Source organism: Synechococcus lacustris str. Tous (genome assembly GCF_003011125.1).
Lineage (GTDB): Bacteria > Cyanobacteriota > Cyanobacteriia > PCC-6307 > Cyanobiaceae > Synechococcus_D > Synechococcus_D lacustris.
Genome location: NZ_PXVC01000001.1, coordinates 1 through 57,671, shown reverse-complemented (window position 1 = coordinate 57,671; position 57,671 = coordinate 1). Strand labels below are relative to the sequence as shown.

The following is a 57,671-nucleotide window of genomic DNA, read 5'->3' as shown; positions in this document are numbered from 1 at the left end:
TGGCTTTAAAGAGCTTATTTTGGCAATTCGYGGCGATGGAGTATTTAGCCAGCTGAAATATGAAGCCGGTGTTCATAGGGTGCAACGGGTGCCAGCAACTGAATCCCAAGGCAGGGTGCACACATCAACCGCCACCGTTGCGGTAATGCCAGAGGCAGATCCTGTTGATGTTCAACTAGACCCTAAAGATTTAGAAATAAGCACCGCCCGCTCCGGTGGTGCTGGCGGYCAAAATGTAAACAAAGTAGAAACTGCCATCGACCTATTTCATAAACCAAGCGGCATCAGAGTATTTTGCACCCAAGAGCGTTCGCAAATGCAAAATAGAGAGCGGGCTTTAGAAATATTAAGGGCTAAATTATTAGCTTTGGAGATGGAAGCAGCTGCAAATGCTGAAAGCTCAGCCCGCAGGGCACAAGTTGGTAGTGGCGATCGCAGTGAAAAAATCCGCACCTACAACTACAAAGACAACCGCACTACCGACCATCGCCTGGGGCGTAATTTTCCATTGGAAACAGTGCTTCARGGTCAACTAGCTGAAGTTATTGGTGCCTGCATTCATGCCGATCAACAAAAACAGTTAGAAGAGCTTGCCCACAATCACAATTAACTCAAGCACCGATCACATATTTACGCCATTCTTCYCTACGGCCATTGCGTATTTGACGGGTTGCTTCGAAATAGAGAGTGCTCACTGGCCGGCGCGGCACTGAACCCATAGGCATGTCGGCTTCCTTCGGGGTGCGGCTKCCTTTTCTTACATTGCAACGGATGCAAGCAGTTATCACATTTTCCCAAGTGTCTTGGCCGCCRCGGCTGCGGGGAATTACATGATCAATTGATAATTGCTCACCTTTATATCCACAATATTGRCAGGTGTGGTGATCGCGTTGGAAAACATTGCGGCGTGTTAGTGGTAATTCCTTAAAGGGAACCCGCACAAATTGCCTTAATCGAATAACGGTGGGCGATAAAAAGTCTTGGCGCAGGGTTCGCTGTTCATGTTCGAGCCCCTCCGCCTTTCCCTTAAGCACCATCACCACYGCCCTGCGCCAACTGGTGATATTGAGCGGCTCGTAGGACGCATTGAGAACGAGAACGTGGCCCACGCAATGCGCCCTGGGTGCGTTCATGCTAACGAAACATCGACCCCCATCAATGTCGCTCGTGATGCATGGTCCCCAGCAACGGGCCTGGGTGGAAATCAACCGGGAAGCGATCACTCAAAACACAAGCCGCATAATCGCCTCGCTCGCAGCTGATTGCCAGTTGATGGCAGTGGTAAAAGCCGATGGCTATGGCCATGGGGCAGTAACAGTGGCCCAGGCGGCCCTTAAAGGTGGTGCCAGCAGCTTTGGCGTTGCAACCCTCGCCGAGGCCATTGAACTGCGTCAAGCCGGTATCAAGCAGCCTGTGTTGGTGCTGGGCAATCTGCTGGAGCCTGAGGAATTTCGCTGTTGCCTYTATTGGCAATTGATGCCCACCATCAGCTGCCTMCGCCAAGCGCAGGTGGCAAACCAGGTGGCAGCAACWGCAGGCACSGCCCTTGCCGTTCAACTCAAGCTTGATACGGGCATGGCCCGTCTTGGCGCCCCATGGCAGGAGGGGCCGGATTTATGGCAAGCCCTAGGCGCCATGGCTGATCTGGAACTGCATGGTTTGTATTCCCATCTGGCTGATGCTGATCAAGCCGGCAGCAGCCAAACCGATTTACAAAAGCAACGCTTTGAGCAGGTTTTAAAACAGCTAGGTGACAWTCAACAAAGGCCTGGTTTTTTCCACYTRGCTAATTCGGCCGCCACCTTGGCTGATCGCAGCTTGCACTACAACCWWGTGCGGGTTGGGCTYGCGATCTACGGCCATGCACCCGCTGCCCACCTAAGCCAGAAACTAAACCTGCAAGCTGCGATGAGTGTGCGGGCCCGGGTAACCCTKATCAGGGAAGTGCCAAGCGGTGTTGGGGTGAGCTATGGCCATCGCTTCATTACAAAACGCCCCAGTCGCCTGGCCGTTTTAGGCATTGGCTATGCCGATGGTGTGGCCCGGTTGCTATCTGGACGCATGCATGTAATGGCCAAAGGCCAACGCCTACCCCAAGTTGGCAACATCACCATGGATCAAATGGTGATCGATGCCACCGACCTACCCAGCCTGCAGGAGGGGGAGGTGGTAACCCTGCTGGGGCAGGGGGAAAACGACCAAATCGGCCCTGAAATTTGGAGTGAAGCCTGTGGCACAATTCCCTGGGAAATACTTTGCAGCTTTAATCACCGCCTACCGCGGCTGCCCTCCAGCCAGGAGCACTGATAAGCTGCAAATACCGCTGGAGAGGTGGCTGAGCGGTTGAAAGCGGCTCCCTGCTAAGGAGTTACAGGGGGCAACTCTTGTCGAGGGTTCGAATCCCTCCCTCTCCGTTCCCACTAAAAAAACCTAGAGCAGATTTATCTCTTTAGGGATTCACTGAGCCTGCGCGCCAAAGCAGGCAAAAATTGGTTATCCGCTGCCCAACTSCTGCCTTCACTAAAGGCAACCAGCAGAAATGGRGCGCAATCTGGCACTTCGCAATAGGCCGCATCATGGCGCGCTTTGCTCATCCACCCGGCTTTGCTCCACAGGCAGCTGCCTTCAGCTAAGCCTTCACCCAAAAAACCATCCACTTGATTTTCGGGATCGCTGAGGCGTTCAGATTTATCAAGGCTGCGGCTCAAAGCAGCACGAATTCGGGCACTCGCTAATGGTGATTGCCAAGCGCCAGCGATCACCCCATGCAATAAACGGGCCGTTACATCTGTATTAAGGCGGTTGCGATTTTCTTTATTGCTGCCATAAAACTGTTGTTCTCGGCCATAGGGGCCATCGGTCCAGGTTTTTTGACAAACATTGCAACCCTCCCATTCCGGCCATGCCAAGCCTTCAAACCATTGATTAATTAGTTGGCGCTGGCGGGCCCAACTATTGAATGGATCAGCTGGTAACTCCGAGCCGCTGCTGGTGCCTGTGAGTAGGTCAACCACAAGGGAAGTGGCATCGTTGCTGGAATCACGCAACATCGCCCCAAAGGCACGGCGTAATTCAGCGCCTTCCAGCAATAGATCCCGGGCCAACCAACTTTCAACAGCAGCGGCATAAAAAAGCTTCACCACACTTGCTGGGTAGCGAAGCTGCCGGCCAAGGTGGCTGGCTCCAGMCTGGGGCATTTGCCAAAAATCCGCCTCACTTATGGAAGCTGCTAAATCAAGGGGAGAGCTGGAATAAACCAACCAAGTAACACTCAGTTCACTCAGATCAGCAGAGGTTTGCTCTGTTAGCTCAGCCAAATTGGCCGCCAGCAGTTCCCCCAGATTTGGATCCTGGCTGTAGAACGCCATTGCATCAGCACACCGCAATGGCGACCCTAAACGCCCTGCCCGAAAATCTTGCGGCAACGCCAGAGCTGCTGCTACCCCTTAGCCGCTGGCAACTAACTCTCCCCTTAAACCTCTACAGCTCCCCCAGGGGCATGGGTTTAGCYACCCAGGCATGGCCAGGCCGCCGCTTGCRGTTGCTGGCGGAACCAGCCCAAGAGAAGCGCCGCCTGGTGCAACTAGARGAAGATGGCTATCGCGGCTGGATTGATCCCCAGCAATTGCTTGGCAATGGGGTTAGCTGCCCGGCCCATCGCCCCAGGCTTCTAGATGCAGCGGCAATTGATGCCCTGATGCCTCAATTGCTCACAAATGCAATGGCGGCAATGGCTGTGCCAAACAATTACCTATGGGGAGGCAGCCTCGGCCCCAACTTTGATTGTTCGGGCATTGTTCAACGTTTATTTGCCGATCTCGGTGTTTGGATTCCAAGGGATGCCTATCAACAGGAACGTTTTTGCCAAGCCATAGCTGTTAATTCAAATTGCTTAAGCCTCTTAAAACCAGGTGATCTGATCTTTTTTGGCAGCCCCCAACGCTGCAGCCATGTGGGTTTGCACCTGGGCGAGGGCAGATACCTGCACAGCTCTGGGGCCAGCCATGGCCGCAATGGCATCGGCATCGATGCGTTATGGGCTAGCGATAAGCACCCTGTTGCCTGCCATTACAGGGCTGAATTACGGGGTGCTGGCAGAGTGCAGCGCTGCCACGATGGCAGCCATCTCCCCTGAACATCCGCCGGCCGTGACCATTTCCGTGGTGATACCCCTTTTCAATGAAGAGGAGAGCCTGCCCCTACTAGTTGCCCAATTGCTTGGCACCATGCGGGGTTTTGGCGAACCATTTGAACTGGTTTTAGTAGACGACGGCTCCAGCGATGGCACCGCAAAAGTTCTAAGCCAACTCAGCAAAACCACCCCTGAATTGGTGGCCGTATTACTGCGGCGCAACTATGGCCAAACAGCGGCAATGGCTGCTGGTTTTGATGCAAGCCAAGGGGAAGAGATCGTTACCCTCGATGGTGATCTTCAAAACGACCCAGCCGATATCCCACTGATGTTGCAGAAATTACGGGAGGGTTTTGATCTGGTGAGCGGCTGGCGCCATCAACGTCAAGATGCTGCCCTTAGCCGMCTTCTGCCCTCAAAACTGGCTAACCGATTGATTGCTTCCGTTACCGATGTGCGGCTCCACGACTACGGCTGCTCCCTAAAGGCCTATCGCCGTGAAGTGTTAGCCGACATGAATCTCTACGGTGAATTGCATCGCTTTCTGCCGGCCCTGGCCTCAATTGAAGGGGCTCGGATTACAGAACTGAAGGTGAACCATCAACCCCGCCGTTATGGCAAAAGCAAATAYGGCATCGATAGAACCTTTCGGGTGCTGATGGATTTGCTCACGGTGTGGTTCATGAAGCGCTTCCTCACAAGGCCCATGCATGTKTTTGGCTTCTGGGGATTACTTGCAATTGCAGCAGGCAGCCTCATGGGTKTGGTGTTGGTGGCCGAAAAGCTCTTGGGCAACAACATYGGCAACCGCCCCCTGCTCACCCTTTGCGTGTTGCTACTGCTGGCAGGGGTGCAACTTTTTTGCTTTGGCCTTCTKGGGGAACTAATGATGCGCACCTACCACGAAAGCCAAGGACGCCCTATTTATCGGATTAGAGCCACCTTGAGGGGTGCCGCAGGTTGAACTTTTATGACGCCCATGGCAAGCCAGCGAACCTGGGCAATAGAGCTCCGTACAGTCCGATGGCTGGAGCCTCGGCTCCTGATGTCCTGAMAGGTGTTTTCAACCAATGACGGGAGAATTTGCCGCAGCCTGGATGCCCTCAGTGTTCATTCCACTGGTGGGAATCGGCTTGCCTGCAGTGGTTATGGCTCTGCTTTTCAATGTGATTGAGGCTCGCGACTGAGATGACTGTTACCCCCGTGGCCGACCCCTGCGTCGGCAATCTGGCCACACCGGTAAATAGCAGCTGGTTCACGAAGGCCTTCCTGAATGCCCTGCCTGCCTATCGCCCTTCCCTTTCCCCTAATCGCAGGGGCTTGGAAGTGGGGATGGCCCATGGCTTCTTCCTCTACGGACCCTTCAGCATTTGCGGCCCACTCCGCAACACCGATTACGCCGCCACCGCTGGTTTACTAGCCGCCGTTGGTTTGGTTTCAATCCTCACGGTTTGCCTCTCCATCTACGGCACCGCCGGCAGGGGACCAAACGTGCAGCCCCCTGATGCCACCATTGACAATCCCCCCGCAGACCTGTTCACCAAAGCGGGTTGGGCGGAATTTGCCAGTGGTTTTTGGCTAGGCGGCTGCGGTGGTGCAGCCTTTGCTTGGTTCCTAGCTGGCACCACCCTGGTTTCACCTCTGGTGAATATTGCCGGTGGTGTTTGGAGCGTGGGTTGAGCAAAAACTGACAAGATCGGTTAACCACCGCAGGCATTCCTGCTGATGTCGGTTTCTGATCCGTTTTTAAAGCGACCGCTGCTCACCTTGGTGCTCAGCGTGCTCGTGGTWCTTGCTGGGGTGCTGAGCCTTTTRGGCATGCAGGTGGAAAACCTGCCCCCCATCGCCCCCAGCAAAGTAACCGTTAGGGCCAATTACCCYGGCGCWGGCGCTGAGGTGGTTGAGCAGGGTGTAACAACCCTGCTGGAACGCCAGCTGAACAGCCTGGAGCGGCTTGAATCGATTCGCTCCTCCAGCACCGCCAATGGGGCAAGTGTTGAACTCACTTTTAGTGAGGGMGTTGCWGATGATCGTCGCAGCTCAGAACTAAATCAAATCAATGTTCAAAACGAAGCAAACCTYGTTACACGCCAATTACCGCAATCGGTAATTCGCCAAGGTTTGCAGGTGAGGCGCACCAGCACCGATTTGCTCATGGTGCTTAGTTTTAGCGATAAAAGTAAAATATATAGCCAGCAATTCATCAGTAGCTGGGTAGATCGCTACCTGCGCGATCCCCTATTAAGGCTTCCAGGAATTGGCGAAGTTACACTCACCGGCAGCGGCAATCTTGCCTATCGGCTCTGGCTTAATCCACAACAATTAAATCGCTACCGCCTCACAATCAACGACGTTAGCGCCGCATTACAAAAAGAAAATGTATTAGCGGCACTGGGGCAGGTGGGTGATGCGCCAAGCCCTGATCGCCAGCAATACAACCTCCCCCTGCGCATGGAGGGCCGCCTGCGCAGCCAAACCGAACTCGAAAATCTAATCGTTGCTCCTTTAGCTGATGGCAATAGCGTTAGGTTGAAGGATTTAGGCAGAGTTAGCCTGGGGGATGAGAACTACAGCAGCAGCGCCCGCAACTTAAAAGGTGAGGCAACCGTTGCCCTTTCCATATATCAAAGGGATGGCAGCAACGCCCTGGAATTAAGTGAAGCGGTGCAACAACTTTTAGATCAAGTGCGCGCTGATGTGCCGCCAGGGCTTCAGATACAAACGATTGTAGATGTGGCAGATAACGTTCGCGAAAACATCCATCACGCCGTTGATGCCCTTAGGGATGCGGTTCTACTGGTGTTTTTAGTTTTACTATTAGGCTTAGGGAATTGGCGCCTAGCTGTGATAACAGCCATCGCAGTTCCGGTTTCATTGTTTGGCAGCTTTATTTTATTGCGGGGCATGGATGGCTCCATTAACACCCTCACCCTATTCGGCCTTGTTTTGGCATCTGGGGTGGTAGTTGATGATGCAATTGTTGTTAGCGAAGACATTGGCAGACGCATCGATCAAGGGGAGACGCCAAGCCAAGCGGCAGCTAATACGATGCATGAACTTAGCGGTGCCGTAATTGCCACATCACTGGTTTTAGTGGTGGTATTTCTGCCGGTATTACTAATGCCTGGCTCCGTAGGAAAACTATATCAACCGATCGCAGTGGTAATTGGCAGTTCAATTTTAATCTCAATGCTCAACGCACTCACCTTCACACCAGTTGCATCTACGCTAATACTTTCACAAAAATTCGGGGCAGCTCCCAAACAACTTCTACCTGTACAAAATTTCATAAAACGCTGCGAAAAATGGCTGCTTAGTTTACAAAATCCATACCAGAAAGCATTGGAATTCGCCTTGAGGCAGCGGCGTTTTGTTGTTATTGGTTTATTTGCGGGCCTGCTAATTACCGGCATAGGCGTTAAGAGTATTCCCACTGGTTTCATTCCCCAAGAAGACGATGGTCAAATCCGTGGTGTGCTTGTTCTGCCTGAAGGTGCTTCCCTAAAACGTACGGAAAAAGCGATGGAGCAAATCCGTAAAGTAGTTGAGAAAGAACCATTAATACGCGTTGGTAATTTCTATGCAGGCCGTTCATTTGGTGATAGCGCTTCAAATAAAGGTGTATTTTTTCTACGGCTACAGCCATTGGATAAAAGGGGCTACGGCAAAGAACAAAGCACGGCTGCGGTTATTGAGAAACTAAATCTGCCCCTACGCAAAGCATTAAAGGGAAGCGGCCGGGTAAATCTCAGCCAGCCACCGCCGGTGCGGGGATTTGGATCAGAAGGTGGGCTTGAACTCGAATTATTGGATGTGAGTGCAGGCGGCCTAAGCCTTGGCGCCTTTGGGGAGGAGGCGCAAGACTTTATCCGTAAAGCGGAAGCCACTGGCAAATTTGAAAGGGTAAGCACTCGATTTAATCCAGATTCACCCGCCCTACAGGTGGTGCCTAATCGCGAAAGAATGGCRGCCRTTGGTGTGAACCTGCAAGATCTGGTGGCGGTGTTGGGCGAAAGTTTTGGCAGCAGTTATGTGAACGACACCTTTGAAGACGGCAGGGTGCGCCGCATCCTGATTCAGTTGGAAGCTGAAGACCGCAGCAAACCAGAGGATGTGCTGCGTTTAATGGTGCGCAATCGCAAGGGTGAATTAATCCCGGTTTCCAGYTTGGTGMGYCTTGAGCAGGCCTATGGACCCACAAGCATCAACCACAGCGAACAAAGCCGTTCCATAGCAATCCAAGCCTTGCCCAAAGCAGGCATCAGCAGTGGCCAAGCAATTGAACTGGTGCAACAGGTGCAGGCCCAGCGCAATAGCCCCATCACTGAATTGAACTTCACAGGTCTTACCCGGGAAGAACAAAAAGCCAGTGGCAGCACCTGGGGTTTATTTGGGCTTGGTTTAGCAGTGGTGTATCTACTGCTGGCAGCGCTTTATGAAAGTGCAATCGATCCATTGGTRATTCTAATCACCGTGCCTTTGGGTTTACTTGGMGTGGTGATTGGGCTTGCCAGCAGGGGATTTTTTCTTGATGTGTATGGCCAAGTGGGAATTTTGGTGCTGATCAGCCTCGCGGCAAAAAACGGGATTTTGATCGTTGAATTTGCCAATCAAAAACTGCGTGAGGGCAAAGCAGTGGAAGTGGCAATTAGGGAAGCAGCTGCCTTGAGATTGCGGCCAATCCTGCTCACTGCAGTGGCTTCACTGGCAGGGTTCCTACCACTYGTGCTTGCTAGGGGCGCAGGGGCTGCCAGCAGGGCAAGCATTGGCACCGTGGTTTTTAGCGGTTTGCTTGTTTCCACAAGCTTAAGTTTATTTGTACTGCCGGTGATCTATGAAATTGTTAAACAGTGGGAGCTGAGGGGCAAAAAAAATACTGGTTAAGAAATGGTTTAGRCGGGCTTTGATTTGGCARGATCAAGTTAGATAGCTSCAAGCAAATGAAAGCACCAAAAAAGCTGCCTGATCACTTGAAATTTGAAGAAAGYACCCTGCGGGCTGCCGCTTCGGTTCTATTTAGACGCCTTATTGGCGGTGGGATGAAGGCAGAGGAGGCAGCGAGCTTCATTTGCGATCAGCTCAAGCAGCATTTAATCAATGAACATAAAACTGATATGGAATGCCTAAATAAATAAAAGATACTTAAAAAGGGATATAAATAAAGGCATAAAAAAACCTCCGCCGCAGCGGAGGYTTRAGATCAATCAGAATGATTAATCAGAATGGTAGTAGCAACTATCCAAACTTACTTGCAGTTGATGCAATCAAGAATGCAGCGTAGGTGAGGATATAACCAATGGTGAAATGAGCCAAACCAACCACCCGAGCCTGCACGATAGATAGGGCTACGGGCTTATCACGCCAGCCCACCAAGTTGGCGAGGGGAGTGCGTTGATGGGCCCAAACGATGGTTTCAATCAGCTCCTGCCAATAACCGCGCCAAGAGATCAGGAACATGAAACCGGTTGCCCACACAAGGTGACCAAACAGGAACATCCAAGCCCAAACGGCGAGATTATTTGAACCCATGGGGTTGTAGCCATTGATCAACTGGGAGCTATTAAGCCACAGGTAATCACGGAACCATCCCATCAGATAGGTGCTTGATTCATTGAACTGGGCCACATTTCCCTGCCAAATAGCAAGGTGTTTCCAGTGCCAATAGAAAGTAACCCAACCAACGGTATTCAAGGCCCAGAAAACAGCTAGATAGAAGGAATCCCAGGCTGAGATGTCGCAGGTGCCGCCACGGCCGGGGCCATCACAGGGGAAGGAATAGCCGAAGTCCTTTTTGTCGGGCATCAGCTTGGAACCCCTGGCATCAAGGGCACCCTTCACAAGKATGAGCGTTGTGGTGTGAAGTCCGAGGGCAATTGCATGGTGCACAAGGAAATCACCAGGGCCGATCGGYAGRAACAGATCGGTATTAGGTGAGTTGATTGCATTCATCCAACCACCCATGTAGGCCGCATTTGCATGGCTGGCGGCGCTGCCCGCATTAGAGAGCAGCACATCCATGCCATACATGGCCTTACCGGAAGCAGCCTGCACAAACTGGGCGAAAACCGGCTCCACCAAGATCTGCTTTTCAGGGGTACCGAAGGCAACTACTACGTCGTTATGAACGTAGAGGCCAAGGGTATGGAAACCAAGGAAAAGAGATACCCAGCTGAGGTGACTAATGATTGCTTCTTTGTGATCAAGCATCCGAGCCAGAACATTGTTCTTATTGGCTTCAGGGTCGTAATCACGAATGAAGAAGATCGCACCGTGGGCAAAGGCACCGCACATCAAGAAGATGGCGATGTATTGGTGGTGGGTATACAGGGCTGCCTGGGTTGTGTAGTCCCTCGCGATGAAGGCATAGGAGGGCATGGCATACATGTGTTGCGCCACCARACTGGTGATCACACCTAGGGATGCCAAGGCCAAACCAAGCTGGAAGTGCAGCGAGTTATTAATCGTGTCGTAGAGGCCCTTATGGCCGGCGCCCAAGTTGCCTGGGGTGCCCTGGGGGGGATTGTGGGCTTCAAGAATTTCGCGAATCGAGTGACCGATGCCGAAATTGGTGCGGTACATGTGGCCAGCGATCACAAAGATGCAACCGATAGCCAAATGGTGGTGGGCGATATCAGTGAGCCACAGGGCTTCACTCTGGGGGTGAAAACCACCGAGGAAGGTGAGGATCGCTGTGCCAGCTCCTTCGGAACTACCGAAGATTTGGTTCATGCCATCTGGATTTTCGGCATAAACACCCCAATTGCCGGTGAAGAAGGGTCCAAGACCGGCTGGGTGGGGAAGCGTGGTGAGGAAGTTGTCCCAACCAACGTGTTGACCACGGGCTTCTGGAATGGCCACGTGAACCAGGTGACCGGTCCAGGCGATTGAACTAAAGCCAAACAGCACCGCRAGGTGGTGATTGAGCCTTGATTCAGCGTTTTTAAACCACGCCAAGGAGGGGCGGAATTTTGGCTGGAGATGGAGCCAACCGGCAAATAAAGCCCAAGCCGAGAGGATCATCATGAAGATGGAACCTTGATACAGCTCGGCATTGCTGCGCATTCCAATGGTGTACCACCAGTGGTACAAACCGGAATAGGCAATGTTTACCGGGGATGAAGCACCMGCTTGGGTAAAGGCATCGATGGCGCCTTGACCGAAGTGGGGATCCCAAATCGCATGGGCGATGGGACGGATATGCAGGGGATCTGTAACCCACTGCTCAAAGTTGCCTTGCCAGGCGATATGGAACAGGTTTCCCGACACCCAGAGGCCAATGATGGCCAAATGTCCGAAGTGGGTGGAGAAGAGCTTTTGGTAAAGCTTCTCCTCGGTCATGCCGTCGTGGCTCTCGAAATCGTGAGCCGTGGCAATGCCGTACCAAATGCGGCGGGTGGTGGGGTCCTGGGCCAGACCCTGGCTAAACGAAGGAAATTTCGTTGCCATTGGATGAGGTCAGAAGGGGGTAAGTCAGCCCACCGCGATGATGCGGGCCAAGAAGAAGGACCAAGTGGTAACGATGCCGCCTAACAAGTAGTGGGCAACGCCAACCGCACGGCCTTGAAGAATGCTCAGGGCACGGGGCTGGATAGCCGGAGCAACCTTGAGCTTGTTGTGAGCCCAAACGATGGACTCAATCAATTCCTGCCAATAGCCGCGGCCGCTGAACAGGAACATCAGGCTGAATGCCCAGATGAAGTGGGCGCCCAGGAACATCAGGCCATAGGCACTGGTGGCTGAGCCGTAGCTGTTGATCACCTGGGAGGCTTGGGCCCACAGGAAATCACGCAACCAGCCATTAATGGTGAGGGCACTTTGGGCAAAGTTGCCGTTGGTGATGTGCTGAATGGTGCCGTTTGCATTAACGGTTCCCCAAACGTCGCTTTGCATCTTCCAAGAGAAGTGGAAGATCACGATCGAGAGGGAGTTGTACATCCAGAACAGGCCAAGGAACACATGGTCCCAACCGGAAACCTGACAGGTACCGCCACGGCCGGGGCCATCGCAGGGGAAGGCAAAACCGAGGTTTGCTTTGTCTGGAACCAAGCGTGAACTACGGCTRTAAAGCACGCCCTTGAGCAGGATCAACACCGTCACGTGAATCGTGAAGGCATGGATGTGGTGCACCATGAAATCAGCGGTGCCTAGGGGGATTGGCCCCACCGCAATCTTGTTGCCCACCGCTATCACCGTGCCATTGAACACTTCGCTCACGCTGGCAAGGGCGTTGGGGGCAGTGGTGCCCGCTGCTGCCGCATGCAGGCCTTGAATCCACTGGGCAAATACCGGACGCAGCTGAATTGCTGAATCACTAAACATGTCTTGGGGACGCCCCAAAGCACGCATGGTGTCGTTGTGGATATACAAGCCAAAGCTATGGAAGCCCAACCAGATGCACACCCAATTGAGGTGGCTGATCAGRGCATCACGGGCCTTGAGTACCCGATCAAGCACGTTGTCCACATGCTTGGCGGGGTCGTAGTCGCGCACCATGGCGATGGAAGCATGGGCCCCAGCACCAACGATGAGGAAACCACCAATCCACATGTGGTGAGTAAATATCGACAGCTGCGTTGGGTAATCGATACCTATATATGGATATGGAGGCATCGCATACATGTGCTGGGCAACGATGATGGTTAAGGAACCAAGCATCGCCAAGTTCACAGCCAACTGGGCATGCCAGGAGTTGGTCATGAACTCAAACAAACCATCGTGACCACGGCTAGCTGGGAACAGGAGGGGATCACCCTTCTGGCCCTCAAGGATCTCCTTGATGCTGTGGCCAATGCCCCAGTTGGTTCTATACATGTGGCCAGCAACGATGAACAGAACCGCAATCGCCAAGTGGTGATGGGCGATGTCTGTCATCCAAAGGCTGCCGGTTACAGGATTCAGGCCACCCTTAAAGGTGAGGAAATCGCTGTAGGCAGCCCAGTTACCGGTAAAGAAAGCACCAATGCCTTCCTTAATACCTGGATACAACTGACCCAACAAATCCTGATTCAGGAAAGCGTGGGGCAGGGGAATATCAGCCACTGAGGCAATGGTTTTGCCATCAAGACTGAGGGGTTGCCCCGCATCGATGGCATCCATCAACAGGGTGGTGGGCAGGGACACATGAATCAGGTGTCCTGTCCAGGAAAGGGATCCCAACCCAAGCAAACCAGCCAAGTGGTGGTTGAGCATCGACTCAACGTTTTGGAACCACTCCAGCTTTGGTGCTGCCTTGTGGTAGTGGAAAACGCCTGCATTGAGCATCAGGCCAGCCATCACAAGAGCGCCAATGGCGGTAGCCAGTAGCTGGGTTTCATTGGTGAAACCCCAGGCGCGCCAAACATGGAAAAGGCCGGAGGTCATCTGGATGCCGTGGAATCCAGCACCCATGTCGCCGTTAAGGATCTCCTGGCCAAAAATTGGCCAAACCACCTGGGCACTCGGTTTGACGTGCAGGGGATCGGCTAACCAGCCGGAGTAGTTGGAGAAACGCGCTCCGTGGAAGAAGGCGCCGCTCAACCAAATAAAGATCACGGCCAAGTGGCCGAAGTGAGCGCTGAAGATCTTGCGGGAAACCTCTTCAAGATCACTGGTGTGACTGTCGAAGTCGTGAGCGCGAGAGTGGAGGTTCCAAATCCAGGTTGTGGTTTTGGGGCCTTTAGCAAGGGCTCGATCGAAATGTCCGGGCTTGCCGAGCGTGTCGAAATCGACAGGTACGGGGTTCCGGTCGACCATTGCCTTCGCTTTACTCCCACGTTCTGGTGGGCTGATGGTCATCGAGACGTTCCTCGAGGGTTGGGGTCGGAGGCCAAGGGGAAAAACCCAAGGCCGCTGGGGCACAAAATCCCAGAAAAAACAAGGGCAAAACCCCTGCTAGCACTGGGTAACGGGCCCCAGCTTGGGGGACCGCTTTTTTGAGTATACGCATCAAAAGCGGCCTGTTTGCAATGCAGTTACAAAGGTTCAATCCCTGTGGGGGACAGGGGTTTTTACTAAGCAAAATAACAACAAAAAGCTTTTATTTTTTGGAGTTGATAAACACATTTAAGGGGTAATTGCCCCGTTTGAATCATGTGATTAATCGGTGCATTAACTGCGCTTCACTGGAATAGCGTCAACCTGTTTGCCAAATTGGGCCGCCTGCTCTTGCACCTTCAAGCCTTGCGCGCCCGCTTGATCGGGGCAATAGTGCTAATCGCCCTCGGCCTAAGCCTGGGACTTAGCTCAATACAGCCTGTATTCGCAAGCGATTTACAGGAAGTTGCCCCTCCGGGAGCCGCCCAACAATTGAGCAAAGCCCTTGGCCAACGCCAGCCGCAGTTGGAACTGCTAAGCCCAAGCGATGGCAGCCTCTTGCCCGATGGTCCCTGGACCCTGAAATTGCGCCTAAGCGATTGGCCCCTGGTACAAAGCAACGATTTTGGGCCGGGGCCCCACCTRGTGATTCAACAAGACAACGAGGCACCGATCAGGATCTTCGAAGCTCCCTCTGGTACTAACAGCATCGAAATCCCCATGGCTGCACTAACCCCTGGCAGCCACCGGCTCAGTGCCTATGCCGCTTTGCCCTGGGGCGAGGCAGTGGCCAATCGAAAGGCAAGGGGAAACTGGCGTTTTCAGCGGCTAGCGGCCAACCCCCAAGCATTGCCAGCCCCAAACAGCCCCCAGCTTGTGGCAGTGCCTTCACCCCAATTGGCAGCTGGCTACCCGGTGCCAATCAATTGGTTCCTTGTTGATGCTCCCCTACAAAATTTGAAACCAGATGATGCCCATTGGCGCCTGCGGCTAAGCCTTGATGGAGCCGCAAGCCTTCTGCAGCAGGAAGACCCCCTGTGGCTTGCCCCCCTAGATCCCGGCAGCCATGCCTTGGGCCTTGAGTTGCTTGATGGCAATGGCACGCCCCTAGGGGCGCCATTCAATAGTTTGATGCAAGAACTGAAGGTGCCGCCTCGCAGCGTGGCGCCGCCAGCAATGTTTAAAAACCAATTGCAGCCGGAAGAATTGGAAGCATTGCTAAATCCCAACTACCAATCAGCAAAACCGGAACCGGTGGTTGCACCTGAACCAGTGGTTGAACTTGTAGTTGARCCKGAACCGGTRRTTGMACCTGAACCTGTAGTTGAGCCAGAAGCAGTTGAAAATGGGGAAGAGAGTTGATGCAACTTGGTATCTGTGCCAGCCAAGCTGGCCTCAGCCAGCTGGAGCCTTTGCTGCTCTGCGGCGAACTGCAAGCAATCCTGGTGCCCGAGCACCTACTCAATCCAAATCGGCCGCAACTGCAAGCCAGCAGTGAATTAAACAAGCTCTGGCCYGATATTRAATTACTGCTGGGTGCCATGGCTGCTGGCGCTTTAATTCGCCTGGTTTCACCATTATTAAAAAGTAAAAATAGTGATCCCGCAGTATTACTAATTGATGGCAGTGGTGAACTGTTAATTCCTCTGTTAGGGGGCCATGGCGCCGGCGGTGATCGCCACGCCAATCGTGTTGCGCCACTGCTGAAAGCAAAAGTTGTATTCACTGGTTTCAGCAGTAGCAACGGCCGAATTGCCTTGGATAGCTGGGGTGCCAGCTGGGGTTGGCAAAAAGGCCAAGGTGCCTGGGATGAACTGATGAAACAAACGGCGCGCAACCAGGTGGTGCTTATTTCCCAGGATTCAGGCAACCCCTTAGCCCTGGAGAGCCTTAAGGCCAGTGGTGTGCCAATGCAAATTGCTGAAAGCGATAGCCAAGCTGAGTTGCTGATTAGCGCAAAGCTCGGCCCTGGCTGCCGCTGGCATCCAGCGGTGCTTTGGCTTGGTATTGGTTGTGAACGAAATAGCAACCTATTGCTGTTGCAAAAGGCAGTAGCYCAGGTTTTTAAGGAAGCAAATTTGGCAGAAGCAGCCATAGCTGGTGTGGCCAGCCTTGATCTAAAAGCAGATGAACCMGCCCTACTTGCCTTGGCAGCTGGGCGTAGCTGGCCATTGCGCTTTTTTTCTGCCGAAGCGCTCGCTCCAATCAAAGTGCCAAACCCGTCTGCMGTGGTGGCAAAGGAGGTGGGCACAGCCAGYGTGGCGGAAGCGGCTGCCCTGGCGGCAGCAGGCCCCGGCGCTGAATTGATCAAATCTAAGGCGATTTTCCATGGCGCCCCCGGAGAAGGGGCCGTAACCGTTGCTGTCGCCAAGGCCGCCGCGGGCTGGGCACCACAACAGGGTGCTTTGCATCTKGTGGGGGCAGGACCCGGCTCCATTGAACAACTAACAGCGGCTGCCCGCAGCGCCCTCGCTGCAAGCCAGGTTTGGGTTGGCTACGGCTTRTACCTAGATCTTTTAGAACCCCTACGCCGCAAAGATCAAATTCGGCTGGAGGGCCAATTAACCCTGGAAAGGCAGCGCTGCCGCCAGGCCTTGAACYTGGCCTGTGGGGGCACATCAGTGGCGCTGATTTCAAGTGGCGACAGTGGCATGTATGGCATGGCAGGCCTTGCCCTTGAGGAATGGCTTGTTTTAGGGGAGCAGGAACGGCCCGAATTCATCGTTCACCCTGGCATCTCCGCATTTCAGATGGCCGCGGCCCGCCTAGGGGCACCACTAATGCATGATCTCTGCACAATCAGCCTCAGCGACAGGCTTACCCCTTGGGCGCTGATTGAAAAACGCCTAGGGGCAGCCGCAAATGGTGATTTTGTGGTGGCTTTATATAACCCCCGCTCCCAGGGGCGCTCCTGGCAACTGGCTCGAGCCATTGAATTGCTGCTTGAGCAGCGAGCCCCCACAACACCAGTGGCAATCTGCCGCCAACTTTCAAGGCCAGAAGAATCAATCAGCCTGCACCAATTAGCTGAATTACCTGTTGAACAGGTAGACATGTTTAGCTTGGTATTAGTTGGTAATAGCAGCACAAAAGTTGCAGCTGGCATGATGGCAACCCCCAGGGGTTATCCCGGAGCTGAATTGAGTTAGTTCGTAGATTATTTRTTATTTAATTATTCGATTRGCAGAGCCTGAATTATTTCAAACAATTGCCTTTGGGTTTATGGCTGTGGCTCTTCCCCCTCCCGAACGCCCATGCGGAGCTCTCAAGAAACAACACCGCGTCTGCCTGATCACGCAAATAATCAATCAGCACATCCGTATCTASAACCMATACTGACGATTGCTTGGGTTCAACCATCAAGGAACTAGCGGCGCCTGGCSGTTGAGCTCAGAGCGCAGATCGGGCCAACTGGGAAGATCCTCCCTAGCRGCCCAAAGCCCGCGGGCCTGATGTATACGGTATACATCAGTTCGAGCTGGTTTAAGTCGGGATGACAGGATTCGAACCTGCGGCCCCTTCGTCCCGAACGAAGTGCGCTACCAAGCTGCGCCACATCCCGATAGGTTGATTCTAGGAGAGTGTTGTGTTGAAACCCCCCTGGTTACGCGTKAAGGCCCCCCAGCGGGCCCGCATTGGAGAGGTGGCYGATCTMYTGCTGGATCTCAAATTAAATACGGTTTGCCAGGAGGCCAGCTGCCCAAATATTGGTGAATGCTTTGCCGCTGGCACAGCCACTTTTTTAATCATGGGGCCTGGGTGCACCAGGGCCTGCCCCTATTGCGACATCGACTTTGATAAAAGTGTGCGGCAGCTGGATCCCAGCGAACCGGAACGGCTTGGTGAGGCAGTGGCCCGCATGGGACTCGGCCATGTGGTGATCACCTCAGTTAATCGCGACGACCTCGCCGATGGTGGCGCTAGTCAATTTGTTGCYTGCATTGAGCAGGTGCGCCGGCGCAGTCCATTCACCACGATTGAATTGTTGATYCCTGATTTCTGCGGCAACTGGGATGCCCTCGCAGCTGTGATGCAAGCAGCCCCTGAGGTGCTTAACCACAACATCGAAACGGTGCCACGGCTCTATAAACAAGCGCGCCCCCAAGCCAACTACGCCCGCTCCCTCGAACTACTGCAGCGGGTGCGCAGCGGCTGGCCGCGCTCCTACACAAAATCAGGCCTAATGGTGGGTTTAGGTGAAAGCAACGCCGAAGTTGTGGAGGTTATGGCTGATCTACGCCAACACAAAGTAGACATCGTTACGATCGGTCAATACCTGTCGCCGGGGCCGAAACATCTAGCCGTAGATCGCTTCGTAACGCCGGAACAATTTGAGTTATTCCGCCGCCAAGGCGAAGCCGAACTGGGCTTCCTGCAGGTGGTTAGCAGCCCCCTAACCCGCAGCAGTTACCACGCCGGKGAGGTGCAACGGTTGATGCGGGAGCACCCCCGTTAACTGGGCGTTACTAGCACCTTAAAACGCTGTTTCCAGCTGGGCCAATCCGCCAGCAAAGCTGCAGCCTTGGCGCTGCCGGTGGCCTCCAGATGGCCCTCCAGCAGTGATTTCAGCAGGGCATCTTGTTCAGAGTTGCTGATGGGCTCGATCGCCACGATCTCCTGGTTAACGCGCTGGGCGAGGCCAGCATCCTCATCAAGAATGAAAGCAATTCCACCCGTCATGCCGGCCGCCACGTTGCGCCCCGTGGAGCCAAGCACCACCACCACGCCGCCTGTCATGTATTCACAACAGTGGTCGCCGGCACCTTCCACCACCGCTTTACAGCCGCTGTTGCGCACGGCAAAGCGCTCGCCAGCCCTACCAAGGGCATACAACTCACCGCCGGTGGCGCCATAGAGGCAGGTGTTACCAAGGATCACCTGGTTGCCTGGATCTTTAACCCCCGCCGGTGGTACCACGATCAGGCGTCCGCCATTAATGCCTTTACCCACGTAGTCGTTTGCTTCGCCCACCAAACGCAATTGCATGCCTTGAAGCACAAATGCACCAAAACTTTGGCCAGCGGCGCCATTGAAATTGAGCGCAAGTTCGCCGTTGAAACCTTTATTGCCATGGCGAGCTGCAATCTCCCCTGCAATGCGCGCACCCACACTGCGATCAGTGTTAACAATCTCTAAATCACAACTCATGCGGCCATGGCCATCAATCGCAGCCATCACCTCAGCATCAGCTAAAAGTTGATCTTCCAGAACCAAACCATTGCCATGGGCAGTGGCTGAATGCTTCAACCAAGAACGATCAGCGGCGGCGGGGATCGAATTAATTAAGCAGGAAAGATCAAGCGCTTTAGTTTTAGCAAGGGCCACCACACGGGGTTGCAGTAATTCACTGCGGCCAATTAAATCCTCCAAGCGGGCCACACCGAGCACACTCAATAGCTGACGCACCTCCTCAGCTACAAACAGGAAAAAATTCACCACATGTTCAGGCACCCCAGGGAACCGCTTACGCAGATTTTCCTTTTGGGTAGCCACCCCCACAGGGCAGTTATTGGTGTGGCAAACCCTGGCCATGATGCACCCCTCCGCGATCATCGCCACCGAACCAAAGCCAAACTCTTCAGCGCCTAAAAGCGCAGCAATCAGCACATCCCAGCCGGTTTTAAGGCCACCATCAGCCCGCAGTAAAACCCGATCGCGCAGGCCGTTTTCCAGTAGGGCGCGATGTACCTCAGTGAGGCCAAGCTCCCATGGACTGCCRGCATGTTTAATCGAGCTGAGCGGCGAAGCACCGGTGCCACCATCGTGGCCGGAAATCTGGATCACATCGGCATTTGCCTTAGCTACGCCAGCGGCAATGGTGCCTATACCTATCTCTGCCACAAGTTTCACACTCACCTTGGCGGCGGGATGAACCTGGTGTAGATCGTGAATCAGCTGGGCTAGATCTTCAATTGAATAGATGTCGTGATGGGGTGGCGGTGAAATCAAAGCAACACCCGGCTTGCTATTGCGCAACCAGGCGATGTAGCTATCAACCTTGGGACCGGGCAATTGGCCGCCTTCCCCTGGCTTCGCCCCTTGGGCAACCTTGATTTCTAGTTGACGGCCGCTGCGTAGATATTCGGGCGTAACACCAAAACGGCCAGAGGCGATTTGTTTAATCGCTGAACAGGCGCTATCACCATTACGCAGGCCATTGAGGTTTGGCAGGGTGGCTGAATGCCCCTCGCCATCCACATCCTTAAGGGCATGGAAGCGGGCTGGATCTTCACCGCCTTCGCCGCTGTTGCTCTTGCCGCCGATGCGATTCATCGCAATTGCCAACACCTCATGGGCCTCCCTTGAAAGGGCGCCCAAACTCATGCCACCKGTGCAAAAGCGGCTGCAAATGCTCTCCACACTCTCCACCTGTTCGATCGGCAGGGGGGTGGCCGCCGGCTTTAGCTCAAGCAGGTCCCGCAGGGCCGTAACCGGACGGTTTTCCAGCAGGGTTTTGTAGGTATTGAAATGGTTGTAGCCGGGGCCCTCTTTAACAGCWGCGTGCAGGGCYTTTGCCATATCCGGGCTGTTGAGGTGATATTCCCCACCAGTGCGGTATTGAACAAAACCCATGAATTCGAGCTTGCTGCGATTCAGCTCTGGGTAMGCCTTGGCATGGAAACCAAGGGTTTCATTAGCCAACTCCGCCAAACTCAAACCCGCCACGCGGCTAGTGGTACCGGTGAAAGCCAATTCAATTAAATCTGCACCAATGCCAATCGCCTCAAATATCTGGGCACCGTGGTAGCTAGCAAGCAGGGAAATACCGATCTTAGATAAAATCTTRCGCAGGCCATCTTCCAGAGATTTACGTACATTTGCCTGCACCTTATCAATASTTAAAGCCGGCAACTTACCGGTTTCAATTAATTTCTGYACCCGTGCTTGAGCCAGCCACTGGCGACTGGTTTCCCAGGTGAGCCAKGGGCAAACKGCACTGGCGCCATAGCCAATCAAACAAGCGAGATGATGGGTGGTCCAGCACTGGGCCGTATCCAGCACCAGAGATGTTTGTAAACGCAGGCCTAGCTTGAGCAGGTGATGGTGCACAGCACCCACCGCCAAMAGCGGAGGGATATAACTGGTGCTGGCATCAATACCTCGATCGGAAAGTATCAGGATCTGATTACCACCTTTCACMGCCTGYTCAGCATCAAATTGCAAGCGCTTTAAGGCTTGCTCCAGAGCCACTGGACCAGGGCTGATCGGCATCAAAGTTGAGATGCAACAGCAGGGGAGCCCYTGGTTTGCAAGGGAGGCCAATTCCGCCTCGTTGAGCACTGGGCTTGAAAGATGCAATACCGCCGCCGCCTCAGCTTCGGGCTTAAGGGGCGAACCTCGCTTACCCAAGTGCATCTCCAGGCTCATCACCAACTTTTCCCGCAATGGATCAATCGGCGGGTTGGTTACCTGGGCAAAACGTTGCTTGAAATAGTCGTAAAGCAGGTGGGGTTTATTGGATAAAACGGCAAGGGGAATGTCGTCGCCCATGCAGTAGGTGGGCTCCTTGCCCTGACCTGCCATGTCTTCGATTACAAGATCAAGATCCTCTGCACTGAARCCAAAGGCGGTTTGCAGCCGCAACAGCTGCTCTTCTTGCAGCTGGCTGGCCTGTTGCCAGGGTTGCGGGCTAAGGCTTAAGCGGTGCTCTTTTAACCAAGTGCCGTAGGGGTGCCGAGCTGCCACCTCTTGTTTTAATTGCCAATTGCGCAAYAAACGGCCCTGCTCCAGATCCACAGCCAACATCTGGCCCGGCCCAAGGCGTCCCTTTTCAATAATCARGCTTTCATCAAGTTCCACCACACCTGTTTCAGAACCCATCACCACGTAGCCATCACTGGTAATGCAATAACGAGCAGGGCGTAAACCATTGCGATCCAGGGTGGCGCCAACGCTGCGGCCATCGCTAAATACCAATAGGGCCGGCCCATCCCATGGTTCCTGGGTGCAAGCTGAATATTCGTAGAAGGCCTGGATTTCGGGCTTATCGGCCAGTTCCGGCTGATCCCKAAATGCCTCTGGCACCAAGGTGAGCAAACTTTCCGTAATCGGCCGGCCGCTGCGAACGAGCAACTCCAAGGTGGCATCAAGGTTGGCCGAATCACTGAAGGCTGGATTCACCAAAGGTTTGAGTTCGGCAGCAGCTTCGCCCCAAATCCCATCGAGATTTGCCTCTGCAGCCCTCGCCCAATTGATATTGCCCAGCAGGGTATTTATTTCACCGTTATGGCCCAAGAGCCGCATCGGCTGGGCCAGGGGCCAACGGGGCAGGGTATTTGTACTAAAGCGCCGGTGGTAAACGGCGTAACTWACGCAAAAGCGTTGATCGCGCAGRTCTTGATAAAAGGCAGATAACACCGCAGAACGAACCATCGCCTTATAAACAACKGTGCGGCAACTGAGGGAAGCGAAATAAAGCTCTCCCACCTCAGCGCCCCAGGCTGCCGCCCGCACCCTTTCACCCACCCGCCGCCGCAGGCGAAACAACAAAGCCTCTAGGGYTTCAGCAGCTTGCAGCTCCCCTGGTGGTGCGATCAGCCACTGCTCAATAACGGGGGCTGTTTTGCGTGCCATCGCACCCAAAACAGCATCAACCACTGGCACCTCTCGCCAACCCAGGCTGGAGAGGCCAAGGGCGAGGGCCTCCTCCTCACAAAATTGTTTGGCTTGGGATCGCCTRCTGCCATCGGCAGGCAAAAAKACCATCCCCAAGCCCCGCAATTGCTTGGCGCTGGCAGCCGCCTGGGGCCAAACCGCCTCTAAGTAGTGCCAGGGGATGCCGCACAAAACCCCGGCGCCATCTCCGGAATCACCATCACCGCAGGAACCACCCCGATGTTCCATGCAATCCAAGGCCCGCAGGGCTTGCTGCAACAACCAATGGCTGGCTTGCCCCTGGAGCTGCGCCAAAAAMCCAACGCCACAGGCATCTTTTTCCCCAGCCACAGCTGCTGGAGCAGGGCTATCGCAATGGGGCCACTGGGCGTTATCGATCAGAAACATGGGCGGGGGAGCACCTGCTGGAATGCAAACAATCCGARCAACTTCCGGATTGCCGTAAACCAGCCCAAGCTGGAATCCTAAAAGTTTGCTACCTAGCTAAGTTGCATCCCTTAGTGCCGGGGGGAAAGTGCTGCCATTAGAGCCACCGGCTGCCTTGATTTCTCAAGTTGCCCCAAGGGAAGGGGCCGATATAAGTATTAATGGCAAAAAGATKCAGGCGCCCTGGCGCTGGGAAGAAAGCAGCCCACCAAAGCTCTGGCTACCCCTAGACGTTCTAGAAGCCCAATTTGGCGTTAACAAAACCAGTGCTGCCAACGGCAGCTTGAATTTGAGCTGGTTTGGCCGTGATCTTGGCGTTCCAGTTCAAAACCAACGCAGCCTTCAAGACGAAGTGGCGGTGGAGGTGGGGGACTTTTTTCGCAATTTAGGGGTGGATAGCAAAGTGAAAACSTCCCCTTTGGGGGGCTCAACGCTGGAACTTGAACTGCCTGCCGCCAGGGTTTTGCAGGTGCGCAATTCCAGGTTGCATTCTCAATTGCGGGTKGTGCTCGACCTCAGCGGCCCAACCTTGGTGCAGAAGCAAGGGGAAAATTTGCAGCTCAATTTGAGTAATCCAGAACTTGCCCTTCGGGGCCTGCGCCAACAGGGATTAGCCGCTCAAATGAATGGTTCCCTTCTGCAGCTATCAAGCCAGGGGATTACTAATTTCAGCCTGGGGAGCCCAGCCAGGCTTGTTTTTGATCAAACCCTGCAAAGGGCAAGCATCAGCCCGCCAGCAATAGAGCCCTTAGCCGCTGCGGCCAATCCCAATGCCGCCCCGGCAATGGAGCAAAAAATATTGAACCTGAATGGCCAGCGCTATCAAATTAGTTTCGTGCGCTTTGATCCAATCCGCAGTGCCTATGCGTTGGTGCCCCTAAGCCGCAAACAAATGGAAGGCCTTGGATCATTGGCGGGCCTCGCCCGAGCCCAAGGGGCATTGGCGGCCCTCAATGGCGGCTTCTTTAACCGTGTGCGCGAATTACCCCTTGGTGGCCTGAGGGAGCAGGGGGCCTGGCTATCCGGGCCAATCCTCAACCGCGGGGCCATTGCCTGGCAAATAGGGCAACAACCAATTTTCAGCAATGTGCGCCTGGAGGAATGGCTGAGCGATAGCCAAGGCAATCGCTGGCCCCTCGGAGCACTTAACAGTGGATATGTGCAAAAGGGTTTTGGCCACTACAACAGCCTTTGGGGTGCGGTYTACAGGCCGATCACAAGCCAGGAAAGCGGATGGATTTTGGAAAATGGCCGCGTTTTGGAAATCCTGTCTGCAGAGCAGATGGCCGCTGGTGTGCCCCTGCGCCAAGGTCAAGCTTTAGTGGTGGCAAGAGGGGGCAGCCAATTGCCGCTGCAACCGGGGGATGCGGTTCAACTGCAAAGGGATTTATTTCCAGAACGGATGAATGCGATGCCAAACCTGCTTCAAGCCGGGCCGCTGCTCTTGAACCAAGGCCAGGTGGTGCTGAATGGGGCAGCGGAAAATTTCAGCCCAGCCTTTATGGAACAAAGGGCACCCCGCAGCGTGGTGGCGGGCGATGGTGATCAGGTGTGGCTGATCGCTTTGGAGGGTTTGGATAACAGGGGCCCCACCCTGGCGGAAAGCGCKGAGTTGTTGTTGCAACTCGGCTTAAAACAAGCACTTAACTTGGATGGAGGCAGTTCCACAGCCCTGTTAGTTGAAGGCCGTGAAGGTAAAAGTGGCCGGGGCATAGGTTCAGCCATTCATAACGGCCTTGGCCTTGTAGTTCGCACCAACCGCTAATTGCCATGAACCAAACYGCRGGCCTAAAGATCACAGCGCGGGCCGCCGCTGAACTTTGTCGCCAGGCGGCCTGCGGCGGCGAGCCAGGGGCGATGGCGCTGGAATTGGTGCCGGGCAGCTGTGAAGCCTGGGCGATTCAATTGCGGGCCGGCACTGGGGAGGCAGCCATTGCCCGCAGTGATGGCATAACCCTCTATGGCCATAGCCACCAATTGCAGCTACTTCAAGGTTTGCAGCTTGATTTTCAAAGTTCCCTCAGTGGCGGTGGTTTTTTGTTGCGGGGTGGCGAACAGATCCGCAGCTGCCCTTGCGGAGCAGCTTTTACCCCGAGGGGGTAAAGTGTCAGATTGTCGAATCAGCACGGCCCTATGGCCTGCCACCGGTTTTAGATGCCCACCATCCAACAACTGATCCGCACCGAGCGGCAGAGTCTTATTCGTAAGACCAAATCCCCTGCCCTCAAGGCCTGCCCTGAGCGCCGTGGGGTTTGTACCCGCGTTTATACCTCCACACCTAAGAAGCCAAACTCAGCCCTCCGCAAGGTGGCCAGGGTGAGGCTCACCTCTGGTTTTGAAGTAACGGCCTATATCCCAGGTATTGGCCACAACCTGCAGGAGCACTCGGTSGTGTTGATCCGCGGCGGCAGGGTTAAGGATCTTCCCGGTGTGAGATATCACATCATCCGCGGCACCCTYGAYACCTCCGGGGTGAAGGATCGCCGCCAGAGCCGCTCTAAATACGGCGCCAAAACACCAAAGGATTGAGCCCAGGCGCTGCTCAGCAATCAACTCCCGACCCTCGCTAATTTTCTCCCCCCATGTCCCGCCGCAACGCAGCTGAGAAACGCCCGGTTCTGCCCGATCCGCAATTCAACAGCCGTTTGGCCTCAATGATTGTGGCCCGCCTGATGAAGCACGGTAAAAAGTCCACAGCCCAGCGAATCCTCTCGGATGCCTTCGGCATGATCAAYGAACGCACGGGGGTTGATCCCTTGGAAGTGTTCGAAACCGCTGTGCGCAATGCAACCCCCTTGGTGGAGGTTCGCGCCCGCCGGGTTGGYGGTGCCACCTATCAGGTGCCCATGGAAGTGCGCCAAGAGCGGGGTACCGCCATGGCCCTGCGTTGGCTTGTGAATTTCTCCAGGGCCCGCAATGGCCGCAGCATGGCCCAGAAACTTGCCGGTGAATTGATGGATGCCGCCAATGAGGCCGGCAGCGCCGTTCGCAAGCGGGAAGAAACCCACAAAATGGCTGAAGCAAACAAGGCTTTTGCCCACTACCGCTATTGAGCAACTTGATAGTTAGCGCTTGGGCCAACAGCTAACYAATCACCAACCTGTAGAGTTGCGCCCGCTTTTAAAGCACACCTAAGGAGCATCCCGTGGCTCGCGCCTTCCCTTTAGACCGCGTCAGAAATATCGGCATTGCCGCCCATATCGATGCCGGCAAAACCACCACCACCGAAAGAATTCTGTTCTATTCGGGTGTGGTGCACAAAATGGGCGAGGTGCACGATGGCGCCGCCGTCACCGACTGGATGGAGCAGGAAAAGGAGCGGGGTATCACAATTACCGCCGCTGCTATTTCCACCAGCTGGAAAGATCACCGCATCAACATTATTGATACACCWGGCCACGTGGAYTTCACCATTGAGGTGGAACGTTCCATGCGGGTTCTCGATGGTGTGATCGCTGTATTTTGCGCCGTTGGTGGTGTTCAACCACAATCGGAAACAGTGTGGCGCCAGGCGGATCGCTACAAAGTGCCGCGGAWGGTATTTGTTAATAAAATGGATAGAACAGGAGCAAACTTCCTGAGGGTTTATGAACAAATCAAGGATCGATTGAAGGCAAAGGCAGCTCCGATTCAATTGCCAATCGGYGCCGAAAACGACCTTAAAGGAATYATCGACCTAGTTCAAAATAAAGCATTTATCTACACAAACGATCTGGGTACAGATATTTTAGAAGTTGATATTCCAGATGACATGAAGGAGTCGGCCGCAGAGTGGCGCTCCAAACTGATGGAATCAGTTGCTGAGCTGGATGAGGAGTTGATTGAAGTATTCCTTGAAACCGGTGAATTAAGCGAAGCTCAATTGCGCAAAGGTATTCGCGARGGCGTTGTTAAGCATGGCCTTGTGCCGATGCTCTGCGGCTCTGCCTTTAAAAACAAGGGCGTTCAATTGATGCTTGATGCGGTGGTGGATTACCTGCCMGCACCCATTGATGTGCCCCCGATCCAAGGCATACTTCCAAATGGTGAAGAGGGAATCAGGGTCTGTGAAGACAACGCCTCCTTCAGCGCCTTGGCCTTCAAAGTTATGGCCGATCCCTATGGAAAACTAACCTTTGTTCGTTTGTATTCAGGYGTGCTGCAAAAAGGCAGTTACGTGATGAATTCAACCAAAGATAAAAAAGAGCGCATCTCCCGTTTAATTCTGCTCAAAGCAGATGATCGCGAGGAGGTTGATGAGTTGCGCGCTGGCGATTTAGGCGCTGTGCTYGGCCTAAAAGACACCACCACTGGCGATACCCTYTGCGTTGATTCCGATCCAATTATTTTGGAATCACTGTTTATCCCAGAACCGGTTATTTCCGTGGCTGTTGAGCCCAAAACCAAGGGCGACATGGAAAAACTATCCAAAGCCCTGCAATCACTCTCTGAAGAAGATCCCACCTTCAGGGTTAGAACGGATCCAGAAACAAGCCAAACAGTTATCGCCGGCATGGGCGAACTTCACCTGGAAATCCTGGTGGATCGCATGCTCAGGGAATTCAAAGTGGAGGCAAATATTGGTGCTCCACAGGTTTCCTATCGGGAAACAATTCGCGGCAGTTCAAAGGGTGAGGGYAAATTTGCCCGTCAAACCGGTGGTAAAGGTCAATACGGCCATGTGGTTATCCAGATGGAACCTGGCGAACCCGGCACTGGTTTTGTGTTTGAAAACAAAATTGTTGGCGGCATTGTTCCCAAGGAATACATCGGCCCTGCCGAAGCTGGCATGAAAGAAACTTGCCAATCGGGCGTTATCGCTGGCTATCCSCTCATCGATGTGAAGGTATCAATGATCGATGGTTCTTACCACGACGTTGACTCCTCMGAGATGGCCTTCAAAATTGCCGGTTCGATGGCTTTCAAAGATGGCGTGAAGAAGTGCAATCCTGTGCTTCTTGAGCCAATGATGAAAGTAGAAGTGGAGATTCCAGARGATTATCTCGGTTCAGTTATTGGCGACCTTTCCTCCAGGCGCGGTCAGGTGGAGGGCCAGTCGATCGATAACGGCACCTCCAAGGTTCAATCCAAGGTGCCCCTGGCTGAGATGTTCGGCTACGCTACCCAGCTGAGATCCATGACCCAGGGGAGAGGTATATTCTCAATGGAGTTCAGCCATTACGAGGAGGTCCCTCGGAATGTGGCCGAAGCCATCATTTCCAAGAATCAGGGCAACTCCTGATCCCCAACTCCCTCTTCGTTTACCCTCGATTTTTATTTAACAATGGCCCGCGAGAAGTTTGAGAGAACTAAGCCACACGTCAACATYGGCACCATCGGCCACGTTGACCACGGCAAAACCACCCTCACCGCAGCGATCACAAACGTGCTCGCTTCAATTGGTCAGGCCAAAGCCCAGGCCTACGATGAGATTGATGGCGCCCCTGAAGAGAAGGAGCGCGGCATCACCATCAACACCGCCCACGTGGAGTACGAAACCGAGGGCCGTCACTACGCCCACGTGGACTGCCCAGGCCACGCTGACTATGTGAAAAACATGATCACCGGTGCCGCCCAAATGGACGGTGGCATTTTGGTGGTGGCCGCCACCGACGGCCCCATGGCCCAAACCCGKGAGCACATCCTGCTGGCAAAGCAGGTGGGTGTGCCCGCCCTGGTGGTGTTCCTCAACAAGAAGGACATGGTGGACGACGAGGAGCTCCTCGAGCTGGTGGAACTCGAAATGAGGGAACTTCTCGACAAGTACGACTTCCCCGGTGATGACATCCCCGTGGTGGCCGGTTCCGCCCTCAAAGCCCTTGAGCACATTCAAGGCGGCGGTAAAGGTGCCCGCGGCGAAAACGAATGGGTAGACAAAATCCTCGATCTAATGGATGCAGTTGATGCCTCCATTCCAGAGCCCGAACGTGAAATCGATAAGCCATTCCTAATGGCCATCGAAGACGTTTTCTCGATCACCGGTCGTGGCACCGTTGCCACCGGACGGATCGAGAGGGGCAAGGTGAAGGTTGGTGAAACCGTAGAAATCGTTGGTATCCGCGAAACCCGCACCACCACCGTTACCGGTGTGGAAATGTTCCGCAAACAGCTCGAGGAAGGCATGGCCGGCGACAACGCTGGTTTGTTGCTCCGCGGCATCCAAAAGGAAGATATCGAACGCGGCATGGTGCTGGTGAAGCCAGGCTCCATCAAGCCCCACACCAAGTTTGAGGGTGAGGTTTATGTGCTCACCAAAGAAGAAGGTGGTCGCCACACCCCCTTCTTTGCTGGCTATCGCCCCCAGTTCTACATCCGCACAACGGATGTAACCGGTCAAATCACCCAATTCACCGCCGACGACGGCACCAAGGTTGAAATGGTTATGCCTGGCGACAGGATCAAAATGACCGGTGAACTGATCTGTGGTGTTGCCATGGAACAGGGCATGCGTTTTGCCATCCGTGAAGGCGGCCGCACCATTGGTGCAGGCGTTGTTTCAAAAATCCTCGAGTGATCTAGGTTTCGATAGGCCGCTAGCTCTTGCTAAGAGTTAGCGGCTATCTTTTTTGTATGCACCTCGACAACTGAAWCTTTCCTTCTTTTTTGCCAATCACCATGTCTAATGCCATCGCTCAGCAGAAAATCCGCATCCGCCTAAAGGCGTTTGATCGCCGCATGCTGGATCTTTCCTGCGACAAAATYATTGAAACCGCTGATCACACAGCTGCCACTGCAATCGGTCCTATCCCCTTGCCAACAAAACGCAAGATCTATTGTGTTTTACGTTCCCCCCACGTKGACAAGGATTCCCGAGAGCACTTCGAAACCCGCACCCACAGGCGTTTGATCGATATCTACAACCCCTCCTCCAAAACCATTGATGCCCTCATGAAGCTGGATCTACCCAGTGGTGTGGATATTGAGGTCAAGCTCTGATCAATTTCACCTAGAATGGCCTTTGATCTCCCGTTGTTATGACGGACCTGTCCGTTCGGGAGCTACCGCTCTTCCCCCTACCAGACGTGGTGCTCTTCCCCCAGGAGGTGCTGCCCCTTCATATTTTTGAGCTTCGCTACCGCCTCATGCTCAAAAGTGTGYTGGATAGCGACCGTCGTTTTGGGGTGGTGCGTTGGGATCCTGAACAAAAGGCCATGGCCAGCATCGGTTGCTGCGCCGAAATCCTCCAGTGTCAAACCCAGGCGGATGAACGCAGCAACCTCGTTACGATCGGYCAACAACGTTTTCGCCTCTTGAATGTGGTGCGAGAGGCGCCATTCATGGTGGGTTTGGTGTGTTGGCTGGAGGATGAACCAGTGGAAGTTGATCTCCAACCCCTAGCTAATAACGTGCGCCAAGCGCTGCAAGATGTGGTTGATCTATCCGGCAAATTGCTGGGTCAGCAAACCGTTCTACCTAACGACCTACCCGAATTGCCACGGGAATTGTCCTTTTGGGTGGGTGGTCACCTTGGTGGTGCCGTTGCGGATCACCAGCAACAACTGCTGGAAATGACATCCACTTCAGATCGCCTGCAGCGGGAATTGGATTTACTTGATCACACCCGCCGCCAGCTAGCTGCCCGCACTGTGCTTAAAGACACCCTTAAAGATTTGGAGTCATGAACCTAGGGCTGTTGTTCCTATGCCTACTGCTTRCAGCCCTCWCCTTTGCTTTTGCCGCTTGGTACCTATTGCCACGGMGATTTAATAACGGCAAAAGTGTTGCCAATGCCTACGACCACTGGACTAAAGATAAGTTGTTGGAACGTCTTTGGGGCGAACATATCCACCTTGGTTACTACGGCAAGCCTCCCCAAGCCCGTGATTTTCGTGGGGCAAAAGCTGATTTCGTTATCGCCTTAGCCCGCTGGGGTGGATTAGATAAATTGCCCCCCGGTTCACGGCTGCTCGATGTGGGTTGCGGCATTGGTGGCAGCAGCCGTTTACTAGCCAATCACTACGGCTTTGATGTAGTTGGTGTGAGTATTAGCGCCGCCCAAGTTGCTAGGGCCCAAGCGCTTACTCCTGCAAACCTCAGTTGTAAMTTTGCCGTGATGGATGCCCTTGCTTTGCAATATGAGGAGGCAGAATTTGATGCCGTTTGGACCGTGGAATGCGCCCCTCACATAGCTGATAAACAAGGCTTTGCTAATGAATTAATGCGSGTGCTAAAACCAGGCGGCCTTCTGGTTGCTGCCGACTGGAATCAAAGGGATCCMAGCAGCAAACCTTTTAGTCCCATTGAAAATTGGGTTTTAGAGCAACTGCGGGTGCAATGGGCCCATCCAGCTTTCTCTAGCATCAATTCTTTTTGCGATAACTTAATTGCCACCGGCGCCCTWGATAATCCCCCTGAAACCAACAATTGGACTGTTGAAACACTGCCCTCTTGGTTTGCTTCCATCACTGAAGGCATTCGCAGGCCATGGGCAGTGCTAAGCCTTGGCCCCGGCGCCCTATTGAAAGGCTTTAGGGAAATTCCCACCCTCCTACTGATGCACTGGGCCTTTGCCCGGGGTTTAATGCAATTTGGTTTATTTAAGGCAGAGAGGTATCGTCTGTAATTGGATARCTGCCAAAACTAATTAAACGTTCGCAGAGAGGTTTTAATTCCTCCATGGCAGCCTCCAATTGTTGATCAATTTTTTGCTGCTGAATAACATCAATTGGCGGCCAGGTGATATCCACAAAAAACACATATTCGCCCAGCTCCCTTTTTGATGGCCTCGATTCGATTCTGCTCATATTCAACTGCCTTTTAGCAAAAACCTGCAAAGCTTCAACCAATCCCCCTGGAGCATTGGCATGCAACGAAAAGGCAAGGCTGGTGCAATTAACTGCTCCAGCTTGTTCATTTAGAGCCCTGCGTAATAGCAAAAATCGCGTGCAATTACCCGGTTGGTCATTAATTGGATAGGCCAATTCAGGCAATCGATGCTCTTGAGCTGCTTTTTTTGAGGCAATCGCTGCCCTAAAGCGGGAGCCCTTCACCATCCGCGCCGCCTCTGCCGTRGAACTAGTGGGGAGCTGTAGTGCATTTGGCARGTGCTTTTGCAACCAAGCGCTGCATTGGCCCAGGGCCTGGGGATGGGACAAAACYTCAGTGATGCTTTGCAACGCTCCATCACTGAGCAAAGCGTGGCGAATCGGCAGGATCAGCGCCCTTTCGATAGCCAAAGGTTCGGCTTGGARGGCACCTGATTCCCAAAGGGTGTCTAGGCARGTGGTTACACCTCCCTCCACGGAATTTTCAACGGGCACCACTGCCGCATCAACTAGGCCAGCCCCKAGGGCTTCCATCACATTGCGAATTGTGATCTGGGGCAGGAGCTTTACCTCTGGCCCATGGGCAAGGCGCAGGGCAGCTTGTTCCCCATAGGTTCCCTCAGGACCCAGGTAGGCAATGGCGGAAATGGGCACTGGCAAGTGGTTGCTCGGGGGCTTCACCGATAGGATCCTCCACGATGCCAAATTCGGCCATGGTTCTGGCCTTTAAAGCGGTCCAGAACTTGGATCTGCCAGTGATAGAGCAGCCCGAAAGGCTGCCCCACTACCTGCGGCAAGAGGCGCGGGTAGTGGGGGCACTTTTAAGTGCTGATCAACTCACTACCCTGCAGGCCGGCAGCTACAGCTACGCCGTTAGGCCTTTGCAACTATTTCAGTTGCGCATAAAACCGGTGGTTGAATTAAAAGCTCAGCAGGCKCCAGGACGGCTGGAACTGGATTCAGTGCATTGCGATTTAGAGGGTGTACCTGGGATWACAGACGACTTCGAATTAAAGCTGCGCTCTTGGCTGCAAGCGGAACCCAATGGTTTGGTTGGAGAAGCTGAATTGGAGGTTCAAGTGAGCCATCCAGCCGTGTTGCGTTTAATTCCAGCAAGGGTATTAGAGGCCACTGGCGAATCACTGCTCAATGGCATCCTGCTCACGATCAAAGGCCGGGTGGGCCAGCAATTGGTGCGGGATTTCCATTCTTGGTGCCATGAGCAAAACTAAGCCGATGCAGGGGGCTCGGGCCCAACTTGGCGATGGCTTGGCGATGTTTCAAGGTGCCATAGCCGTGATGCTGCTCCAACCCATAACCGGGCCACACAAGCGCTARGCGCTCAACCAGGGCATCCCGCGCCTGCTTAGCCAAAATGCTTGCACAGGAAATAGCAAGGCAAGAGCTATCGCCACGCACCACTGTTTCTTGCTCTCCTTGCCATGGCCTGAGCCTCAGGCAGCCATCTACCAAGAGCAATTCAGGCATCAATTGCAACCGCTGCAGGGCCCGCAGCATTGCTAATTCAGTGGCGGCTCGAATCCCAAGGCGATCGATTTCAGCGGCAGAAGCCTGGCCATAGCCAAAAGTTTCCAGCTGGGGCTGAATCAATGGCAGCAATGCGGCCCGGCGTTTTGCAGAAAGGGCCTTGCTATCGGTAACACCTAAGCCAGGCAACTGAGCAAAAGCTTGGGGTTTCAAAATCACMGCAGCGGCCCAAACAGGACCGAATAAACATCCCTTGCCAACTTCATCAACACCTGCGGTGATCAACTTGCTGGTGGTCAACTTGCCGAGGAACGTCGCCGCCTGCGGCGGCCCTCATCAGCGGGATCAAGCTCAGCTGCRGGAGCTTCTTCTTCAACTTCGCTGGTTAGCAGCGGTGCAATTGTGAACAACTCAGGCTCGGGCCCAAGCTCAAGCTGAAATTCATCCTGATTTTGATCCTGATTTGAATCTTGGTTTAGATCTTGGTTTGGATTTTGATCTAGATCAGCCCCTCCAAAATCATTGGTATCTAATGGGGTGATCTCCACTAAAGCCGATCGGCTACTGCTGCCATTACTGGTGCCGCGGGCTCCGCGACGCCTTCTCCCCCCCTGGGCGGCGAGCTCCGCGCGAGCCTGCTCCAAAACTTGGGCGGCATCTTCACCAGGGCGCACAACCCTCACCAAAACAYTATCGAACTCTTCTGGGGCTGGCTCAGCCAATAGGGCTGGGTTGAGACCCATCCAGCCGAATACCAATTCCTGGCTTTCATCCATGGGAACAGCCAATAATTCCGGCTCATTACGCCTGGGTTCAACAGCTGCAGCCRCTGCCGCGATGCCATTAGTTGCGATGGCAATCTCMGGCTCTGAGCTGCGGCCGCCTCGAGCACCGCGACGGCGGACACCGCCATCAACGCCACTGGGGCTTGAAACCTCAGCCCTGGCAGAGGCCACCGAACGCACYAAGCCCGGCAAGGCCGCCAGGGGCTGAATTGTGTCTTTACCGGGAAGGGTAACCACGTGGCCCAAACCGCCACAGCTGGAGCAAGCCCTACCGAATAATTCATAGATATTTTGCCCTTGACGCTTGCGGGTGAGTTCCACCAAACCCAATTCAGTAATTTGGGCAATCTGAGGCCTTGCTTGATCATCACGCATGGCCTGGGTGAAGTGCTCRAGCAGCATTAATTGATCACGGCGTGATTCCATATCAATGAAATCAATAATCACCACACCACCGATATTACGCAACTTCAACTGTCTGGCAATTTCRGTTGCGGCTTCACAATTAGTCCAAAGAACAGTYTCCCTGGAATTAGCTGAGCGGGTAAAGGAGCCGGAGTTAACATCAACCACAGTTAGCGCTTCTGTGGGCTCGATAATCACATAACCACCCGATGGYAAATCCACCCTTGGCTTGAGAGCATCTCGAATGGCTGCGTTTACTTTGTAATGCTCAAGAATTTCATTGGCATCTTCATGGAATTCCACCACTAGGTTGGCTTGATCCTGGCCCAGGAAAGCATTTACACGGGCAACCGCCTCCTGGGAATCCACCACAACCCGTAAAACATCAGGGCCGTATAGATCTCTTAAAACGCGATGGATAAAATCTTCATCGCGATTCAATAAGATTGGGGGCTGGGCAGTTTCCGCCGCCTGTTGGATGGCCTCCCACTGGCGCAATAATGATTCAAGATCATCAATTATCTGTTCTTCGCTAACACCATCAGCTTCGGTGCGCACCAGTAAACCTGTGCCCGGAGGCTTAATCAACACCGAAAGGGCCCGCAGGCGGTTGCGCTCCGATTCGGCCGCAATTCGGCGGGAAATATTCACCCCCTGGCCATGGGGTTGCAGCACCAAAAACCTACCCGGCAAAGAAAGGTTGCCTGTTAAACGCGGCCCTTTTGTTCCCGTTGGTTCCTTCATCACCTGCACCAACACCTTTTGGCGTGGCTCMAGTAATTCGGTGATGCCAGCACCGCCCTTTTTAAGGCGTAGGGGACCTAGGTCGGAAAGGTGAATGAAGCCATTTTTTTCACTTTCGCCAATGTTTACAAAAGCGGCGTCAATGCCTGGCAATACATTTTCAACTGTACCTAAATAAACATCACCAATTTGATGGCGACCTTGGGCAACGATTAATTCATCAACCCGTTCTTCGTTGAGTACGGCGGCGATCCGCAATTGCTCAGCGATAACGATCTGCTGTGGCATGGGCTGAGGCAACCCCTTGCGGGGCCACCAAAAGAGGTTAGGGGRAAAGGGGAAATGCTTGGCTGCAATCAGCTGTTGGGGGCTGAAGCAAATTTTTCAACAAAAATCGAGCAGGCACCAAAAAACGCACATATGACATCAATGCATATGACAGCAATGCATATGCCAACCCTAAAAACCTTGCTTACAGCTCTTATGGATCTGCTGCAAAGGCAGGGGAAGGACGGATACCGGAAAACCCTTAAACGCAATCAGTGCAAGGAGCGATAAACGCAACCTAGACCGTGGGCGGTTCTTCGGGCGGTTCTTCCGCCTTGTTTATAAGTTAGCACGCCAGATTCAAAGATTCCCGCACTTGGTGCTCAAGCATTAGGGGTATATCCAGCCGCTGTTCCAWCAACTGAAGCAATTGGTTTGGCTTAAGGCTGCGGCCGCTTTTTTCCACCGCACTTTCCAAGCCGATTTCCACCCCCGCTGCCCGCCAGTGATACCAATGCAAATCCAATAAGTAAGCCTTTAAATCTTTTTGTTTAGGCCGGCCCAAACGATCCTTGCTCGCCACTGGCAGATGCTCCGCCACCAATAATTCCCCCAGAGCTGCTTGCCACTCCTCCGGMTTGGGATTGATCTCCCCTGGTGGCAAAGCAACCCTCAAGCGCCAACTGGCAGAAACYAAGGATTGGCTCAACGCTGGTGCATGCACAGCAATGGCWTGGGCACTRTTCAARTGAAGCCCTRGTGGTARTTGGGGTTGCAATAGTTCCAGGAAGCGCTCCGGCTCAATTTCTGCGCTGAAGCTGAGATCAAACCAATCGGCTAGSGCCTCTGCMCCTAGGGGTAAAGCCAGGGCTAGCTGTAGCCGCGGCAGGGGATGAAAACCACCGCTAAAACTCACCGGTAGRCGGGCCCGCCGYAGGGCRCGATCAAAAATACGCACCAAATCGAGATGGCTAAGCAAAGCCATTTCGGCGGTTTTTGCGAAGCAAACCCGCAGCCGGGCAACTTGGTTATTGGGCGGTTTACGCGGTTTAGCGATCGCTGGTACGGGCGCAGCCGGCAGCACCACGTTGTGCCCCAACCCTTCACCACACACACCGCAATGGCTGCAACTATCAAAGGAACAATCAGGTAGCTGTTGCTCCCCAAGCGCCCGTTCAAGGTCTTCCTGGAGCCACTGCTTACTTACACCGGAATCGATGTGATCCCATGGCAAAGGTTCGCTGCAGCGCTGTTGGCGTTGCGCTGGGGTGAGGGCCTGCAACTCCGCCCAACTACCCATTTCAAGGGCCCTGTATCTACCGCCCATGCCAGCGGCCTCGATCGCGCCAGTCCAGGCGCCGTAGGTGCGCTCGATGTTGTCGAACCAGGCATCCATGCCGGCCCCGGCTCGCCATGCCGCCTCAATCACAGCGGCAAGGCTTTGATCGCCGCGGCCGATGAAATCCTCCATCGCTGAAAGGCGCACATCGGTGTAGTTCACTTTCAAACCGCGCAGCTCAGCAAAGCGCTCTTTTAATAGTTTTTGRCGCCGCAGGAATTCGGCGGAAGAAACGCTATGCCACTGAAATGGAGTGTGGGGCTTGGGGGTGAAATTACTGATGGTGAGATTTAGCTCTAACCTGCCGATATCGCGCATTTCATAACGCAACATCTCAACCGTATTAGCGATGCCATGCACATCGTCATCGGTTTCACCCGGCAAACCAATCATGAAATAGAGCTTCAACTTGCGCCAGCCATGGCGCATGGCAGTGCGCACACCTTCGATTAAATCGGCATCGGTGAGCCCCTTATTAACAATGTTGCGTAGCCTTTGGGTGCCAGCCTCTGGGGCAAAGGTGAGGCTGCCCTGTTTGGTGCCGCCAAGGATATGGGCGATGTTGCTATCGAAACGATCGATGCGCTGGCTGGGTAGAGCCAGGCTCACATTGTGTTCCTGCAGGCGATTACGCAGTTCAACACCCACGGCGGGCAGGGACAGGTAATCGCTACAGCTGAGCGACAACAGCGAAAAATCGCTGTAACCGGTGCGCACCATGCCGGTTTCCACCGCCTCCACCACCGTTTGGGGATCCACATCACGGGCGGGGCGRGTGAGCATTCCCGGCTGGCAAAAGCGACAACCGCGGGTGCAACCGCGGCGGATTTCCACCGTGAGTCGATCGTGCACCGTTTCCACATTTGGCACCAGGGCCATGGCGTAGTGGGGCATTGGCGTGGCGGTGCGCCTTACCACCCGCCTTTTGCCAAAAGCAGGCACATAAACACCGGGTATTTCAGCTAAGTCGGCCAGGGCAGCGCTGCGGCTTAAACCCGCACTGATCGCTTCTTCTAAAACCAAGCCAATTTCCGGCAGTAATTCCTCACCATCACCAAGGGCAATGAAATCAAAAAACGGCCCGTAAGGTTCTGGATTACTTGTGGCGGTTTGGCCGCCAGCAAAGATCAAAGGCGGAGCATCGGGATCATTTAGGGGTAGATCACCCCGCGCCGATGCCCGCAGGGGAATGCCRGCCAGATCGAGCATTTCCAACACATTGGTGGCGCCGAGTTCATAGCTGAGGCTGAAGCCAAGAATATGGAAACTTGCTAGCGCTCGCCTGCTTTCCACCGCAAATAAAGGGGCTGATGCAGCCCGAAGGCGGGCTGCTAAATCTGGGGCGGGCAGATAGGCGCGATCACAGAGTTGGCGCGGCTGGGCATTGAGRATCGAATAGAGAATGATGTGGCCAAGGTTGCTGGCCCCCACCTCGTATACCTCTGGGTAGGTGAGGGCCCAACGCACTGAGGCGCCATGCCAATCCCTGGGCTGCACCCCAAGCTCATTACCCAGATAGCGGCCGGGCTTGGCAATGGTGCTGTTTACCAGGGAAGCAAAGTCCAGAGGTTTAGTGCTGTGGTGGTTCTTAATCCTATGGAGGCCTGCCCAAGCAGCACCGTGCTGTAGGACAATCCGCCCAGATTCATCGGCGCCATGGTGCAAGTAAACGGCAACTACCTAAAGCTCAAGGCGGGTTACCTCTTTCCTGAAATAGCAAGGCGGGTAAAGGGCTTCAGCGAAGCCAATCCAAGTGCAGCGATCATCCGGCTTGGCATTGGTGATGTAACCGAACCCCTGCCTGAGGCCTGCCGCAATGCCATGAAGGCAGCTGTAGACGAAATGGGCACCCACGCTGGCTTCCGTGGCTATGGGCCCGAACAGGGTTACCTGTGGTTRCGTGAAAAAATTGCCKCMMACGATTTCCAAGCCCGCGGCTGCCAGATCACGGCCGAGGAGATTTTTGTTTCCGACGGCTCCAAATGCGATAGCAGCAACATCCTCGACATCCTTGGCAGCAACAACCGCATTGCTGTTACCGATCCTGTKTATCCGGTTTATGTAGATAGCAATGTGATGGCAGGTGCCACTGGCGATGCCGATGAAGCTGGCCGTTATGGCGGACTCAGCTACTTGCCAATTACCGCTGAAAATGGCTTTACAGCTGAAATACCAAAGGAAAAAGTAGACCTTATTTATCTCTGTTTYCCCAATAATCCAACSGGCGCTGTTGCAAGTAAAAGCCAACTAAAAGCCTGGGTTGATTATGCCTGCGCCAATAATTCATTGATCTTATTTGATGCTGCCTACGAGGCTTTTATTCAAAATCCAGAATTRCCCCATTCAATTTATGAAATCGAAGGGGCCCGYAATTGCGCCATTGAATTCCGTTCATTTTCAAAAAATGCTGGTTTCACAGGCACCCGCTGCGCCATCACCGTGGTGCCCCGCGGCCTAATGGGTAAAGCTGCCAATGGCGAAGAAATAGAAATCTGGGGGCTTTGGAACCGGCGWCAGTGCACAAARTTCAATGGTGTTAGCTACATCGTGCAGCGAGGGGCGGAAGCTGTTTACAGCCCAGAGGGTCAAGGCCAGGTGAAGGCACTGGTGGCTTTTTATATGGCAAATGCCTCAATTATCAGAAGCGCCCTCAAGGAGGCTGGCCTTGAGGTTTATGGCGGCGAACAGGCTCCCTACGTGTGGATAAAAACGCCAAATGGTCTTGATTCATGGCAGTTTTTCGACAAGCTTTTGCAAGGGGCAAATGTGGTGGGCACCCCAGGCAGTGGCTTTGGTGCTGCCGGTGAGGGTTATTTCCGTTTGTCTGCCTTCAATAGCCGCGCCAATGTGGAGGAGGCGATCACCAGAATTAGGAAGCTATTGCTCGCCTAGATTTTCTAACGTCATATCTGAATCGTTATGACTGACTTGGCCAGGATGACCAATCCTCATCAAGCATCCCAAACACCAGAGGGCAATCCCGGTGGTGTTGCAGTGCTCGATAAAGCACCCGAACGGGTAAGGAAACCTTCGCCCCGCTACCGGGTGCTGCTCCACAACGACCCCGTTAATTCAATGGAATACGTGGTTACCACCCTTCGGCAGGTGGTGCCATCCCTAAGCGAGCAGGATGCCCTAGCGGTGATGCTTGAAGCCCAYAGCACCGGCGTGGGCCTTGTGATCGTTTGYGATATCGAACCGGCTGAGTTCTACTGCGAATCCTTAAAGAGCAAAGGCCTTAGCAGCACGATTGAGCCAGAGGAGTGATGGGCTGGGTTAACACCTTGCTCTATCCAGCGGTTTTGGTGGCGATTTTTCTTGGTGGCCAGGCCCTKGGCGCCCCACCKGCCCTGGCGGCAGTGCCAGCGCTGCTTGCCTTAGTGGTGAGCTTGCCCTGGCGGGTGAAACAGCTCTGGGGGCAAACGCAACCCTGGATCAGCTTGGGGGTGGTKGCACCATCCAGCAAAGCCCTATTCAAGGCATTGCTGCGGGGGCTGATCAAAGCATTGCTGCTGCTRATTTTTCTTTTAATCGGCCTCTTGCTAACCGGCCAGATCCAATGGCAGCCAGCATTGAGCCCGGGGTTATTGCTCAATGGCTTGGTGCTAGGCCTTGGCGTTGGTTTTGCTGAGGAATTGCTATTTAGGGGTTGGCTAATGGGAGAACTTGAATTTCGCTTTGCCGGTAAATCAGGCTTGGCATTGSTGGTTCAAGCGCTCATCTTCAGCCTTGCCCACACCCGKTTCAACCTGCCTTTGGCTTCCCTATTGGGATTGCTTGGCGGGCTTACCCTGCTGGGCCTTGCCTTGGGCTTGCAACGGCGAGCGGATGGTGGCCTGATTTGGGGGGCCGTTGGSTTGCATGGTGGCCTGGTGGGGGGCTGGTTTGTGCTCAATCAAGGCTTAATTGGCCAACAGGAAGCAAATCCAATCGGCAGCTTGCTGGCTTGGCTACCGCTGCTGCTGTTGCTGTGGGTGCGGCGCCGTTGGTGGTGAATTAACGCACAGCATTGGCAAGGGCTTTACGACCTTCAAGCGGCGCCTGCAAGGCTTCATCMAGGGGCGCCAAACCATATTCCCGCTCCAGGAGAGCCATTACTGTGCGGCCGAAATCAGCGGGGTTGGTGGCGAAAGCCTCTAAACAAATCCTGCCAAAACTGCTACCCATGGGCTCTGGATTCCAAAGCAGCTGGCGGGCGGTCCAGGGCATCATGCTCATCGGGTTGTAGCCCGGCTTGATCAAACCCTGATCAAAGCCATATTGCTCAAGGTGAGTGTGGGGTTGCAGGCCGATAAAAAAGATTGCTGGCTCCACCTTATCGGCACCAAATATGCGCTCTAATTCACGGTGATAGGCAACGGTTTGACGAATGGTTTCTGGCCTTTCATCGATCACATTAAAGGAATAATTAACTGAAACATGCTGATTAAAGCCAGCCTTTGCAAGCAACCTGCAATTTTCCAACACTGTGCGCAGGTTGTAGCCCATGCGCATCTTGCGCACCAGCTCTTGGCTGCCTGAAGTTATACCTATTTCAAAATAATCCATACCCGTTGCCACCATCAATTCAGCTAGTTCGGCATCGAGGTTGTCGGCCCGGATGTAGGCGGCCCAGCGGATGTTGCTCCAACCCTGGGCTTGAATTGCCCGCAGTAGTTGTTTGGCATCTTCTATATATCTACGGGCGGGGATGAATTGAGCATCGGTAAACCAAAAACCACGCACACCACGGTCGTAGAGCTGGGCCATTTCAGCTATCACCTCATCGATCGGATTTACCCTTACGGCCTTGCCYTCAACAACGGTGTAAACGCARTAGCAACAGTTGTGGGGGCAACCGCGTTTTGTTTGCACGCCAACGTAGAAATCACCTGCYTCYAGATACCAATTTAATTGGGGCCATATCGACTCGATATATGCGTAGTTACAGGCTGATTTCTCCATTCCCGCGGGTTGTTCATGGATCAAGCCAGGCCGTGGCTCTTCACCAACAACAAAGCAGCGTTCATTTACWAGGGATTCACCGCGCAGCAATTTTTCAAGCAGTGGCTCCCCTTCCCCCACAGAAACCACAGTGCCGCGAGGTAACTGCTTAGCCAATTGCTCATAAAACACRCTCACGGCCCCACCACCAAGCACCACCCGGGCAGTGGCGTGATGCTTGCGGGCACGGCGTAAACCCTGGCGCACCAGGCGCAGATTGCGCCAAAGATCACCATAAAAAGARGCCATCAGCCTTAAGCCGCCTAGGGCACCGCGCAGTCGCCGTAGGGGGCCTGAGGCATAAAACACTTCAAATGAATGCTGCAGCGGATTACCRCCGCGGCCATCCACGGGGGCATAGATCTGGATATCCCGCCAGGAAAACACCAAAAGGGTGGGTTTAAARGCATCAACTGTTRTGGCAAGCACCCGCTCCACATCAAGCAAGGGCACAGCAGCTAGATCAAGAAGGCGCTGGGGCAGCTCAGGGAAAAGCTTGTGAAGGTGATCMGCCAAATAAATCGGCCCGATCGGAAAAATTGGATTGCATGGCAAGCGCACCAGCAAAACCCGCTCTGCTGCTGTGTTTTCAAGCTGCACTAACGGCTGCTGCACCCGATTAGCTCCAACTGGCTGGACCCTAACAACTGAAAAGACAAGGGCGCTTGCTTTACAAGCCGCAATGATCTGTTACATTGCAYAGGTCGGACATCCCGACATCCATACCGGCCCTCGGGCCACACTTCCCCCGAACTCATGCAAACCACAATTCAGCAGCGCTCCAGCGCTTCTGCGTGGCAGCAGTTCTGTGAGTGGGTTACCAGCACCGACAACCGCCTCTATGTGGGTTGGTTCGGCGTTCTGATGATCCCCACCCTGCTTGCTGCTACCACCTGTTTCATCGTTGCCTTCATCGCAGCTCCCCCCGTTGACATCGACGGCATCCGCGAGCCCGTTGCTGGTTCTTTGATCTACGGCAACAACATCATTTCCGGCGCTGTTGTKCCTTCYAGCAACGCCATCGGCCTTCACTTCTACCCAATCTGGGAAGCCGCCAGCCTCGACGAGTGGCTCTACAACGGTGGTCCTTTCCAACTGGTGATTTTCCACTTCCTGATCGGCATCTATGCCTAYATGGGACGTGAGTGGGAACTTTCCTACCGCTTGGGCATGCGCCCCTGGATCTGCATTGCCTACAGCGCCCCTGTGGCTGCTGCATCTGCAGTGTTCCTTGTGTATCCCTTCGGTCAGGGTTCYTTCTCTGATGCAATGCCCCTGGGTATTTCAGGCACCTTCAACTACATGTTGGTGTTCCAAGCTGAGCACAACATCCTTATGCACCCCTTCCACATGCTCGGCGTAGCCGGTGTGTTTGGTGGCAGCTTGTTCTCTGCAATGCAYGGTTCACTGGTTACCTCCAGCTTGGTGCGTGAAACCACCGAATCTGAGAGCCAGAACTACGGCTATAAGTTTGGTCAAGAAGAAGAGACCTACAACATCGTGGCTGCCCACGGTTACTTCGGTCGCTTGATCTTCCAATACGCATCCTTCAAYAACAGCCGCAGCCTGCACTTCTTCCTTGCAGCCTGGCCTGTRGTGGGTATCTGGTTCACCGCCCTTGGCGTGAGCACGATGGCCTTCAACCTGAACGGTTTCAACTTCAACCAGTCGATCCTGGATTCCCAGGGCCGTGTGCTRAAYACCTGGGCTGACATCTTGAACCGCGCTGGTTTGGGTATGGAAGTAATGCACGAGCGCAATGCTCACAACTTCCCCCTCGACCTTGCAGCAGCTGAAAGCGCTCCTGTAGCCCTAACCGCCCCTGCAATCGGTTGATCACTAACTAAGCAAACGCTTAATTAGAGGAATAGAAATCGCCCCCGCTAACGCGGGGGCTTTTTAATGGTTTAGGCCTTGTTGGCAAGCAATGGTTTACGGCGATTAGGAAACAGCTCTTTGCAAAGGGGGCACACCATGCCATTRCAGCCGCGGGCGGTGCAAAATTCACGGCCATAGAAAATTATTTGGAGGTGCAATTTATTCCATRCCTCCCTTGGAAATAAACGCTTCAAATCGGTTTCAGTGCGGGCCACATTTTCACCATTACTAAGGCCCCAGCGCTGGGCTAAGCGGTGAATGTGGGTGTCTACGGGGAATGCCGGCACACCAAAGGCTTGAGCCATCACCACACTGGCTGTTTTATGACCCACCCCAGGCAGGGCTTCAAGGGCTGTAAAACTCTTAGGTACTTGGCCTGCATGGCGTTCAATTAATAATTCAGCTAGCCGTTTYACATTGGCTGCTTTAGTTCGAGCTAACCCCAATTGACGAATATGGCTAAAAATCGATGCTTCTGTTAAATCTGCCATGGCAGCAGGGTTAGGCCCGGCCGCAAAAAGAGCTGGTGTTACCTCGTTTACTTTTTTATCGGTGCATTGGGCGCTTAACAACACCGCCACAAGCAASGTAAATGGATCACTGTGATCAAGCGGCACTGGAGTTTCTGGGTAGTGCTGCTCCAGCCTTTGCATAACAAGGGCAGCCCTTTCAGCCTTGCGCATTGGTTATCACCTCGAGAGAACCATAATGAATTTGATCTCGAGCTGATCAAGCTCAGCCTCAGGTTTTAKTGATTTATGGGCAGCAGTTTTGGCCAGCTTTTTCGGATCTCCACATTTGGTGAATCCCATGGCGGCGGTGTTGGGGTGATTGTGGATGGCTGTCCGCCACGGCTTTGCCTKGATCTAGCTGCGATCCAAGCCGAGCTTGATCGGCGCAAGCCAGGTCAAAGCAAGATCACCACACCCCGCAAGGAAGCGGATCAAGTGGAAATCCTCAGTGGCTTATTAGATGGCGTCACCCTTGGCACACCTATTGCCATGGTGGTGCGCAATAAAGACCAACGGCCCCAGGATTACAAAGAGATGGAAGTGGCCTTTCGCCCTTCCCACGCCGATGCCACCTACCAGGCMAAATATGGCATCCAAGCCCCCAGTGGAGGCGGTAGGGCATCAGCGCGGGAAACGATTGGCCGCGTGGCAGCTGGTGCCATTGCCAAACAACTACTAGCCCAAACCCATGGCACCGARATATTGGCCTGGGTGCGGCGGATCCACAACCTAGAAGCTGTTATTCCAACGGATCTACCCACCCTTGAAATGGTGGAGGCCAATATTGTGCGCTGCCCAGATGCAGCGATGGCGGTTCAAATGATCGAACGGATTGAAGCGATCGGCCGCGATGGTGATTCCTGTGGTGGTGTGATCGAGTGCGTAGTGAGGAGGCCGCCGGTGGGTATTGGCATGCCCGTTTTCGACAAACTGGAGGCCGACCTGGCAAAGGCGGTGATGTCTTTACCTGCCACCAAGGGTTTYGAGATMGGTTCTGGCTTTGCTGGCACCCAACTGCTGGGTAGTGAACACAACGATGCTTTCCTAGCAACTGGAGATGGCAGCTTGCATACGGCAACCAATAATTCCGGTGGCATCCAAGGCGGGATCAGCAACGGCGAACCGATTGTGATTCGAGTGGCCTTTAAACCAACCGCCACAATCCGCAAGGAGCAACAAACCATCAATGCCCGCGGTGAGGCCACCACATTGGCGGCTAAAGGCAGGCACGACCCCTGTGTATTACCAAGGGCCGTGCCAATGGTGGAAGCGATGGTTGCCCTAGTGCTGGCAGACCATTGGCTCCGCCAGCGAGGTCAATGTGGCAGCGCAGCTAACTCAGGAAACTGATGCTGGAGCTACGGCASCATTGCTTGCCGCGGGGCGGGCAACTGGTTTTTTAACTACCGCTTTCTTGGCAACCCTTGRTTTAGCAACGCTTGGTTTAGCAGCTGTTCTTTTGGCAGCAGCAGCTGGTTTAGGGGCAACTGGTTTGCGCTGGGGGCGGGTGCGATGGCTCAATACCAAGGCCCATTCCGCATCACTGAGGCTGCTGGGCTTGTTGCCATAGGTGTCTGCCACCTTGGCGGCCCTTTCGATATCAGCCACCAAATTTTGCCAAGAGGCAGCAAAGCGTTTGTCGCTTTGTGATTTGGCGCCACTTTCGATCARGGTTTCAACCACACCAGCGGTGGTTACCTTTTTGCGGCGGCGGTTAAAGATCTCCTTTTGCAATTGAGTAATCAAAGCAAGCGCCTTATCGCTGAGCTTGATGGTGAGCTGTGCCATTGGAAAGAAAAAAAYTCCCTATCCCAGGAGTAGCACTTGAGACGCGCAATGGCAACTAATTACGCCAATGGCTCAGTTGCGGTTTGGCTTAGCTACCGCGAATGGCGCRAGGCTATCGATATGCCCAGGCCGCAAACAATTGCTGGAATCAAACAGGCTGGAGCCCAAAGCCACTGCCTGCACACCTGCTGCAAACCAACTGGCTAGATCTTTTGGGGCAATGCCACCGGCTGCAATACAAAAGGGCAGCGGAGCAAGKGGACCCTGCAGTTGCCGCCAATAGGTGGGGCCTAAAGCTGCCGCAGGGAAAAGTTTCACCAAGCCWGATGCCCCACTGCAAACGCTGCCGAAGTGGTGGATTTCCGTGGGGCTAAATACMCCTGGCACAAGGGTGATGCCAAGCTGTTGGGCCAACTGCAGCAARGGCTCAGTTGCAATTGGCGCCATGGCGTATGTAAGGCCCAGGGCTGCTATGGCTTGAAGCTGCTCAGGCTCGCGGATGGCCGCTGCACCAAAGCGCAACAGGGGCCATTGGCGTTGCAAATCCAATAACAAATCAAACCACCAGGGCTCCGCATTCCAGGAGAGTTCCACATGGCGGAAACCAGCTGCCGCAACAGCTGCCACCTGTTGCTCAGCCTGGGTGCTGCAGTTTGGCCGCAACACCGCAAGCAGCGGGCTTACGGCCAAGGAAGAATGCAATCCTGCCGGATCTTGTTTAGGCGTAGTCGGCAACCTGCACATCACGGAGCAATAGGAGCTCCTGCAATTGCTCGGCATCAACTGTTTCCTGTTCCACCAAGAGATCAGCTAATTCATCGAGCACGGCKCGGTTAGCGCTCAGCACMGTGGTGGCCCGTTTGTAGGCAACYGCCACTAGTTCAGATACCTCAGCATCGATGGTGGCGGCTGTGTCTTCTGAGAAATCCCTCTCGGCGCCTATGTCGCGGCCAAGGAACATGCCGCCCTGGGATCTGCCTAGGGCAACGGGCCCCAACTTATCGCTCATGCCAAAACGGGTAACCATCTGGCGGGCAACGCGGGCCACCTGCTGGAGATCATTGGAAGCACCAGTTGTTACCTCGTCTTCTCCGTAAACAATCTCCTCAGCCACCCGTCCACCCAGGGCAACGGCCATTTGGTTTTGCAAATAGGARCGGGAGTAGAGGCCGGATTCCATCCGTTCTTCACTGGGGGTAAAGAAGGTGAGGCCGCCTGCATTACCGCGGGGAATGATGCTGATCTTTTGTACTGAGTCGTAGTCGGGCATTAAGGCACCAACAAGGGCATGGCCAGCCTCGTGGTAWGCAACCAAACGTTTACGCCTTTCACTCATTACGCGATCTTTYTTCTCAGGGCCTGCCATCACCCTTTCGATCGCATCRTTCACTTCATCCATGGAAATTTCCACCARTTGCCTGCGGGCMGCCATGATTGCGGCTTCGTTTAGCAAATTGGCGAGATCAGCACCGGTAAAGCCAGGGGTGCGCCTGGCAACACGGTCGAGATCAACATCTTTTGAAAGGGTTTTACCCCTGGCATGTACGCCCAAGATCTGAAGGCGACCGCTGTAATCAGGGCGATCAACCACCACCTGACGATCAAAACGGCCSGGMCGCATTAAGGCTGCATCAAGCACATCAGGGCGGTTGGTGGCGGCAACAATGATGATGCCGGTGTTGCCCTCAAAMCCRTCCATTTCAGTGAGCAACTGATTGAGGGTTTGCTCCCTTTCATCGTTGCCACCACCGAGGCCTGCACCCCTTTGGCGACCAACGGCATCRATTTCATCAATAAAAACTATGCAAGGGGCATTCTTTTTAGCTTGCTCAAATAGATCACGAACTCTGCTAGCACCCACACCCACAAACATTTCAACAAATTCAGAACCTGAAATTGAGAAAAAAGGCACTCCAGCTTCACCRGCAACGGCTTTTGCAAGCAGGGTTTTACCAGTGCCRGGCGGGCCAACTAAAAGCACACCTTTAGGRATTTTTGCACCAACAGCAGTGAAGCGRTCTGGGTTTTTAAGGAAATCAACCACCTCAGTGAGTTCAAGTTTTGCTCCTTCAATGCCAGCAACATCATTGAAAGTAACTTGGGTTTGGGGCTCCATTTGCACCCGAGCTTTGCTTTTACCAAAACTCATGGCTTGGTTACCACCGCCACCTTGGGCRCGGCGCAGMAGGAAAAACAAACCGCCAAGCAACAGAATTGGAAACAACAAACTGCTGGCTGCCTGCTGCCAAGCAGGGGTTTGACGGGTTGGTTGAACGGCKATATCAACCTTGTTATCGGTGAGAATTTTGAGCAGGTCTTTATCTGGAGCGAGGTTCACTTCAGCGCGGCGGCCATCGCTTTCAACTACCAAAGCAGTGCCGCGRTCTGGTGAAATCAGCACCCTAGARATTTGATTTGCTTGCACCGCTTCAATGAAATCGCTGTAACGCAAACTTCTTGGGGCGTTTGCTGGAGCGGGCCTGCCGCCCATAAAGGCAGTGCCAAGGGCGATCAACACCACCACCAAMAGCACGTATAAACCYGCATTACGCCAGCCCTTCTTGCCTGCCACTTAACCCACCTCGTTAGTAAAGGAATGTTAACCGATCCTGAGTTTCAGGGGGCGCGGAGCACCTCAACAACGCTGCGGAAGGCAAACCACTCAGGAATTTCCTCGCCGCTGCGCAGCATTTGCCGGAATTGGGTGCCACTCAGTTTTTGCACATGCAAACCACGGGCCTCAGCATGTTCAGCGGTTACGTAGCCCTCTTCCTGGGTATAAACAAGGTTCAATGAGGGCACTGTTTCCATGGCCAGTTCCGGCGCGCAGGCCCTAGCAAAATCCTGGGCTTCGTAGGGGCCGTAGAAATCCTCACCGCTAATAGACGACTTACATCCGGCCATATCCCTGCCRATGATGAAGTGGGTGCAGCCGTAATTGCGGCGAATAATCATGTGCTGCAGCGCTTCCCTCGGCCCCGCCATGTGCATGGCATAGGGGAGATAGGCCCAGCGAATACGCGGGTTATCAACTTCAGCAGCGAGCCTTTCRTAGGTTTGAAAGCGCACATTGCCGGGAATGTCGTCTTGCTGGGTGGGGCCGCAGGTGGGATGCACCAACACAACAGCAGCTGCGCTCACATTGCTGGCATGGAGTGCCCGGGTGAACAACTCGTAGTGGGCGCGATGGATTGGGTTACGGCACTGAAAAGCCACCACATCCTCCCCAGGTGGCAATGACTCCCTTACTTGAGCAGGGGTTTTGCAGGGAAACACCCGCTTGGGTAACTCGAGCCCCTGCAATGAACCACCCAGATAACGGTGCTTGCGTTCCATCGMAACCATGCGCACCGCTGGATGTTCAAGGGAGGTGGTGCCGTAGCAACCTTTTGCCTCAATTGTTTTATCGGGCAACCATTGGTCTTGAACGGTTAAAACCGCAAGCTTTTGACCTTTGTARGTGAGTAGTACCCGATCACCGAGTTGCAAATCATCCCGATCGGTATCAAAAACAAGTGGCAAGCCAAATAAATAGCCCGAACTGGTGCGATTACCAGCCACYACAGCGTTGTAATCAGCCTGGTGCATAAAACCCCGCTCAGGGGAGAAACCACCCACCACCAGGAGCTCCACATCGCAGGCGTTGCGATCGGAACATTCGATGCTGGTGGTTACATCAGCCAGCAGATCTTGATGCTGCTCAACAGGCAACATCAAATCCACCAAGCTGCCCCCATAGGGRGCGATMAGGGTAGTCATAGGGGGTAGTTAGTTGAGGCGGGAATCAAGCTGCTTCCAAACGGCCATAGAGCTCACCGCTCACCTTCACATCAACCACCTTTTTGGTRCCCATGTCGGTGTCGGARGGTTGAATCGCCGTGAAYACCCCTGCAAATTCACCGGTTTGGGCATCCAGGCGGGTGATCGAGAAATTCATCGTGCCGGAGCCATCCACATAACGCTTCACGTTCTCTTTACGCAGCTCCTCATCGTCGCCGGCGGGCACTAAACCCATGGCGCTGCTGTAGCCGGTGGTGAGGCCACGGCCCTTGGGATCAAGGAAATTACTGGTGCGGTAGCTGGGGGTGCGATAGGGGCCTTCGAAATCAGTGCTKGTGGAGAGGTTGGTGCCCTCGGCGGTGGCATCAAGCAACTTGCTGGAGAAGGTGAAAGGCACCTCTTCGCCGCCGGGCAGAAGCACTGTGATTGGTTGGAAATCGATCCCRCCCAGTTCCTTAAAGCGCAAACCGGAACCCTCAACCGTTAGGTCGCCAAATACGGAATCCAGGCTGGAGGTGTAACGGGTAAGGATGCGGCCATCAACAAATTGCGCCTCTTGGCGCTTGTTGGCTGGTTCACCTTTCACTGCAACCGTGCTGGGGTGAAAGCACATTTCCTTGAGCTGATAACGGCTGCCGGCCTGGAGGGCAATGGTGCCGCGGGCGGATTCCGGCAGGGTGGCGCAGTCGTTAGCGAGGCCGGTGTTGTGAATGTCTTCGTAGGTGAGATCGGCTCGATCAATCGCTTTAGCGCCCCCACTGCAGGCGGTTAATAGGGTCAAACAAGCTGCCAGGCAAAGGGTTATGGCTGCTTGGAGAAGTTTCCTCAGGCTATGCATGGGGAGCAAAGAAGGCATGGGGGCGATCGTACAACCGAAAACTCCTTGTGCCGGATAGGATGTCGCGCCTCTAAACATCTCGATGGCCACAGCCGAAACGGACTGGAGCCAACGCTTCGCCAAATGGCAAGCAGAGGCCCAGTTGCTTGCCGCAGAAGCCGAGGGAAATCCCATCGCCCTGCTGGCGGTATTAAGGGAAATGGAGGGAGTGCATCGGCGCCTGCAGGAGGGGGCCCTACGCAACAGCCTGCCTGCGGATCGCCGCCGTTTATTTGCCTTGTTACAGGCGATTGAACAAAGTGGCGGCTGGCCTTACATCCCGCGGCTACAAATCAAAACCCTGTTGGAACATTTAAATCCTGAAGGCAGCGATTCAGCTGGCTGAGCAATTGATGGGCAAGTTCCAACTTGCCGCAGGGGCCCAGCTGTTGCGGCGCTGCTCCCTGCTGCAACAACCAGCCTTTATTGGTGGGTGCAGCAAACCCGGCATCAGCTTGATCGATCGGATTAGCGAAAAGCAGATCACAGCCTTTTTGGCTCAATTTGGCTTGGGCCTGGGCTAACCCATCGCCGGTATGGGCGCAGAACCCCATCAAAACCTGTTGCTGGGGCTTGGCTACCACCATGGCCTGCAATAGATCTGGCACCGTTTGCCAAGCTTCAGGYTGGAGCAGCTGTTGATGCAGATCGGTTTTGCTTAGTTTTTCTGGATTTGGCCTCTGCAGGCGATGGTCGGCCACTGCAGCAGCCATCACCACMCCATTWGCCCARGCTTGATGCTGTTTGAGTAGAAGCTCTAGATCAGCGGCACTTGTGAATTGATGGCATTCCARKCCCTCGAGAATTGCGGGATCCAGCTGCAAGGGGCCGTGCAGCAACTTCACCTCAGCACCCCGCCATTGGGCCGCCAGGGCCATTAGGGCGCCCATCCTGCCGGTGGAGGGATTCGATAGGAACCGAGCTGGATCTAGGGCTTCGCGGCTTGGGCCGGCGCTGATYAACAAGCGCAAGCCCTTGAGGTCTTGGTTGGCACCATGCAGGGCAAGGGATTCAGCCGCTAGCAGCAATTGGGCCGGCTCCCGCATGCGGCCAGCTCCGCGGCGATCACAGGCCAATAAACCAGCGCTGGCTGGTTCTAAGGCCAACAGGCCMGGCTCAGCCTGGAGCAGGCGCCAATTRCGTTGCACCGCAGGCCCRTGCCACATGCTGGTGTTCATGGCGGCGGCCAGCAAACGAGGCGCCTCAGAAGCCAGCAGGGTTGATGCCAGCAAATTATCGGCAAGGCCATGCACTAAACGGGCCAAACTGCTRGCGCTGAGGGGCACCACCAGCACCAACTCAGCCCACTCCGCAAGTTCGATATGCAATGGTTTGGGCTGGCTTGCCAACCATTGATCGGCCTCTACGTAACAGGGATTGCGCGACAGGCTGGCTAGGGCTGAGGCACTCACAAGCTGAGCTGCACTTGGGGTGAGCACACAACGCACCTGGGCGCCRCGCTGCACAAGGGCGCTCACTAATTGCGGCACTTTTACYGCTGCGATGCTGCCGCTTACAGCCAGTAGCAGGCGCTTGCCCGCTAGGGGATCAGCTGGGGCGGCTGGCATTGCTATTCCTCGTCGAATGGTTCTTGATCTACCAARTGCACATAGGGGCGCACCAGATCGGGTCGATGGATAGCTAGGGCCCGCATCAGGTGCCAATCATTGAGGCTGTCGAAGGGATTGGCGTAGTCGTCGGCATCAAGGCGCTGGGCTAAGGCTGCCACCGAATCTTCCGTGTGGGCGGCCAAAATGCTTTCAGAGATGGCGACGGGTTCAGACATGGGTGTTAATTTCAAATCGAGGTCCCTGGGGAGTTAGCTCAGCTGGTAGAGCGCTGCGATCGCACCGCAGAGGTCAGGGGTTCGAATCCCCTATTCTCCATCGCCATGGGCAAAAACCTAATAAGCGCGTTGCTRACCACCTGGGTTGGAACAATGCCCCTATTGGAAACTGAACAACACAAGATAATTCTGGCGCCGATCGCTCCGCGGGAAGTGGAAAACGGCGTTTTGGTTTACACCGAACGCCAAAACAAAGATGGCAGTGGCAGCCGGCTTGTGCCCTACGAAGTGGATTGCGCTGGAGCCCGGGTGCGAAAGCAGGGGGAGGCAGAGGAATGGTTTAAARCCAAACCATTCACCCTGGCAAACAGCCTGCTGGAGAGGGTTTGCCGCAAAAGGCGGTGAGGTTATCGCGGCGGYGGCCCCGCAATGGGGTACAAAGGGTCATTAATCAACAAACCTCAACGCATGTCGCAGTCGAAGCGCGAACAGGTGGTGAGCCACCTCCGTTACATCCGCCAGGAACTGCGTGAAATGCACCAGGGGGTAATGGACGACGGCCTTTTGCCAGAAGCCGGTGAAGTGCGGGGCGTGATGGCCCAAATGGAAGCACTGCTGGAGCTTTTAGAAGGTAAAACCAGCCGCAAGGCAAAAGAAGCTGATTCCTGAAATCAGCCACAATTAGGTRCCCACCCACTAGCTGTAGTGCCAAGCACAACAGCTGCMCGCATATTTGGTGTATATATAGYGATGGCGAAGCTTGGGCCAGGTGATGGGGATCATCGGCTGCTTCGCCAATAAATTGGATTCAGCGCACAAATTGGATTAATAACCCGATTYATAGCCCAGTGCAAAACACCCGTCTTCGCTTATACGGCAGCCAAGCACTGCTGCAGCTGGAAAGCTGGAGCCAGAATCCCTGGAGGCGCTATTCGCTGCTTTTAATCATCTTTTTAGGTGGTTTCAGCACTGGCGCAAGCATTGGTGCCTTAGCTGGTGCATTGAGTTTTTTAGATCCACTTGCCGCTTTGCTYTGCGTGCTGGTTGCTGAATTAGCAATCAGGGTTCGTAAACCGCTRCTGCGCAAAGGGGGCGATCGCTTGCTSCTGGGGTTGCTTGATATGGCACGCATGGGCGTGATCTATGGCCTGCTGCTGGAGGGTTTTAAAGCCAGCGTGTGAGCACCGTTGCCWGTGCTTAACGAAACCAAGCCATATCTTTTAGGTATATCCGTTCRAATGCAAAGCCATGGCCGCCACTAAAGAACGTTTTTTCCTTGAACTGGAGCCACCAAGCGAGGAATTGCGCGATAAACCCCATGTGGTGATTGTTGGTGGGGGCTTTGCTGGCGTTAAGGCATGCAAAGCATTTAAAGGGGCGGATGTGCGGGTAACACTGATCGATAAACGTAATTTCAACCTGTTCCAGCCCTTGCTCTACCAGGTGGCAACCGGCTTGGTGGGTGCCAATGATGTGGCAACACCTTTGCGCCTATTGGTGGGTGCCCAGCGCAATGTGCAAGTGCTGCTGGGGGAGGTAAGCGATATCCAAGCCGATGCCAAGGAGATCATTTTTAATGGCAAATCTTTTAGTTACGACYAYCTAATCCTGGCTGCCGGATCTGGCAGCACCTATTTCGGCCATGAGGATTGGCGCAGCATCGCGCCGCCAATGAAAATCCTTGAGCACGCCGCCGAAATAAGGCGGCGTTTATTGATGTCTTTAGAGCAAGCAGAACAAACTCCAAATCCAAAGGAACGGGAATTYCTCCAAACCGTTGTGATTGTTGGTGGCGGACCGGCTGGTTGTGAATTGGCCGGTGCCGTATCGGAGCTGATGCGTAATGCAATGGCGAAAGATTTCAAACAGGTTGATATCAGCCGCACCCGSATYGTGTTGGTTGATCCCGGCGATCGCGTATTGCGGGCAATGGATCCATTGCTATCGGAAGCTGCTGGCGCCCATTTGAAATCGGTGGGTATTGAATTCTTATTCCAAGGGCGGGTGCAATCAATCGTGCCTGGGGAGGTGTTGGTTGGCACCCCCAATGGTGATGTGCGCATCAAGGCTGCAAATGTGTTTTGGACAGCTGGTGTGAGGGCATCCCATCTGGGTAAGAGCCTGGCTGAATCAACCGGTTGCCAGCTTGATCGCGGCGGCCGCGTGGTGGTGGAGCCTGATTTCTCAATTCCCGGCCACCCTGAAATCCGTGTGGTGGGTGATCTATGCAGYTACAGCCACACCAGTGATGGCAAACCGCTACCTGGCATGGCCGGCCCTGCAACCCAAATGGGTGGCTGGGTTGCAAAAGACATCAAAGCGAAATTGATTGGTAACAAGATCAAGCCATTTTCATTTTTTGATTTCGGCACGATGGCGGTGTTGGGCAGGGTGAGTGCGGTGGCTGATCTGCGCGGCCTCAAATTGGTGGGCGCCAGCGGCTGGGGCCTTTGGGCTGCAGCTCACTTGGCCTTTATGCCCGACGATGAAAACCGCGTATCGCTACTTGTTAAGTGGCTTTGGGCCGTGCTTAGCCAACAACGTGGTGATYTGTTGATTACTGGTATGCCGAGCCAACACGTGGGACTAGAGGGCAGCGGCGCACCATTTCCAATGGGTATTGCCGGTGAAACATCAATCGCCGATATGGGTGGAGCAATGGCAGAAGCGATCGACAACTTCCGCAATGCCGGCAAGCCACAAGATCAAGCCAAYAGTTAAAGCTCTTCGCTAGCTGCCATTAGATATAAAAGCGCCATCCGCACGGGGATTCCGTTGCGTACCTGTTCATCAATCAGGCTGATTTGCGGRTCATCTAATAACTCACCGCTCAATTCCACCCCGCGATTAACAGGGCCAGGGTGCAGCACTGGCACGGGTTTAGCGCAGGCCCCTAGGCGTTTATGGGTGATGCCATAGCTGCGGTGATAGGCCTCAAGGCTGGTGATTTGATGCTGGCGCATGCGTTCCTTTTGTAGCCGTAGGGTCATTACCGCATCGGCTCCAGCTAAGGCCTTATCTAGGTTGCGCTCTAAGTGCACCGCACCGCGATTTGCGATTGGATCAAGGCTTAAACCCGATGGCGGTGCCGCCACAAATTGAGCAAAGGCATCAGGCAGGAGCGTGGCCGGCCCGCATAGCACCACTTCAGCGCCACAGGCCGTGAGGGCCCATAGGTTGGAACGGGCAACGCGGGAATGGAGCACATCACCAACGATCACGATGCGTTTGCCTTGTAATGCTGCTGGGGTGGGAGATTCCGGCGCGAAATAACGGGCCATGGTGAATAGATCAAGCAGGGCCTGGCTTGGGTGACTATGTAAACCATCACCACCATTGAGCACTGCCACCCGTTCACCGGCTTGATCTAGGTCGCGAGCCAGGGCAGCTGGCACACCAGCGCAGCTATGGCGCACCACCAACACATCAGAACCCATGGCCACATAGGTGCGGGCGGTGTCGAGGAGGCTTTCGCCTTTGCTAAGGGCACTACTGGCGGGAGAAAAGCTCTGCACATCAGCGGAAAGGCGGCGGGCTGCCAACTCAAAACTGCTGCGGGTGCGGGTGCTGGGTTCAAAAAACAGTGTTGTTACTAARCGACCTTGGAGGGCAGGCAAACGCCGCTGGCCGCCCATGGGAATAGCTCTAAAGCGGCTCGCCAACTCGAGAACAGTGGTGTAGTTAGCAAGCGAAAACGCAGCTAGATCAAGCACATGGCGATGGCTCCAGTTGCTCAAAACTGCGCAAAACAAACAAATCCAAGTTAATGGGTTCCTTGCAGTTGGCTAGGGGACGGTTGGAAGCCATTGCAAAAACCAGCGGCCAGCCCACTGGCASCGCAGGCTTTGCTATTACTGGAGGCTATAAATTGWTTACTAAYGATCAGCCCAGGCGGCTAACACTTTTATTGCCRCYTAGATACCAACGCCAAGCCAATTCCTTCCCTTGACTGATGCCAATGCGGGCGGTTTGCACCAGATTATCRGGGGTAATTATTCCCAACTCTGGCGATCTTTCCGCTAACCACAAACCAGATTCCTGGTTTGCCGGCAGGCCGTTRTGGGATCGATCAATGCCAAAACATCGCGCCAAAAGTGCAGGCCCGGCTGCCAGCCGCGGTGGCCCAGCGGGCAGGGCAACAGCGCGCAGCAACACACCATTAGCCCAGTTATCGCGATCGGTTACCACATTTACGCAGTGGTGAATGCCGTAGGTGAGATACACATACCAATTACCTGGTGGGCCAAACAGCGTTTCATTGCTGGGGGTGCGGCGGCGATAGCCGTGGCACGCAGGCTCGCTCTGGCAATAGGCCTCCGTTTCCACAATCACGCCACTTAATAGCTCGCCATCTGCTTGGCGTTTCAACAGAAGGCAACCGATCAGTTCAGGTGCCACCAGCTCGGCGGGGCGGGCGAAGAAGGCTTGGGGGAGGCGCAGAAGTTTCGTTAGGCTGGCATGAAGGCTTTACTAGCATGAACACTTCATGCCTGGTGGCTAAGCAGGTTGGCTTGAGCGGCCAGAATTCCTTGGGTAAGGAATATGCAGGGCGCACCGTGCTTATCGAAAGCAGCGAACCTGGCGTGTGGGTGATCAAAACCGCCTATACCATTCCAGATTCTGAACTCTGGCTCCATCAGCCAGAAGCCTCTGCCCGGCTTGATAGTGCTCTTCTTGCAATTATCGAACCACCTAACGCTGCTGATCTCGATGTGCTGGAGCAGCAGCTGAGCTGCAAGTGATGACCTGGGAGCARATCCAAGCCAGCAAAGGCCTGGCGCGATGGYTTATGGCTGCGCTTCCTCTCACTTCACCCTGATCACGATTCGGCCTATCGATGAACTTTYTATGAGGAGCCGGGCAACGAGCAAGGGTGAATTCAACCCAGAGGCTGGAATCGAGCAGCGTGATCATTCGGCTAGCTCCTGTGCTCGCTGTCGGTCACGATCCCGGTCGTTTTCAAAACTCTCCAACTCCACCCCCCACTCGCCGCCAATGAAGCGCTGAGCGATCTGAACGCGATGTAGCTGCTGCAAAGCTTGTTCCATCAGGCGGCGAATTGCAGGACCTTTCTTACTCTCACCAGTAAAATCAAGAATTTCAGCCATCTCATTTTCTGAAAGCTCAACAGTTACTTTCATAATTTAGGTCTGCGAAAGTCGCATTTCTAGCAAAGCATGAAACTTATCTTCAAAAGTGTTGAGCACTTACCGCTCAGCAGCACCTGCTCTCCAGCTGCCGCACGAAACCAACCAATCCTCTCTAAAGCTAAACGCCATTCATTAGCTGCAAGCTGCAAGCATTGTGTGCTGTGGGGACTAACTTCTAT

General features: G+C 54.2%; 52 protein-coding genes and 3 tRNA genes (1 of these 55 running past the window's edge). 33 read left to right on the top strand and 22 right to left on the bottom strand.

Going from position 1 to position 57,671, the window contains the following annotated elements:
* Positions 1-610, top strand: partial view of a peptide chain release factor 1 gene (prfA, locus tag C7K08_RS00280; protein ID WP_106498654.1) — the 3' portion only. 485 nt of this gene lie to the left of the window's left edge; 610 of the gene's 1,095 nt are visible here — the last part of the coding sequence; the start codon falls outside the window, past its left edge; its stop codon occupies positions 608-610.
* Position 611: 1 nt separating this feature from the next.
* On the opposite strand, the gene C7K08_RS00275 is transcribed toward prfA, so the two are convergent.
* On the bottom strand, positions 612-1,109 hold the full coding sequence (locus tag C7K08_RS00275) for an HNH endonuclease (RefSeq protein WP_106498653.1): 498 nt from the start codon (positions 1,107-1,109) through the stop codon (positions 612-614).
* A gap of 49 nt (positions 1,110-1,158) precedes the next feature.
* On the opposite strand from C7K08_RS00275, the gene alr reads away from it, so the two are divergent.
* A complete protein-coding gene (gene alr, locus C7K08_RS00270; protein WP_241536929.1) occupies positions 1,159-2,307 on the top strand; it encodes an alanine racemase in 1,149 nt (382 codons plus the stop codon).
* A gap of 18 nt (positions 2,308-2,325) precedes the next feature.
* Positions 2,326-2,414, top strand: a tRNA-Ser gene (locus tag C7K08_RS00265).
* Positions 2,415-2,441: 27 nt separating this feature from the next.
* Here C7K08_RS00265 and C7K08_RS00260 read toward each other — a convergent pair.
* Positions 2,442-3,368, bottom strand: a complete 927-nt coding sequence (locus C7K08_RS00260; protein ID WP_106498651.1) for a serine hydrolase — start codon at positions 3,366-3,368, stop codon at positions 2,442-2,444.
* A 17-nt stretch (positions 3,369-3,385) separates the two neighbouring features.
* On the opposite strand from C7K08_RS00260, the gene C7K08_RS00255 reads away from it, so the two are divergent.
* From C7K08_RS00255 to C7K08_RS00235, 5 genes are all read left to right on the top strand, one after another.
* Positions 3,386-4,135, top strand: a complete 750-nt coding sequence (locus C7K08_RS00255; RefSeq protein WP_106498735.1) for a C40 family peptidase — start codon at positions 3,386-3,388, stop codon at positions 4,133-4,135.
* Positions 4,116-5,096: a glycosyltransferase family 2 protein gene (locus C7K08_RS00250; protein ID WP_106498650.1), complete on the top strand. Its 981-nt coding sequence runs from the start codon at positions 4,116-4,118 to the stop codon at positions 5,094-5,096. Before C7K08_RS00255 ends, C7K08_RS00250 begins: the two co-directional genes overlap by 20 nt.
* A gap of 106 nt (positions 5,097-5,202) precedes the next feature.
* The gene (locus C7K08_RS00245; protein ID WP_106498649.1) at positions 5,203-5,319 is read left to right on the top strand and encodes a photosystem I reaction center subunit VIII; all 117 of its coding nucleotides are present in this window, start codon (positions 5,203-5,205) and stop codon (positions 5,317-5,319) included.
* Position 5,320: 1 nt separating this feature from the next.
* On the top strand, positions 5,321-5,812 hold the full coding sequence (locus C7K08_RS00240; protein WP_106498648.1) for a photosystem I reaction center subunit XI: 492 nt from the start codon (positions 5,321-5,323) through the stop codon (positions 5,810-5,812).
* Positions 5,813-5,857: 45 nt separating this feature from the next.
* A complete protein-coding gene (locus C7K08_RS00235) occupies positions 5,858-9,016 on the top strand; it encodes an efflux RND transporter permease subunit (protein ID WP_193464794.1) in 3,159 nt (1,052 codons plus the stop codon).
* Positions 9,017-9,367: 351 nt separating this feature from the next.
* Here the strand turns inward: C7K08_RS00235 and psaB are convergent, their stop codons facing one another.
* Both psaB and psaA read right to left on the bottom strand, forming a co-directional pair.
* A complete protein-coding gene (psaB, locus tag C7K08_RS00225; RefSeq protein ID WP_106498645.1) occupies positions 9,368-11,578 on the bottom strand; it encodes a photosystem I core protein PsaB in 2,211 nt (736 codons plus the stop codon).
* Between the two features lie 24 nt (positions 11,579-11,602).
* Positions 11,603-13,906, bottom strand: coding sequence for a photosystem I core protein PsaA (gene psaA, locus C7K08_RS00220; protein ID WP_106498644.1), 2,304 nt, complete (start codon positions 13,904-13,906; stop codon positions 11,603-11,605).
* A 354-nt stretch (positions 13,907-14,260) separates the two neighbouring features.
* On the opposite strand from psaA, the gene C7K08_RS00215 reads away from it, so the two are divergent.
* Complete coding sequence (locus C7K08_RS00215) at positions 14,261-15,286, top strand: hypothetical protein (RefSeq protein WP_106498643.1); 1,026 nt, start codon at positions 14,261-14,263, stop codon at positions 15,284-15,286.
* Positions 15,286-17,073, top strand: a complete 1,788-nt coding sequence (gene cobJ, locus C7K08_RS00210; RefSeq protein WP_106498642.1) for a precorrin-3B C(17)-methyltransferase — start codon at positions 15,286-15,288, stop codon at positions 17,071-17,073. The genes C7K08_RS00215 and cobJ overlap by 1 nt, the downstream gene beginning before the upstream one ends.
* Before the next feature lie 339 nt (positions 17,074-17,412).
* On the opposite strand, the gene C7K08_RS00205 is transcribed toward cobJ, so the two are convergent.
* Positions 17,413-17,486 (bottom strand) — tRNA-Pro (locus C7K08_RS00205).
* A gap of 24 nt (positions 17,487-17,510) precedes the next feature.
* Here C7K08_RS00205 and lipA point away from each other — a divergent pair.
* Positions 17,511-18,380, top strand: a complete 870-nt coding sequence (gene lipA / locus C7K08_RS00200; protein ID WP_106498641.1) for a lipoyl synthase — start codon at positions 17,511-17,513, stop codon at positions 18,378-18,380.
* On the opposite strand, the gene gltB is transcribed toward lipA, so the two are convergent.
* Positions 18,377-22,927, bottom strand: coding sequence for a glutamate synthase large subunit (gene gltB, locus C7K08_RS00195; RefSeq protein WP_106498640.1), 4,551 nt, complete (start codon positions 22,925-22,927; stop codon positions 18,377-18,379). The genes lipA and gltB overlap by 4 nt on opposite strands.
* A 127-nt stretch (positions 22,928-23,054) precedes the next feature.
* Between gltB and C7K08_RS00190 the strand changes: the two genes are divergently transcribed.
* The 9 genes from C7K08_RS00190 to C7K08_RS00150 all read left to right on the top strand — a co-directional run bounded on the left by C7K08_RS00190 (position 23,055) and on the right by C7K08_RS00150 (position 31,508).
* On the top strand, positions 23,055-24,731 hold the full coding sequence (locus C7K08_RS00190; RefSeq protein ID WP_106498639.1) for a phosphodiester glycosidase family protein: 1,677 nt from the start codon (positions 23,055-23,057) through the stop codon (positions 24,729-24,731).
* Between the two features lie 5 nt (positions 24,732-24,736).
* Entirely contained in the window at positions 24,737-25,069 is a 333-nt protein-coding gene (locus tag C7K08_RS00185) for an AIR synthase (RefSeq protein WP_106498638.1), read from the top strand.
* Between the two features lie 51 nt (positions 25,070-25,120).
* Positions 25,121-25,495 carry a 30S ribosomal protein S12 gene (gene rpsL, locus C7K08_RS00180; protein WP_106498637.1) on the top strand — a complete coding sequence of 125 codons (375 nt, stop codon included), beginning with the start codon at positions 25,121-25,123 and terminating at the stop codon, positions 25,493-25,495.
* 53 nt (positions 25,496-25,548) lie between these two features.
* Positions 25,549-26,019, top strand: coding sequence for a 30S ribosomal protein S7 (rpsG, locus tag C7K08_RS00175; protein ID WP_106498636.1), 471 nt, complete (start codon positions 25,549-25,551; stop codon positions 26,017-26,019).
* A 92-nt stretch (positions 26,020-26,111) separates the two neighbouring features.
* Entirely contained in the window at positions 26,112-28,187 is a 2,076-nt protein-coding gene (fusA, locus tag C7K08_RS00170; RefSeq protein ID WP_106498635.1) for an elongation factor G, read from the top strand.
* A gap of 42 nt (positions 28,188-28,229) precedes the next feature.
* Positions 28,230-29,459, top strand: a complete 1,230-nt coding sequence (tuf, locus tag C7K08_RS00165) for an elongation factor Tu (protein WP_106498634.1) — start codon at positions 28,230-28,232, stop codon at positions 29,457-29,459.
* A gap of 101 nt (positions 29,460-29,560) precedes the next feature.
* On the top strand, positions 29,561-29,881 hold the full coding sequence (rpsJ, locus tag C7K08_RS00160; RefSeq protein ID WP_106498633.1) for a 30S ribosomal protein S10: 321 nt from the start codon (positions 29,561-29,563) through the stop codon (positions 29,879-29,881).
* A 38-nt stretch (positions 29,882-29,919) separates the two neighbouring features.
* Positions 29,920-30,567, top strand: coding sequence for an LON peptidase substrate-binding domain-containing protein (locus C7K08_RS00155; RefSeq protein ID WP_106498632.1), 648 nt, complete (start codon positions 29,920-29,922; stop codon positions 30,565-30,567).
* On the top strand, positions 30,564-31,508 hold the full coding sequence (locus C7K08_RS00150; protein ID WP_106498631.1) for a methyltransferase domain-containing protein: 945 nt from the start codon (positions 30,564-30,566) through the stop codon (positions 31,506-31,508). The genes C7K08_RS00155 and C7K08_RS00150 overlap by 4 nt, the downstream gene beginning before the upstream one ends.
* Here the strand turns inward: C7K08_RS00150 and pheA are convergent.
* Positions 31,483-32,364 (bottom strand): prephenate dehydratase, encoded by an 882-nt coding sequence (pheA, locus tag C7K08_RS00145; RefSeq protein ID WP_106498734.1) that lies wholly within the window; start codon positions 32,362-32,364, stop codon positions 31,483-31,485. The genes C7K08_RS00150 and pheA overlap by 26 nt on opposite strands.
* Positions 32,365-32,423: 59 nt before the next feature.
* Between pheA and C7K08_RS00140 the strand changes: the two genes are divergently transcribed.
* Complete coding sequence (locus C7K08_RS00140; protein ID WP_106498733.1) at positions 32,424-32,942, top strand: DUF1997 domain-containing protein; 519 nt, start codon at positions 32,424-32,426, stop codon at positions 32,940-32,942.
* On the opposite strand, the gene C7K08_RS00135 is transcribed toward C7K08_RS00140, so the two are convergent.
* The 3 genes from C7K08_RS00135 to C7K08_RS00125 form a co-directional block, all read right to left on the bottom strand.
* Positions 32,878-33,498 carry a ribonuclease HII gene (locus tag C7K08_RS00135; protein ID WP_241536928.1) on the bottom strand — a complete coding sequence of 207 codons (621 nt, stop codon included), beginning with the start codon at positions 33,496-33,498 and terminating at the stop codon, positions 32,878-32,880. The genes C7K08_RS00140 and C7K08_RS00135 overlap by 65 nt on opposite strands.
* Positions 33,495-35,420 carry an Rne/Rng family ribonuclease gene (locus tag C7K08_RS00130; RefSeq protein ID WP_106498630.1) on the bottom strand — a complete coding sequence of 642 codons (1,926 nt, stop codon included), beginning with the start codon at positions 35,418-35,420 and terminating at the stop codon, positions 33,495-33,497. The genes C7K08_RS00135 and C7K08_RS00130 overlap by 4 nt, the downstream gene beginning before the upstream one ends.
* Before the next feature lie 325 nt (positions 35,421-35,745).
* Positions 35,746-38,331 carry a TIGR03936 family radical SAM-associated protein gene (locus C7K08_RS00125; RefSeq protein ID WP_106498731.1) on the bottom strand — a complete coding sequence of 862 codons (2,586 nt, stop codon included), beginning with the start codon at positions 38,329-38,331 and terminating at the stop codon, positions 35,746-35,748.
* Between the two features lie 63 nt (positions 38,332-38,394).
* On the opposite strand from C7K08_RS00125, the gene C7K08_RS00120 reads away from it, so the two are divergent.
* From C7K08_RS00120 to C7K08_RS00110, 3 genes are read left to right on the top strand one after another with little or no spacing between them, the layout of a single operon-like run.
* Positions 38,395-39,630 carry an LL-diaminopimelate aminotransferase gene (locus C7K08_RS00120; protein WP_106498629.1) on the top strand — a complete coding sequence of 412 codons (1,236 nt, stop codon included), beginning with the start codon at positions 38,395-38,397 and terminating at the stop codon, positions 39,628-39,630.
* A gap of 45 nt (positions 39,631-39,675) precedes the next feature.
* Positions 39,676-40,005: an ATP-dependent Clp protease adapter ClpS gene (clpS, locus tag C7K08_RS00115; protein WP_106498628.1), complete on the top strand. Its 330-nt coding sequence runs from the start codon at positions 39,676-39,678 to the stop codon at positions 40,003-40,005.
* Positions 40,005-40,733, top strand: a complete 729-nt coding sequence (locus C7K08_RS00110; protein ID WP_106498627.1) for a CPBP family intramembrane glutamic endopeptidase — start codon at positions 40,005-40,007, stop codon at positions 40,731-40,733. Before clpS ends, C7K08_RS00110 begins: the two co-directional genes overlap by 1 nt.
* 1 nt (position 40,734) lies before the next feature.
* On the opposite strand, the gene C7K08_RS00105 is transcribed toward C7K08_RS00110, so the two are convergent.
* Positions 40,735-42,336 carry a photosystem II high light acclimation radical SAM protein gene (locus tag C7K08_RS00105; protein ID WP_106498626.1) on the bottom strand — a complete coding sequence of 534 codons (1,602 nt, stop codon included), beginning with the start codon at positions 42,334-42,336 and terminating at the stop codon, positions 40,735-40,737.
* A gap of 141 nt (positions 42,337-42,477) precedes the next feature.
* On the opposite strand from C7K08_RS00105, the gene psbA reads away from it, so the two are divergent.
* Complete coding sequence (gene psbA / locus C7K08_RS00100; RefSeq protein ID WP_106498625.1) at positions 42,478-43,557, top strand: photosystem II q(b) protein; 1,080 nt, start codon at positions 42,478-42,480, stop codon at positions 43,555-43,557.
* A gap of 71 nt (positions 43,558-43,628) precedes the next feature.
* Here psbA and nth read toward each other — a convergent pair whose 3' ends face one another.
* Entirely contained in the window at positions 43,629-44,282 is a 654-nt protein-coding gene (gene nth / locus C7K08_RS00095; protein ID WP_106498624.1) for an endonuclease III, read from the bottom strand.
* A gap of 75 nt (positions 44,283-44,357) precedes the next feature.
* Between nth and aroC the strand changes: the two genes are divergently transcribed.
* Positions 44,358-45,461, top strand: a complete 1,104-nt coding sequence (gene aroC, locus C7K08_RS00090) for a chorismate synthase (protein ID WP_106498623.1) — start codon at positions 44,358-44,360, stop codon at positions 45,459-45,461.
* Here the strand turns inward: aroC and C7K08_RS00085 are convergent.
* From C7K08_RS00085 to C7K08_RS00065, 5 genes are all read right to left on the bottom strand, one after another.
* Positions 45,450-45,899, bottom strand: coding sequence for a hypothetical protein (locus C7K08_RS00085; RefSeq protein ID WP_193464793.1), 450 nt, complete (start codon positions 45,897-45,899; stop codon positions 45,450-45,452). The genes aroC and C7K08_RS00085 overlap by 12 nt on opposite strands.
* 72 nt (positions 45,900-45,971) lie before the next feature.
* Positions 45,972-46,589 (bottom strand): bifunctional 4-hydroxy-2-oxoglutarate aldolase/2-dehydro-3-deoxy-phosphogluconate aldolase, encoded by a 618-nt coding sequence (locus tag C7K08_RS00080; RefSeq protein ID WP_161955784.1) that lies wholly within the window; start codon positions 46,587-46,589, stop codon positions 45,972-45,974.
* Between the two features lie 28 nt (positions 46,590-46,617).
* A complete protein-coding gene (ftsH3, locus tag C7K08_RS00075; RefSeq protein WP_106498621.1) occupies positions 46,618-48,471 on the bottom strand; it encodes an ATP-dependent zinc metalloprotease FtsH3 in 1,854 nt (617 codons plus the stop codon).
* A 44-nt stretch (positions 48,472-48,515) separates the two neighbouring features.
* Complete coding sequence (gene sat, locus C7K08_RS00070; RefSeq protein ID WP_106498620.1) at positions 48,516-49,658, bottom strand: sulfate adenylyltransferase; 1,143 nt, start codon at positions 49,656-49,658, stop codon at positions 48,516-48,518.
* A 25-nt stretch (positions 49,659-49,683) separates the two neighbouring features.
* Complete coding sequence (locus C7K08_RS00065) at positions 49,684-50,517, bottom strand: photosystem II manganese-stabilizing polypeptide (RefSeq protein WP_106498730.1); 834 nt, start codon at positions 50,515-50,517, stop codon at positions 49,684-49,686.
* A gap of 82 nt (positions 50,518-50,599) precedes the next feature.
* Between C7K08_RS00065 and C7K08_RS00060 the strand changes: the two genes are divergently transcribed.
* Positions 50,600-50,902 (top strand): hypothetical protein, encoded by a 303-nt coding sequence (locus C7K08_RS00060; protein WP_106498619.1) that lies wholly within the window; start codon positions 50,600-50,602, stop codon positions 50,900-50,902.
* On the opposite strand, the gene coaBC is transcribed toward C7K08_RS00060, so the two are convergent.
* Together coaBC and isiD are read right to left on the bottom strand one after the other, a co-directional pair.
* Positions 50,850-52,124: a bifunctional phosphopantothenoylcysteine decarboxylase/phosphopantothenate--cysteine ligase CoaBC gene (gene coaBC / locus C7K08_RS00055; RefSeq protein WP_106498618.1), complete on the bottom strand. Its 1,275-nt coding sequence runs from the start codon at positions 52,122-52,124 to the stop codon at positions 50,850-50,852. The genes C7K08_RS00060 and coaBC overlap by 53 nt on opposite strands.
* A 2-nt stretch (positions 52,125-52,126) precedes the next feature.
* The gene (gene isiD / locus C7K08_RS00050) at positions 52,127-52,342 is read right to left on the bottom strand and encodes a protein IsiD (protein WP_106498617.1); all 216 of its coding nucleotides are present in this window, start codon (positions 52,340-52,342) and stop codon (positions 52,127-52,129) included.
* Positions 52,343-52,369: 27 nt separating this feature from the next.
* Here isiD and C7K08_RS00045 point away from each other — a divergent pair.
* From C7K08_RS00045 to C7K08_RS00025, 5 genes are all read left to right on the top strand, one after another.
* Positions 52,370-52,442 (top strand) — tRNA-Ala (locus C7K08_RS00045).
* 5 nt (positions 52,443-52,447) lie between these two features.
* Positions 52,448-52,747 (top strand): hypothetical protein, encoded by a 300-nt coding sequence (locus tag C7K08_RS00040; protein WP_106498616.1) that lies wholly within the window; start codon positions 52,448-52,450, stop codon positions 52,745-52,747.
* Between the two features lie 63 nt (positions 52,748-52,810).
* Positions 52,811-53,011 (top strand): hypothetical protein, encoded by a 201-nt coding sequence (locus tag C7K08_RS00035; protein ID WP_106498615.1) that lies wholly within the window; start codon positions 52,811-52,813, stop codon positions 53,009-53,011.
* 179 nt (positions 53,012-53,190) lie between these two features.
* Positions 53,191-53,523 carry a DUF565 domain-containing protein gene (locus C7K08_RS00030; protein WP_241536927.1) on the top strand — a complete coding sequence of 111 codons (333 nt, stop codon included), beginning with the start codon at positions 53,191-53,193 and terminating at the stop codon, positions 53,521-53,523.
* A 67-nt stretch (positions 53,524-53,590) separates the two neighbouring features.
* Positions 53,591-55,063, top strand: a complete 1,473-nt coding sequence (locus C7K08_RS00025; protein WP_106498613.1) for an NAD(P)/FAD-dependent oxidoreductase — start codon at positions 53,591-53,593, stop codon at positions 55,061-55,063.
* Here the strand turns inward: C7K08_RS00025 and C7K08_RS00020 are convergent.
* Complete coding sequence (locus tag C7K08_RS00020) at positions 55,060-56,079, bottom strand: aspartate carbamoyltransferase catalytic subunit (RefSeq protein ID WP_106498729.1); 1,020 nt, start codon at positions 56,077-56,079, stop codon at positions 55,060-55,062. The genes C7K08_RS00025 and C7K08_RS00020 overlap by 4 nt on opposite strands.
* 145 nt (positions 56,080-56,224) lie before the next feature.
* A complete protein-coding gene (locus C7K08_RS00015; RefSeq protein WP_106498612.1) occupies positions 56,225-56,782 on the bottom strand; it encodes a DNA-3-methyladenine glycosylase in 558 nt (185 codons plus the stop codon).
* Between the two features lie 35 nt (positions 56,783-56,817).
* On the opposite strand from C7K08_RS00015, the gene C7K08_RS00010 reads away from it, so the two are divergent.
* Positions 56,818-57,084, top strand: coding sequence for a hypothetical protein (locus tag C7K08_RS00010; RefSeq protein ID WP_106498611.1), 267 nt, complete (start codon positions 56,818-56,820; stop codon positions 57,082-57,084).
* 168 nt (positions 57,085-57,252) lie between these two features.
* On the opposite strand, the gene C7K08_RS00005 is transcribed toward C7K08_RS00010, so the two are convergent.
* Positions 57,253-57,483 carry a hypothetical protein gene (locus C7K08_RS00005; RefSeq protein ID WP_106498610.1) on the bottom strand — a complete coding sequence of 77 codons (231 nt, stop codon included), beginning with the start codon at positions 57,481-57,483 and terminating at the stop codon, positions 57,253-57,255.
* Positions 57,484-57,671 lie beyond the last annotated feature (188 nt).

Excerpts from the sequence above, each read along its gene's own strand:
- C7K08_RS00060 (WP_106498619.1), top strand. The coding sequence starts at position 50,600 with ATGGCCACAGCCGAAACGGACTGGAGCCAACGCTTCGCCAAATGGCAA.
- C7K08_RS00240 (WP_106498648.1), top strand. The coding sequence starts at position 5,321 with ATGACTGTTACCCCCGTGGCCGACCCCTGCGTCGGCAATCTGGCCACA.
- C7K08_RS00005 (WP_106498610.1), bottom strand. The coding sequence starts at position 57,483 with ATGAAAGTAACTGTTGAGCTTTCAGAAAATGAGATGGCTGAAATTCTT.
- C7K08_RS00245 (WP_106498649.1), top strand. The coding sequence starts at position 5,203 with ATGACGGGAGAATTTGCCGCAGCCTGGATGCCCTCAGTGTTCATTCCA.
- C7K08_RS00010 (WP_106498611.1), top strand. The coding sequence starts at position 56,818 with ATGAACACTTCATGCCTGGTGGCTAAGCAGGTTGGCTTGAGCGGCCAG.
- C7K08_RS00035 (WP_106498615.1), top strand. The coding sequence starts at position 52,811 with ATGTCGCAGTCGAAGCGCGAACAGGTGGTGAGCCACCTCCGTTACATC.